The 55,604-nt window shown below is 67.8% G+C and carries 58 protein-coding genes and 1 pseudogene (1 of these 59 running past the window's edge); 18 read left to right on the forward strand and 41 right to left on the reverse strand.

What is annotated here, in order from left to right:
• Positions 1-129: 129 nt before the first annotated feature.
• The 4 genes and pseudogenes from CGZ91_RS13910 to CGZ91_RS00020 form a co-directional block, all read right to left on the reverse strand.
• A pseudogene (locus tag CGZ91_RS13910) lies at positions 130-285 on the reverse strand (IS481 family transposase); the annotation flags it as partial.
• 28 nt (positions 286-313) lie between these two features.
• On the reverse strand, positions 314-1,066 hold the full coding sequence (locus tag CGZ91_RS00010; protein WP_094451984.1) for an ABC transporter permease: 753 nt from the start codon (positions 1,064-1,066) through the stop codon (positions 314-316).
• The gene (locus tag CGZ91_RS00015) at positions 1,063-1,992 is read right to left on the reverse strand and encodes an ABC transporter ATP-binding protein (RefSeq protein ID WP_094451985.1); all 930 of its coding nucleotides are present in this window, start codon (positions 1,990-1,992) and stop codon (positions 1,063-1,065) included. Before CGZ91_RS00015 ends, CGZ91_RS00010 begins: the two co-directional genes overlap by 4 nt.
• Positions 1,989-2,237, reverse strand: coding sequence for an AbrB/MazE/SpoVT family DNA-binding domain-containing protein (locus CGZ91_RS00020; protein WP_094451986.1), 249 nt, complete (start codon positions 2,235-2,237; stop codon positions 1,989-1,991). The genes CGZ91_RS00015 and CGZ91_RS00020 overlap by 4 nt, the downstream gene beginning before the upstream one ends.
• Before the next feature lie 192 nt (positions 2,238-2,429).
• On the opposite strand from CGZ91_RS00020, the gene CGZ91_RS00025 reads away from it, so the two are divergent.
• Together CGZ91_RS00025 and CGZ91_RS00030 are read left to right on the forward strand one after the other, a co-directional pair.
• Positions 2,430-3,122, forward strand: a complete 693-nt coding sequence (locus CGZ91_RS00025) for a hypothetical protein (RefSeq protein WP_094451987.1) — start codon at positions 2,430-2,432, stop codon at positions 3,120-3,122.
• Positions 3,119-4,045 (forward strand): hypothetical protein, encoded by a 927-nt coding sequence (locus tag CGZ91_RS00030; protein WP_094451988.1) that lies wholly within the window; start codon positions 3,119-3,121, stop codon positions 4,043-4,045. The genes CGZ91_RS00025 and CGZ91_RS00030 overlap by 4 nt, the downstream gene beginning before the upstream one ends.
• On the opposite strand, the gene CGZ91_RS00035 is transcribed toward CGZ91_RS00030, so the two are convergent.
• The 3 genes from CGZ91_RS00035 to CGZ91_RS00045 form a co-directional block, all read right to left on the reverse strand.
• Positions 4,014-4,304 (reverse strand): hypothetical protein, encoded by a 291-nt coding sequence (locus tag CGZ91_RS00035; RefSeq protein ID WP_094451989.1) that lies wholly within the window; start codon positions 4,302-4,304, stop codon positions 4,014-4,016. The genes CGZ91_RS00030 and CGZ91_RS00035 overlap by 32 nt on opposite strands.
• A gap of 225 nt (positions 4,305-4,529) precedes the next feature.
• A complete protein-coding gene (gene recO, locus CGZ91_RS00040; protein ID WP_094451990.1) occupies positions 4,530-5,270 on the reverse strand; it encodes a DNA repair protein RecO in 741 nt (246 codons plus the stop codon).
• A gap of 50 nt (positions 5,271-5,320) precedes the next feature.
• Complete coding sequence (locus CGZ91_RS00045) at positions 5,321-6,010, reverse strand: class I SAM-dependent methyltransferase (protein WP_179229144.1); 690 nt, start codon at positions 6,008-6,010, stop codon at positions 5,321-5,323.
• Between the two features lie 58 nt (positions 6,011-6,068).
• Between CGZ91_RS00045 and CGZ91_RS00050 the strand changes: the two genes are divergently transcribed.
• From CGZ91_RS00050 to CGZ91_RS00065, 4 genes are read left to right on the forward strand one after another with little or no spacing between them, the layout of a single operon-like run.
• Positions 6,069-6,398: a nucleoside triphosphate pyrophosphohydrolase family protein gene (locus CGZ91_RS00050; RefSeq protein ID WP_094451991.1), complete on the forward strand. Its 330-nt coding sequence runs from the start codon at positions 6,069-6,071 to the stop codon at positions 6,396-6,398.
• Positions 6,395-7,192 carry an isoprenyl transferase gene (locus CGZ91_RS00055; protein ID WP_094451992.1) on the forward strand — a complete coding sequence of 266 codons (798 nt, stop codon included), beginning with the start codon at positions 6,395-6,397 and terminating at the stop codon, positions 7,190-7,192. Before CGZ91_RS00050 ends, CGZ91_RS00055 begins: the two co-directional genes overlap by 4 nt.
• 45 nt (positions 7,193-7,237) lie before the next feature.
• Positions 7,238-8,008 carry a ThuA domain-containing protein gene (locus CGZ91_RS00060; RefSeq protein WP_094451993.1) on the forward strand — a complete coding sequence of 257 codons (771 nt, stop codon included), beginning with the start codon at positions 7,238-7,240 and terminating at the stop codon, positions 8,006-8,008.
• Positions 8,005-9,096 carry a Gfo/Idh/MocA family protein gene (locus CGZ91_RS00065; protein WP_094451994.1) on the forward strand — a complete coding sequence of 364 codons (1,092 nt, stop codon included), beginning with the start codon at positions 8,005-8,007 and terminating at the stop codon, positions 9,094-9,096. The genes CGZ91_RS00060 and CGZ91_RS00065 overlap by 4 nt, the downstream gene beginning before the upstream one ends.
• Positions 9,097-9,110: 14 nt before the next feature.
• On the opposite strand, the gene CGZ91_RS00070 is transcribed toward CGZ91_RS00065, so the two are convergent.
• The 3 genes from CGZ91_RS00070 to CGZ91_RS00080 are packed head-to-tail and all read right to left on the reverse strand — an operon-like array spanning position 9,111 to position 12,966.
• Positions 9,111-10,301 (reverse strand): Gfo/Idh/MocA family protein, encoded by a 1,191-nt coding sequence (locus CGZ91_RS00070; protein ID WP_094451995.1) that lies wholly within the window; start codon positions 10,299-10,301, stop codon positions 9,111-9,113.
• 53 nt (positions 10,302-10,354) lie between these two features.
• Positions 10,355-11,905: a UxaA family hydrolase gene (locus CGZ91_RS00075; protein ID WP_094451996.1), complete on the reverse strand. Its 1,551-nt coding sequence runs from the start codon at positions 11,903-11,905 to the stop codon at positions 10,355-10,357.
• On the reverse strand, positions 11,902-12,966 hold the full coding sequence (locus tag CGZ91_RS00080; protein ID WP_094451997.1) for a LacI family DNA-binding transcriptional regulator: 1,065 nt from the start codon (positions 12,964-12,966) through the stop codon (positions 11,902-11,904). The genes CGZ91_RS00075 and CGZ91_RS00080 overlap by 4 nt, the downstream gene beginning before the upstream one ends.
• 240 nt (positions 12,967-13,206) lie before the next feature.
• Here CGZ91_RS00080 and uxaC point away from each other — a divergent pair, with 240 nt between their 5' ends.
• Positions 13,207-14,628, forward strand: coding sequence for a glucuronate isomerase (uxaC, locus tag CGZ91_RS00085; protein WP_094451998.1), 1,422 nt, complete (start codon positions 13,207-13,209; stop codon positions 14,626-14,628).
• Positions 14,629-14,649: 21 nt separating this feature from the next.
• Here uxaC and CGZ91_RS00090 read toward each other — a convergent pair whose 3' ends face one another.
• Positions 14,650-15,675, reverse strand: a complete 1,026-nt coding sequence (locus tag CGZ91_RS00090; protein WP_094451999.1) for an NAD(P)-dependent alcohol dehydrogenase — start codon at positions 15,673-15,675, stop codon at positions 14,650-14,652.
• A 132-nt stretch (positions 15,676-15,807) separates the two neighbouring features.
• Here CGZ91_RS00090 and CGZ91_RS00095 point away from each other — a divergent pair, with 132 nt between their 5' ends.
• Positions 15,808-16,314, forward strand: a complete 507-nt coding sequence (locus tag CGZ91_RS00095) for an aminoacyl-tRNA deacylase (RefSeq protein ID WP_094451397.1) — start codon at positions 15,808-15,810, stop codon at positions 16,312-16,314.
• Positions 16,315-16,336: 22 nt separating this feature from the next.
• Here CGZ91_RS00095 and leuA read toward each other — a convergent pair whose 3' ends face one another.
• The 8 genes from leuA to CGZ91_RS00135 form a co-directional block, all read right to left on the reverse strand.
• A complete protein-coding gene (gene leuA, locus CGZ91_RS00100; protein ID WP_094452000.1) occupies positions 16,337-18,082 on the reverse strand; it encodes a 2-isopropylmalate synthase in 1,746 nt (581 codons plus the stop codon).
• Positions 18,083-18,244: 162 nt separating this feature from the next.
• Positions 18,245-18,802 carry a hypothetical protein gene (locus CGZ91_RS00105; protein WP_094452001.1) on the reverse strand — a complete coding sequence of 186 codons (558 nt, stop codon included), beginning with the start codon at positions 18,800-18,802 and terminating at the stop codon, positions 18,245-18,247.
• Between the two features lie 42 nt (positions 18,803-18,844).
• Positions 18,845-19,855 carry a GTPase Era gene (gene era, locus CGZ91_RS00110; RefSeq protein ID WP_094452002.1) on the reverse strand — a complete coding sequence of 337 codons (1,011 nt, stop codon included), beginning with the start codon at positions 19,853-19,855 and terminating at the stop codon, positions 18,845-18,847.
• Positions 19,852-21,213: a hemolysin family protein gene (locus tag CGZ91_RS00115; protein WP_094452003.1), complete on the reverse strand. Its 1,362-nt coding sequence runs from the start codon at positions 21,211-21,213 to the stop codon at positions 19,852-19,854. The genes era and CGZ91_RS00115 overlap by 4 nt, the downstream gene beginning before the upstream one ends.
• A gap of 64 nt (positions 21,214-21,277) precedes the next feature.
• A complete protein-coding gene (gene ybeY, locus CGZ91_RS00120) occupies positions 21,278-21,745 on the reverse strand; it encodes an rRNA maturation RNase YbeY (RefSeq protein WP_094451392.1) in 468 nt (155 codons plus the stop codon).
• Positions 21,742-22,812 carry a PhoH family protein gene (locus CGZ91_RS00125; protein WP_094452004.1) on the reverse strand — a complete coding sequence of 357 codons (1,071 nt, stop codon included), beginning with the start codon at positions 22,810-22,812 and terminating at the stop codon, positions 21,742-21,744. Before CGZ91_RS00125 ends, ybeY begins: the two co-directional genes overlap by 4 nt.
• Before the next feature lie 48 nt (positions 22,813-22,860).
• Positions 22,861-23,787, reverse strand: a complete 927-nt coding sequence (locus CGZ91_RS00130; protein WP_094452005.1) for a carbohydrate kinase family protein — start codon at positions 23,785-23,787, stop codon at positions 22,861-22,863.
• 2 nt (positions 23,788-23,789) lie between these two features.
• Positions 23,790-24,011, reverse strand: coding sequence for a hypothetical protein (locus tag CGZ91_RS00135; protein ID WP_094452006.1), 222 nt, complete (start codon positions 24,009-24,011; stop codon positions 23,790-23,792).
• 9 nt (positions 24,012-24,020) lie between these two features.
• Between CGZ91_RS00135 and CGZ91_RS00140 the strand changes: the two genes are divergently transcribed.
• Positions 24,021-24,776 carry a queuosine precursor transporter gene (locus CGZ91_RS00140; protein WP_407670824.1) on the forward strand — a complete coding sequence of 252 codons (756 nt, stop codon included), beginning with the start codon at positions 24,021-24,023 and terminating at the stop codon, positions 24,774-24,776.
• Positions 24,777-24,797: 21 nt separating this feature from the next.
• Here CGZ91_RS00140 and CGZ91_RS00145 read toward each other — a convergent pair whose 3' ends face one another.
• From CGZ91_RS00145 to hrcA, 6 genes are all read right to left on the reverse strand, one after another.
• Positions 24,798-25,634: a Gfo/Idh/MocA family oxidoreductase gene (locus CGZ91_RS00145; protein WP_094452008.1), complete on the reverse strand. Its 837-nt coding sequence runs from the start codon at positions 25,632-25,634 to the stop codon at positions 24,798-24,800.
• A gap of 69 nt (positions 25,635-25,703) precedes the next feature.
• Positions 25,704-26,957: a tRNA guanosine(34) transglycosylase Tgt gene (gene tgt, locus CGZ91_RS00150; RefSeq protein WP_094452009.1), complete on the reverse strand. Its 1,254-nt coding sequence runs from the start codon at positions 26,955-26,957 to the stop codon at positions 25,704-25,706.
• A gap of 104 nt (positions 26,958-27,061) precedes the next feature.
• Positions 27,062-27,394: a hypothetical protein gene (locus CGZ91_RS00155; RefSeq protein ID WP_094452010.1), complete on the reverse strand. Its 333-nt coding sequence runs from the start codon at positions 27,392-27,394 to the stop codon at positions 27,062-27,064.
• Positions 27,395-27,441: 47 nt separating this feature from the next.
• Positions 27,442-28,182 carry a 16S rRNA (uracil(1498)-N(3))-methyltransferase gene (locus CGZ91_RS00160; protein WP_094452011.1) on the reverse strand — a complete coding sequence of 247 codons (741 nt, stop codon included), beginning with the start codon at positions 28,180-28,182 and terminating at the stop codon, positions 27,442-27,444.
• A 3-nt stretch (positions 28,183-28,185) separates the two neighbouring features.
• Entirely contained in the window at positions 28,186-29,388 is a 1,203-nt protein-coding gene (gene dnaJ, locus CGZ91_RS00165) for a molecular chaperone DnaJ (protein WP_094452012.1), read from the reverse strand.
• A gap of 3 nt (positions 29,389-29,391) precedes the next feature.
• A complete protein-coding gene (gene hrcA / locus CGZ91_RS00170) occupies positions 29,392-30,426 on the reverse strand; it encodes a heat-inducible transcriptional repressor HrcA (RefSeq protein WP_094452013.1) in 1,035 nt (344 codons plus the stop codon).
• Positions 30,427-30,521: 95 nt separating this feature from the next.
• Between hrcA and CGZ91_RS00175 the strand changes: the two genes are divergently transcribed.
• Positions 30,522-31,409, forward strand: coding sequence for an MBL fold metallo-hydrolase (locus CGZ91_RS00175; RefSeq protein WP_094452014.1), 888 nt, complete (start codon positions 30,522-30,524; stop codon positions 31,407-31,409).
• Between the two features lie 18 nt (positions 31,410-31,427).
• On the opposite strand, the gene CGZ91_RS00180 is transcribed toward CGZ91_RS00175, so the two are convergent.
• The 6 genes from CGZ91_RS00180 to CGZ91_RS00205 form a co-directional block, all read right to left on the reverse strand.
• Positions 31,428-32,219 (reverse strand): inositol monophosphatase family protein, encoded by a 792-nt coding sequence (locus tag CGZ91_RS00180; RefSeq protein WP_094452015.1) that lies wholly within the window; start codon positions 32,217-32,219, stop codon positions 31,428-31,430.
• A 61-nt stretch (positions 32,220-32,280) separates the two neighbouring features.
• Complete coding sequence (locus CGZ91_RS00185; protein WP_094452016.1) at positions 32,281-33,165, reverse strand: DUF3097 family protein; 885 nt, start codon at positions 33,163-33,165, stop codon at positions 32,281-32,283.
• Between the two features lie 71 nt (positions 33,166-33,236).
• Positions 33,237-35,258: a glycoside hydrolase 5 family protein gene (locus CGZ91_RS00190; RefSeq protein WP_094452017.1), complete on the reverse strand. Its 2,022-nt coding sequence runs from the start codon at positions 35,256-35,258 to the stop codon at positions 33,237-33,239.
• 81 nt (positions 35,259-35,339) lie between these two features.
• Positions 35,340-36,995 (reverse strand): type 2 periplasmic-binding domain-containing protein, encoded by a 1,656-nt coding sequence (locus tag CGZ91_RS00195; protein ID WP_094452018.1) that lies wholly within the window; start codon positions 36,993-36,995, stop codon positions 35,340-35,342.
• A 109-nt stretch (positions 36,996-37,104) separates the two neighbouring features.
• Positions 37,105-37,803, reverse strand: a complete 699-nt coding sequence (locus CGZ91_RS00200; RefSeq protein ID WP_094452019.1) for a YqeB family protein — start codon at positions 37,801-37,803, stop codon at positions 37,105-37,107.
• Positions 37,796-38,389 (reverse strand): TetR/AcrR family transcriptional regulator, encoded by a 594-nt coding sequence (locus tag CGZ91_RS00205; protein WP_094452020.1) that lies wholly within the window; start codon positions 38,387-38,389, stop codon positions 37,796-37,798. Before CGZ91_RS00205 ends, CGZ91_RS00200 begins: the two co-directional genes overlap by 8 nt.
• 200 nt (positions 38,390-38,589) lie before the next feature.
• On the opposite strand from CGZ91_RS00205, the gene CGZ91_RS00210 reads away from it, so the two are divergent.
• Entirely contained in the window at positions 38,590-39,102 is a 513-nt protein-coding gene (locus CGZ91_RS00210) for a GNAT family N-acetyltransferase (RefSeq protein ID WP_179229145.1), read from the forward strand.
• A gap of 60 nt (positions 39,103-39,162) precedes the next feature.
• Here the strand turns inward: CGZ91_RS00210 and hemW are convergent, their stop codons facing one another.
• A complete protein-coding gene (gene hemW, locus CGZ91_RS00215) occupies positions 39,163-40,377 on the reverse strand; it encodes a radical SAM family heme chaperone HemW (protein ID WP_407670825.1) in 1,215 nt (404 codons plus the stop codon).
• 86 nt (positions 40,378-40,463) lie between these two features.
• Here hemW and CGZ91_RS00220 point away from each other — a divergent pair, with 86 nt between their 5' ends.
• Genes CGZ91_RS00220 through CGZ91_RS00230 form a run of 3 tightly spaced genes read left to right on the forward strand, consistent with a single transcriptional unit; the run spans position 40,464 to position 43,514 of the window.
• On the forward strand, positions 40,464-41,735 hold the full coding sequence (locus tag CGZ91_RS00220) for an ABC transporter substrate-binding protein (RefSeq protein ID WP_229116319.1): 1,272 nt from the start codon (positions 40,464-40,466) through the stop codon (positions 41,733-41,735).
• A gap of 1 nt (position 41,736) precedes the next feature.
• A complete protein-coding gene (locus CGZ91_RS00225) occupies positions 41,737-42,687 on the forward strand; it encodes a carbohydrate ABC transporter permease (protein WP_094452024.1) in 951 nt (316 codons plus the stop codon).
• Positions 42,687-43,514, forward strand: a complete 828-nt coding sequence (locus CGZ91_RS00230) for a carbohydrate ABC transporter permease (RefSeq protein ID WP_094452025.1) — start codon at positions 42,687-42,689, stop codon at positions 43,512-43,514. Before CGZ91_RS00225 ends, CGZ91_RS00230 begins: the two co-directional genes overlap by 1 nt.
• Positions 43,515-43,734: 220 nt before the next feature.
• Here CGZ91_RS00230 and CGZ91_RS00235 read toward each other — a convergent pair whose 3' ends face one another.
• From CGZ91_RS00235 to CGZ91_RS00245, 3 genes are all read right to left on the reverse strand, one after another.
• A complete protein-coding gene (locus CGZ91_RS00235; RefSeq protein WP_094452026.1) occupies positions 43,735-44,526 on the reverse strand; it encodes a DUF2071 domain-containing protein in 792 nt (263 codons plus the stop codon).
• Between the two features lie 48 nt (positions 44,527-44,574).
• Positions 44,575-46,428, reverse strand: coding sequence for a translation elongation factor 4 (gene lepA, locus CGZ91_RS00240; RefSeq protein ID WP_324252643.1), 1,854 nt, complete (start codon positions 46,426-46,428; stop codon positions 44,575-44,577).
• A 112-nt stretch (positions 46,429-46,540) separates the two neighbouring features.
• The gene (locus tag CGZ91_RS00245; RefSeq protein ID WP_094452028.1) at positions 46,541-47,173 is read right to left on the reverse strand and encodes a hypothetical protein; all 633 of its coding nucleotides are present in this window, start codon (positions 47,171-47,173) and stop codon (positions 46,541-46,543) included.
• A 195-nt stretch (positions 47,174-47,368) separates the two neighbouring features.
• On the opposite strand from CGZ91_RS00245, the gene CGZ91_RS00250 reads away from it, so the two are divergent.
• A complete protein-coding gene (locus CGZ91_RS00250; RefSeq protein ID WP_094452029.1) occupies positions 47,369-48,091 on the forward strand; it encodes a family 43 glycosylhydrolase in 723 nt (240 codons plus the stop codon).
• 57 nt (positions 48,092-48,148) lie between these two features.
• Positions 48,149-48,388, forward strand: coding sequence for a hypothetical protein (locus CGZ91_RS00255; protein WP_144008433.1), 240 nt, complete (start codon positions 48,149-48,151; stop codon positions 48,386-48,388).
• Positions 48,389-48,478: 90 nt separating this feature from the next.
• Here CGZ91_RS00255 and CGZ91_RS00260 read toward each other — a convergent pair whose 3' ends face one another.
• Together CGZ91_RS00260 and CGZ91_RS00265 are read right to left on the reverse strand one after the other, a co-directional pair.
• Entirely contained in the window at positions 48,479-48,817 is a 339-nt protein-coding gene (locus CGZ91_RS00260) for a P-II family nitrogen regulator (protein ID WP_094452031.1), read from the reverse strand.
• Positions 48,814-50,187, reverse strand: a complete 1,374-nt coding sequence (locus tag CGZ91_RS00265; protein ID WP_094452032.1) for an ammonium transporter — start codon at positions 50,185-50,187, stop codon at positions 48,814-48,816. The genes CGZ91_RS00260 and CGZ91_RS00265 overlap by 4 nt, the downstream gene beginning before the upstream one ends.
• Positions 50,188-50,388: 201 nt before the next feature.
• On the opposite strand from CGZ91_RS00265, the gene CGZ91_RS00270 reads away from it, so the two are divergent.
• A complete protein-coding gene (locus CGZ91_RS00270) occupies positions 50,389-51,018 on the forward strand; it encodes a rhomboid family intramembrane serine protease (RefSeq protein WP_179229100.1) in 630 nt (209 codons plus the stop codon).
• Between the two features lie 3 nt (positions 51,019-51,021).
• Here the strand turns inward: CGZ91_RS00270 and CGZ91_RS00275 are convergent, their stop codons facing one another.
• Positions 51,022-51,666, reverse strand: a complete 645-nt coding sequence (locus CGZ91_RS00275; protein WP_094452033.1) for a response regulator — start codon at positions 51,664-51,666, stop codon at positions 51,022-51,024.
• Complete coding sequence (locus tag CGZ91_RS00280; RefSeq protein ID WP_179229146.1) at positions 51,663-52,868, reverse strand: sensor histidine kinase; 1,206 nt, start codon at positions 52,866-52,868, stop codon at positions 51,663-51,665. The genes CGZ91_RS00275 and CGZ91_RS00280 overlap by 4 nt, the downstream gene beginning before the upstream one ends.
• A 186-nt stretch (positions 52,869-53,054) precedes the next feature.
• Between CGZ91_RS00280 and rpsT the strand changes: the two genes are divergently transcribed.
• Positions 53,055-53,315 carry a 30S ribosomal protein S20 gene (gene rpsT / locus CGZ91_RS00285; RefSeq protein WP_094451365.1) on the forward strand — a complete coding sequence of 87 codons (261 nt, stop codon included), beginning with the start codon at positions 53,055-53,057 and terminating at the stop codon, positions 53,313-53,315.
• Between the two features lie 91 nt (positions 53,316-53,406).
• Here the strand turns inward: rpsT and holA are convergent, their stop codons facing one another.
• Both holA and CGZ91_RS00295 read right to left on the reverse strand, forming a co-directional pair.
• Positions 53,407-54,372, reverse strand: a complete 966-nt coding sequence (gene holA, locus CGZ91_RS00290; RefSeq protein ID WP_229116128.1) for a DNA polymerase III subunit delta — start codon at positions 54,370-54,372, stop codon at positions 53,407-53,409.
• 49 nt (positions 54,373-54,421) lie between these two features.
• Positions 54,422-55,604: the 3' portion of an LPXTG cell wall anchor domain-containing protein gene (locus CGZ91_RS00295; RefSeq protein ID WP_094452035.1), read on the reverse strand. The gene runs 80 nt beyond the window's last position; the window shows 1,183 of its 1,263 coding nt (coding positions 81-1,263); its start codon lies beyond the right edge, outside the window; the stop codon is at positions 54,422-54,424.

The raw sequence follows: 55,604 nt of genomic DNA on the forward strand, positions 1-55,604 counted from the left end.
TACAACCACGACCGCAGGCACTCATCGCTGGGCTATCTCGCACCGGCCGACTACGCTCGGCAGTGCACCCATCAAATGGAAACCGACGACTCGCACAACGTCCGGACCTAACCGTGGGGGCAGGTCACACTCGACCGCACGGTGCATCACAGCGACCGCAGTGGTGGCGGTCTCGTCGTCGTGGGCCTCGGAGTACGCCACTCGTGAGTGATCGTCGATCACGGTGTGGATGAAGGCGTACCCGAGCTTGGGATCGCGCCACTTGTTCTTCGGCTTGTCGGGGGTGGTGTGAGAGCGGCGTTCGCGTGCGTCGTCATCGGACCGGATCCCACTGGAAGCGCCACCGGCCGACGAGAGCAGCGACAGCGAGTACAACGCACAGAAGAAACACCGGCATGATCATGGCGGCTAGTGGGTCGCCGTCCCACGCGTGTTGAGCGGCTTCGACGAACCAACGGACGGGTGAGTACTGAACGATCTGCTGAATCGCCGACGGCATCGCCGTCAATGGGGTAAAGGCTCCGGATGTGAGCATGAGCAGGATCATGAGCACGTTCCCTATGCCCGTAGCGGCTGTGGCGGAGGGATAGAGCGCCGCAAGCGCGCAACCCACTGCGAGGAAGGTGCTGAGCCCGATGAGGCACACAGCCAGGACACCTGGGACGTGGCTAGGCATGGGCACCCCGAAAACCCCGATCCCAATCGCCAAAGCGGTGAGCATGCCCGCAATACCTACGACGAAGTGCACGGTGAGGCTCGCTGCGATGAAGGTGGAACGACGCAGCGGCGTAAGACTCAGGCGTCGGAGTGCGCCCGTGTCACGAAGGGTCAGCATCGCCACGGGCACCTGGAGGACCCCGGTCATGGCGAGAACAAGAGAGGCGAAGGCGGGCAGGGTCGCATCGAGGAATCCCCGTCCACCGAACTCCGGTCGCGGATCGTTACCGAAGATCACACCCAAGGCCAGCACCAAAACCGGCGCGAAGGCGAAAGAGAAGAACAGGCCTACAGGGTCGCGGCGCTGGGAGCGCCATAGGGCTTTGAGAAGGGCTCGATATGCGTTCATGCCGCCTGCTCCTCTGTGGTGATGTGTCGACCGGTGAGGGCCAGAAAGACGTCTTCAAGGCCGGGAGTCGTCGTGCTCATGCTCGTTACGGTGATGCGGTGTGCCGTCAGTGCAGCAAGGACGCTCTGCAGCCCGTCCGCAGCGCCGCGGATGGTCAGTTCCCGTCCCTCTGTTCGAGCGCTGGTCACGCCAGGAACTCCGGTGAGGTCGAACTCTGCGCTAGGCGACGCCGACAGGATGAGCTTCGCCGTGGTGTCACCGGCATGTTGCTGGATGAGGGAAGTCACTGTGTCCAAAGCAATCAACCGGCCGTGGTCGATGATTGCTACGCGGTCGCATAGCCGTTCGGCCTCCTCCATGTAGTGGGTTGTGAGAACGACCGTTGCACCGCCATCGCGGACGTGCTCGACGGTGTCCCACATGTTTCGACGTGACTGAGGATCGAGAGCGGTGGTGAGCTCGTCCAAGAAAGCGAGCCGGGGGCGGTTGATCAACGCGAGGGCGACGAACACTCGTTGACGCTCCCCACCCGAGAGCCTGTCAACGCGGGCGTTGGCCTTGTCCTTGATCCCCAGATCCGTCAACAGTTCGCGCCAAGGCCGCGGGCGCTCGTAGAAGGCGGAGTAGAGCTCGAGGGCGTCCTGCACAGTGAGGCGAGGTGGCAGGGCCGCGCTTTGCAGCTGGACCCCAATTTGCTGAGCCAACGAGAGCTGGTCCCGCACGGGGTCGAAGCCGAGCACCTCGACGCGCCCAGACGAAGGGCGGTCCAGTCCTTCCATGCAGTTCAACAGGGTCGTCTTACCAGCACCATTCGGGCCCACCACCCCGAAGACCTCTCCTTCACGGACCTCGAAGGAGACGTCTTCGAGGGCAGTGAAGCTGCCGAAGTTGCGGCTGACAGCCACGCAGCTCACGACGTTCTTCATCCCTCATCACCCTCTGAGTCCACGGGGGTCTGATGGCCAGGCATCGCCTGCATGACGATCTGATCGAGCGTCTCCTGGCGCATCAAAGCGATCCCTTGGTTCGCGTCAGCGAGGAGGAGCAGGGTGTCGCCCGGGTGGATGTCGAAGAGCTCCCGCGCGCCCTTGGGGATGACGATCTGTCCCTTGGGGCCGACCTTGACTGTCGCGGCGTACTTGCCCGGTGGGGGCGTTTGATCCATGTCCATGCTGACCTCCTGGTGGTGCCACAAGTATAACAAGTGGCACCACCCAGGAGGTGACCTCACGGCATGTAGTCGATCAACGTGTCCGGTCAGTACACCTAGGCCGACATGACACCAGTTTGGCAGACCGCCGTGGCAGCCCCCTCGTTTAGGCTGGTGCCGTCCGAGCAGGGCCCCGCTCAGCGAGGAGGGACCATGGAACCGCTGCTGCAATGGCTGGCCGCTGTGTTCTCCGTCCTCGCCGAAGCACTCAGTTTCGATGAGACCCTGGCGCAGGGATGGCCCCAGACCCCGCCCACGACTGCGGCGATCGGCATCGCGGTGCTCGTGACGCTGTCCATGGCGGCTGGTCAGTGCGGCATCCTCTTCCTCAACCAGGTCCCGGCCGGTCGGCTGTGGAGCGCAGTCGGGGTCGGCTTCGCCGTGATCATCGCGCTGCGCGCAGTGTCGGCTCTGGTGATGTGGGGTTTCGCCACCCTCGCGACCGGCACTATCATGCGCCCCTCGGTCATCCTCGTCACGATGGTGGTGGCGCTGGCCCCACAGGTCTTCGCCGTCATCACCATGACCCCTTATCTGGGGCTGCTGTTTGGTCGGATCTTGGAGGGCTGGGAGTTCGTGGTGACCTTCGCTCTCATCACCGCGCTGTACGCCATGCCGGGCTGGCAGGGGTTCTTGGTCGTTGGAGCGGCGTGGCTCGTGCTGCAGCTCGGCTCCCGGCTGTTGGCCGAACCGAGCCGCGCGATCGGCACCCGGTTGTGGACCCTGGCCACCGGCCAGCCCACCCTCATCACCGCCGCTGACCTGCTCGCCGGCACCCCGTTGGTGCCGATCAACCAACCCACGGCGGGCCGTTCCGCTCTCGACGGGCACGGGAACAGGTCATGATCGGCTGGCTGATCGGCACCGCACTGGCAGCGCTCGGACTGATTGCGCTGCTCTCGCCGCTGGAGTCGCTGAGGTGGTGGTCCACGGTGGGCGCTCGGCGTACGCGTCGGCTCACCGCCGCCGTGGCGGCGCCGGTGGCCAGGCAGGCGAGCCACCCCCACTACGTCGTCTATCTGTCCGGCGTGGGACTGCTCGACAATCACGAGATTCCGCAGGAGGAGGCCTACTTCTGCGCCCGACTCGAGGAGAGCTCGGGCGTGCCGGTGGTCTCTGACGTCTTCCCGTACGCCGTCGACAACCGCGGTCTGCTGCACCGCGCCAGCGCCTGGTTCTGGCGCATCATGGGCACCCTGCAGAGCAACCCGCGTACCGCTGCGCTGAGCATTTGGATCCAGTTCCGCAACTGCCTGCAGGTGCTGATCTCGGCCGACCCACGCTATGGACCGACCTATCACGCGGGGCTGGCACAACAGGTCTGGGCGGCTCTGGAACGCCGTGGTTACCGCGCCGGCATCCCCGTCACCATCGTCGGCTACAGCGGCGGCGCCCAGATGGCGCTCGGGGTGGCCTCCTTCCTGTCGCTGATGGAGGTGCCGTGCCGGATCGTGTCGGTCGGCGGGGTCTATTCGGGCGACCCGGGGTTCAGCACCATCTCGGACTTCTGGGACATCCGCGGCGGCCGGGACCGGCTGCGACTGATGGGGCAAGTCGCGTTTCCGTCGCGGTGGGGACTGCTGCGCAGTTCACCGTGGAATCAGGCGCGCGCCGATGATCGGGTCCACCTCATCGATGCCGGCAGCCAGGTCAGCCACTTCGATGCCGGCTCCTATTTCGACGCCTCCGCGACGCTGCCGGATGGCCGCAGTCACGCCGAGGCGTTGGTCGAGCGGGTCACTGCGCTGGTGGCCGCGCCTCGCCGCTGAGCACCCACGGACGACGCAGCGATTCCAGCCGGGCCTGCCACGCGGCGGCCCGGGTCGGCACGGCCACCTCTGGCCCGTCGAGCCAGGCCCGGCTGCTGCCCAGGGTCTCACGGCGCGCCCCGACCAGGTCACTGAGATCGAGCTCGGGCTCGACACGGCGGATCCCGGCGCCATCGCCCCGATGTCGGCGGCCCTGATGACTGGAAACCCCGAGGACCAGGGCCGCGGCACCCCCGGTGACGAGATCCGCGATGCCCACGCTCGGGTGCCGAACCTGTGGTTCGCGGACCCCGACGCGGGCAGCCCCTCGCCCCAGCGTTCCACGTCGAGGTCTACGTGGCACACGAGGTGGTCGAGGAACGCATCGCGGCGCCCGTGGCCGCCGGTGGCGTCATCGTCGACGACAGCCTCTCGCCCCGCCTCACGGTGATCACTGACCCGCAGGGCAACAAGGGCGTCATCTGCTCCATCACCCCTCCTGAGCTCAGGCCTCGACGTGATCCATTGACCGGAGGCCGCGTTCCAGCTGCCAGCCGACGAAGGCGGCGGTGAGACCTGAGGCCTGCCGGAGTTCTCGTTCCCCTGCCGTACGCGTGGCGGGCCAGTCCCCGGTCAGCAGCGCCTGCAGCAGGGCGAAGGTCTCCGGAGCCGGCCGGGCCGCACCAGGCGGCCGACACGACCGGCACACCCCACCACCGAGCTGGGGCGCGAAGGCTTCAGGAGGCTCGGGTCGGTCGCAGCGCGCGCAGCGGGTGAAGCTCGGCGCATACCCGGCGGTCGCCATCGCCCGCAGCAGGTAGGAATTCATGATCATCGCCGGCGGCCGGGGCCCGTCGGTGGTGCCCTCCCCCAGCACCCGCAACGCGCCGGCCAACAGCAGGTACTGCCGCTGCGAGGGTTCGCCCTCCTCGGCCACCAACCGGTCGGCGGCCTCCACCATCACATGGGCGCAGGTGTAACGGGCGTAGTCGTGGACGATGTCGACCCCGTAGGACTGCAGCGACTCGACCTGGATCACCACGTCGAGACTCCGGCCGGTGTGGAGCTGGACATCCACATGCCCGAACGGCTCCAGCCGCGCCCCGAACTTCGAAGAGGTCCGGCGTACGCCCTTGGCGACGCCGCGGATCTTGCCGTGTCGTCGCGACAGCATCGTGATGATGCGATCCGCCTCGCCCAGCTTGTGGGTGCGGAGCACCACAGCTTGGTCACGGTAGGTCGGCACCGCACCATTGTGCCGCGCCCCACCAGAAACCCCCGCTGGAATCGCCGGTCTCAGCCGGCCTTGCGGACGCGCAACGTGAAGGTGTGCGGCAGCCGCTCCGGCCGGTCGGCGAGCTGGTGCTCATGATCCCCCAGCTCGACCATGTGGTCCGGATCGAAGGCCCAGTTCGAGGTCCGGTCCTCCCGCAGCAACTCCAGCTGCAGGCCGGCCGCCAGCACGGCAGTCACGGTTTCGGCGATGCCGTGATTCCACTCGTGGCTGCGGGTGGCGGTGATCGGGGGCGCGTCGGCGCCACCGGCGTACGTCTGCCCGTCGGCCCAGGTGGTCGGTTCGGCACGTTCGAAGTAGGGATGTTCCAGCACCAGCAGACCGTCCTGGCGGGGGTCGGACAGGGCCAACATGACCGGATGGAAGTCGCGTACGAACAGCATCCCGCCCGGCGCCAGCAGCTCGGCCACGACCTGCGCCCAGGCCGCGATGTCAGGCAGCCAACACAGCGCGCCACCACCGGTGTAGACCAGGTCGAAGCTGCCCGGCTGGTGGCCTGCCGCTGCCAGAGCCGCCGGCGCGTCATAGACAACGGCCGCGACGAAGTCGGCCTCGGCACCGGTCCGTTTGACCAGCTCGGCAGCGATCTGGACCGACGCCGGGCTCAGGTCCTCGCCAACCGGTAGGCACCCGAGGAGGTGATGTGCACCGCGGCCCGCTGGTCCCAGTTGCGGCGGTTGTCCTCGAACCACGAGGCAGCTGTCAGGTGTCACTCCTTCGTCACGTTGTCGTCGCGTCTAACCTAACGGCATGGATCTGGAGGAATACCAGCGCTTGGCGCTGCGCACGGCCGCCGACCCGGACAAGCCCGACGAACTCTTCCATCTCGTCCTGGGCCTGCTCGGCGAGACCGGCGAGGTCGCCGAGAAATTCAAGAAGTGGGTACGCGACCAGGGAAGCGACCGTGCCGCGCTCGACACCGAGGCAATCGGCAAGGAGCTCGGCGACGTGCTCTGGTATCTCGCCGTGCTGGCCGACCATCTGGGGCTGTCGCTGGCCGACGTCGGCGCGGCGAACATCGCCAAGCTCGCCAGCCGGCAGCAGCGCGGCACCCTGGCCGGCAGCGGGGACGAGCGATGACCCACCGATCCGGGCCGCCCCGACCGCCGCAGCCGCACCCGGGCGGCGCGGTCGCCCCGAGCTTCACGCGCGATGAGGTGCCGGCCCACGTCGCCATCGTCATGGACGGCAACGGCCGCTGGGCCAAGGCCCGCGGCAAGGCCCGCACCGTGGGTCACGCCGCCGGCGAGGATGCCCTCTTCGACGTCATCGAAGGAGCCATCGAGGTCGGCGTGAAGTATCTGTCGGCTTACGCCTTCTCGACCGAGAACTGGCGCCGTTCCCCCGATGAGGTGCGATGGCTGATGGGCTTCAACCGTGACGTCATCCACCGCCGTCGGGACCAACTCGACGACCTCGGCGTCCGCATCCGGTGGGCCGGTCGACGCCCCCGATTGTGGCGCAGTGTCATCAAGGAACTGGAGTCTGCCGAGGAACAGAGCGCCGACAACGACGTGCTGACGCTGCAGTTCTGCGTGAACTACGGCGGCCGTGCCGAGATCGTCGATGCGGTACGCCGGATCGCCGCCGACGCCAAGAAGGGCCGGATCAACCCGGACCGGATCTCGGAGAAGAGTTTCCGCCGCTATCTCGACGAGCCCGACATCCCCGACGTCGACCTCTTCGTCCGGTCCTCGGGAGAACAGCGGACCTCCAACTTCCTGCTGTGGCAGTCCGCGTACGCCGAGATGGTCTTCCTCAACACACTGTGGCCCGACTTCGACCGACGACACCTGTGGCAGGCGATTGACCTCTACCGGACCCGGGACCGTCGATACGGCGGGGCGGTGCCCAACCAGGTTTCGGACAGCTAACCTTTTCTACGACCATCATCACTGAACACAAACGAGGAAGTCTGCATGAGTCAGCTGCGCGTCACCGTCTGGGGAGAGAACGTCCACGAGCACCGCGACCCGAGCGTGCGTGAGATCTATCCCGACGGTATGCATGAGACCATCGCCGCGGCCCTGCGGGATCGCGTCGGGGAGGCCGAGGTCCGCACCGCCACCCTGGATCAGCCCGATCAGGGCCTGCCCGCTGAGGTGTTGGACAACACCGACGTCCTGCTGTGGTGGGGCCACGCCGCCCACGGCCAGGTCGACGACGAGCTGGTCGACCGGATCCAACAGCGAGTGCTGTCCGGGATGGGCTTGATCGTGCTCCACTCGGGCCACAAGTCCAAGATCTTCATCCGGCTGATGGGCACCACCTGCCTGCTGGAGTGGCGTTCCAACAACGACACCGAGTTGGTCTGGACGGTCGATCCGACCCACCCGATCACTGCTGGCATCCCGCACCCGATCCGGATCGAGGGTCAGGAGATGTACGGCGAGCAGTTCGACATCCCCACTCCCGATGAGCTGATCTTCATCTCCAGCTTCACCGGCGGAGAGGTGTTCCGGTCCGGTTGCACCTGGCGACGTGGCCACGGCCGGGTGTTCTTCTTCTCCCCCGGCGACCAGGAATATCCCGTCTATCACCACCCCGACATCCAGCAGGTGCTCGCCAACGGGGTCCGCTGGGCTGCCGGTGAGCCGCACCACCCGCGTACGTTGCCAGCAGTGGTGTCCCAACCGGCACCGCGACTGACCGCAGCCGATCACGAGCGCGTCACGGGAGCCCACGAATGAGCGAGCACAAGAAGCTGCGGGCTGCCGTCGTCGGCCTGGGGTACGCCGGCACCGAGCACATGCGCGGTTATGTCGCCGACCCCGACGTCGAGCTGGTCGCGATCGCCGGCCACGAACCGGACCGGCTGCAGGAGCTGAGCGAGGAGTTCGGCGGGGCCGAGACCTACACCAGCCAGGACGAACTCATCGAGAACGCTGCCATCGACGTGCTCAGCCTGGCGACTCCGACTGCGCTGCACGCACCGGCCGCGATCGCCGCGCTCAACCGGGGCATCCACGTCCTCACCGAGAAGCCGATGGCCGAGACTCTGGAGGCGGCGACCCGGATGAGCGAGGCGGCCCGGGCGAACGACCGGGTGCTGCAGGTGACCTTCAACCAGCGCCACCAGCCCGCCACCCAGGCCGCGCTCAAGGCGGTCGCCGATGGCGAACTCGGCTCGATCTATCTGGCGAAGGCACGCTGGTCCCGGTCCTGGGGCATCCCGGGTCTGGACTCGTGGTTTGCCCGCAAGTCGATGGCCGGCGGCGGCCCGCTGATGGATCTGGGCATCCACATGCTTGACCTGGGGTTGTTGCTGATGGGCGAACCGGCCCCGGTGCGGGTGACGGCAGCCACGTACGCCGCCTTCGGTCCGCGTGGCCTGGGTGGTCCGGTCAACTCCCGCAAGACCGCCGGCCCCCAGGGCACCTACGACGTGGAGGACCTGGGCACCGCCTTCGTCCGAATGGGCAATGGCGCCACGCTGCTGCTCGAGTCGAGCTGGGCCCAGCACATCCCCCACGACGAGGGCAGGGTCGAGCTCTACGGCGACGAAGGGTCATTGGTGTTGGAACTGGCCAGCGGCACGGGTCGACCCCCGCACGCTGCGCTGACCCGGGTCTGCGCCGCCGATGACATCACCCAGACCGAGCTGCCGCTGGGATCAGGCGGCGGCCACAAAGTGGCGGTCGCCGAGTTCCTGGCCGCGGTCCGAGCCGGCGCCCCGGACTACGGCACCGTCGGCCTGCGGCGTACCGCCGTGATCCAGGCCCTGTTCGACTCCGCCGAAGCGGGTCACGAAGTCGAGGTCGCCTCCCCCGAGTTGTGATACTCGGGTGGGGATCAGCCCTGTGGGCGAAAGATCCCGGCTGCAGCCGGGGTCGCCCACGGGGCACCGACCTCGGCGAAGCCGCGGTGCTCCAGCGCCGCCCGCAGCAACCAGTCGTCGACGTCGGCGACCACCGGATGGGCCTGGTCGTCGCTGTCACGCCACTCCATGTACGCCTCCGGGACCGCCTCGATCGGGCCGGTCTGGGTGGCCTCCAGCACCGCCATGAATGGCAGTGACGCCGTCAATGGGCTGATCAGATCGGCCTCGCCAACACGATGGGCCAGCAGGTTGTCCAGCAGCGAGGTCCGCTCGAATCGGGTCTCTGTCAGCACCTGGTCGCCGGCCAGGAGCACCAGTCGGTCCTCGTTGTAGAAGAACCGCGCCACCTTGTCGCTGCCGGTGATCTGGACCCAGGCCGGACCGTGGTCGGGACTGACCAGGGACAACGCCAGTGACAGTGGCGGCGTGGCCGCGCCGGCGGCGTCCTCGGCCGCCACATTGATCCACGCCAGGTCATCGGCCTCGATCGGGTTGGCGTGATAGAGCTCGGTGCGTACCTCGCTGATCTGTTCGATCCGGTCGATCCCGGCCATCCCCAGCGCACAGCGCACCGCATGGGCCAACGGGTTGGTGGACACTCCGTCGCCGACCCGGAGTTGGTTCAAGGTACGCCGGCCCGCCCACGGTGCCCGCTGCCAGTACTGGCGGCGGCGCAACCACGGCCCCACCCCACTGATGCCCTGCAGCTCGCCGAGCTCGCCACTGAGAATCAGGTCAGCAATCGCGGGCAGACCGAGCGACCCTTGGGTCTGGAAGCCGACCTGCAACGCGCGGCCGGTCTCCTCGATGGTCTGCTGCAACTGGTACGCCTCGGCCAGGCTGGAGACCGGTGGCTTCTCGACGTACACGTCGACGCCGCTGCGCAGCGCCAGCTCGGCCATCGGCAGGTGGGTGTTGATCGGCGTCGCCAGGATCACGACCTCGGGCGCGGCCTCGGCGAGCATGGTCTCCAGGTCGACGTACCAAGGCGCTTCGAGGTCCTGACCATCGGCGTACGGGTCGGCGATGCCGACCAGATCCACCGCGCCGGCCGCCACCCGTGGCGCCAACTGGCCGCGGTGGCGCCGGCCATAGCCGTTCGCTCCGACCAATCCGACTCGCGTGGGCTCTCCCTGCTGAGTCGGCTCTGCTGCGTCGGTCACGTCGTTGCTCCGATCGAAACGTTTGTTTCCGGGAGCCTAGCGCGTACGCCCGGTCAGAGGACGGCGCCGATCTGCCACGGCACCATCTCCTCCGAGCCGGCCCCCAACTCCTCACTGAAGGTCTTCTCTCCCGACGCCACCGCACAGATCAGGTCGAGCAACTTCTCGCCCAGCTCAGGAATGGTGGCGCGCCCGTCGACAACGGCCCCGCAGTCCATGTCCATGTCGCCGGCCATGGCGGTGGCCATCGTGGAGTTGGTGGCGATCTTGATGGTCGGGGCCGGCTTGGACCCGAAGACCGAGCCGCGGCCCGTGGTGAAGCAGATCAGGTTGGCGCCGCCGGCGACCATGCCGGTCGCCGACACCGGGTCGTAGCCGGGGGTGTCCATGTGCACGAGGCCCATCCCGGTCCGCAGCGGCGCGGCGTAGTCCACCACGGCCGACAGCGGCGCATGCCCGGCCTTGGCGACCGCGCCGAGTGACTTCTCCACGATGGTGGTGATGCCGCCGGCCTTGTTGCCGGCCGATGGGTTGCCGTCCATGGTGGTGCCGTGCGAGGCCGTGTACTCCTCCCACCAGTCGATCCGACGCAGCAGCTCGGCTGCCACCTCCGGGTCGGTGGCGCGGGCCGCCAGCAGATGCTCGGCTCCGAACACCTCCGGTGTCTCGCCCAGGATGGACGTGCCGCCGGCGGCAACGATCGCATCGGAGGCATAGCCCAGCACCGGATTGGCCGACATCCCCGACCAGGCATCCGAGCCGCCGCACTGCAGACCCAGCACCAGCTTGTCCAGGCCAACCGGCTGTCGCTGCGTGACACCGACCTGGTCGGCGAGGGCCTTGACCACCTCGGCACCGCGTGCAATCGCCTCCCGGCTGCCGCCGAGCTCCTGGATGGTGAAGTCCACCACCGGCTTGTCGATCTGACCGATCTGCTCCATCAGGCCCTGCACGGTGTTGATCTCGCAGCCCAGCCCCACCACGACCAGGCCGGCAATGTTGACGTGTTGGGCATACCCACTGAGGGTCCGGCGCAGGATGTCCCACCCCATCCCCTCGTCAGCCAGGCCACAGCCCGAGGTATGGGTCAGCGCAACTACACCGTCGATGCCGGGCAGGTCAACGCCGTCGAACTGGCGGGCGATCAGCTTGGCGACCGTGGCCGAGCAGTTCACCGACGTGAGGATGCCGATGTAGTTGCGGGTCGCGACGCTGCCGTCGGCGCGCACGATGCCCTGGAAGGTACGCTCCCGGGTCTGCGCGAAGCCCGGCTTCACGGCGGCCTTCTCGACCCCTTCGCGGCTGGCCCGCTCGGGCATGCCGAGATTGTGGCTGTGGATGTGGCCGCCCAGCTCGACGTCGGCGGTGAGGACGCCAATCACCTGGCCGTACTTGTGGACCAGATCACCGGCGGCCATCCTCCGCAGCGCGACCTTGTGGCCGGCCGGCACCGGGCCGCCGCCGTCAGCGCCGAGCACCGGCACGGTGGCGCCGGCACTGGTGCGGGCCCGGTGGCTCTCAGGGATCTCGTGCAGCGCCACCGCGACATCGTCGTGGGGCGAGACGAGCAGCAGGTCAGTCACGTCAGATGTGGTGGTGGTCATCGGATGCTCCCCAGGGCAGTGGCGGGTGAATCGGTGTCAGAAGGGTGGTCGGACGCGGGTCGGTGCGGGCTGAGGCCCGTGCTGGCGCGCACCACCAGGTCGGCTGACAGCCGCAGCTGTCGCGGCAGCGGGCGCGGGCGGTCCTCGTCGACCCGTTCCAGCAGGCCGCTGAGCAGTTCCATGGCGCTGCGGCCCAGCTCGGCCCGGGGCACCGCGACCGTGGTGAGCGCCGGGTCAACCACGCTGGCCAGCGGGATGTCATCACAGCCAACCACGCTGACCTGACCGGGCACGTCGATGCCGTGCCGACGGAGTCGGTTCACGACGCCCAGTCCGACCAGGTCATCGAAGGCGACCACGGCCGTGGCTCCACTGGCAACCACCAGGTCGGCTGCCTGTCGGCCGCCGTCATGGGTGGGCGGCATCGCGCCGAGGCACAGCACCTCCACGCCTTCGCGGGCAGCGGCCCGCTCCAGCCCCTCGCGGCGTCGAGCGCCAGCCCAGGAGCCGGCGGGCCCATCGGCGTACGCGATCCGGCGGTGGCCCAGCGCGACCAGGTTGGTGACCACCCGTTCCATGGCGCTGGCCATGTCGACGGAGACGCTGGTCCACCCCTCGAGCTCCCGGTTGACCAGCACGATGCCCAGGCCCGGATGGGCGCGCTGCAACGCCTCGAGATCGGCTGGCTCCGAGCGCGGTGCGCACAGGATGAGGCCGTCGACCTGACTCGCCAGCGATTGCAGCGCTTCGAGCTCTCGGCCGACCTGTTCGTCGGTGTCACTGACGACCACCTCATTGCCCAGGGTGCGGGCTTGCGACTGGATCGCCTTGACCACCTCGGCGAAGAAGGGATTGGCGAGGTCAGCCACCAGCACCGCGACCAGACCGGTACGACCACCGATCAGGCGTTGCGCGGCCCGGTTGGGGCGATAGCCCAGATCGGCGGCAGCGCGGCGTACCCGATGGTGGGTCACCGATTCCGAGCTCGGGTTGGCCAACGCCCGCGACACCGTCGCCGGGGAGACGCCGGCTCGCCGCGCCACGTCCTTGATGGTCGCCATCCGACTCCTTTCTCCCACACCCGTCAGCCACGACCGCGTGAAACGCGCGCAATCGTTTTCATGTCAGGCTTCACAGCCTATGTCAGCGGTTTGCCCCGGGCAACCGTCCCCGATCCTGGCTGCTACCGTGTCCCCATCAGCGGCGGGGGTGGAAACCTTTTCACGCTCGCACCGCTCCATCGAACACCCATCCATCGAATACCGCTCCATCGAACACCGAGGCGACACCGGAGGTTGACCATGGCTGAACTCACCCTGCATCCCGACCGCGCCCTGCCCACCGAGCCGGCAGTACGCGACATCGCCCGTGAGCTCTACCAGCAGGTCAAGGACCTGCCGTTGGTGTGCATGCACGGACACGTCGACCCGAAGCTGCTCCTGGAGGACAAGCCCTTCACCGATGCGGCCGACCTGTTCGTCACCAAGGACCACTACGTCATCCGGATGCTGGTCTCCCAGGGCATGACCAACTCCCAGTTCGGCGTCCCGGACCGCACCGGTGCCCCGCACGAGACCGACCCGCGCGAGATGTGGCGGCGGGTCTGCGAGGGGTGGAAGTTCTTCCGCGGCACCCCCTCGCGTTACTGGCTCGAGCACGAGATCAGCGAGGTGCTGGGACTGAAGCTGCGTCCCAGCGCGGAGACCGCCGACGAGCTCTACGACCAGATCGGCGAGAAGCTGGCCCAGCCCGCGTTCAAGCCGCGCGCGCTCTTCGACCGTTTCAAGATCGAGATCCTGGCCACCACCGACCCTGCCACCTCGCCGCTGGCTGAGCACCAGGCCCTCGCGGACCAGGGCTGGGGCGAAAAGGTGGTGCCGACGATGCGCCCCGACAGCCTCTACAACGTCGCGCTGGCGACCTGGAATGCCGAGATCGACGAGCTCAGCGAGATGACCGGGATCGAGGCAGGCGACTACCACGGCTTCCTCGATGCGCTGCGCAAGCGTCGTCAGGATTTCATCGCGATGGGCTCGCGAGCCACCGACCACGCCTGCACCGACGCCAACCTGTGGCCGCTGGAGCAGGCTGAGGCCGAGCGGATGTACGCCGCTGGCCGCGCCGGCACCATCACCGAGGAGGAGGCGGAGCGGTTCTACCGCCACCTGCTCTACATCACTGCCGAACTGAGCTGTGACGACGGCCTGGTGATGCAGTTCCACCCCGGCTCGGTGCGCAACTACGACGCCGAGACCTTCGAGCGCTACGGCGCCGACGCCGGCATCGACATCCCGCAGGCAGTCGAGTTCACCCAGGGCCTGCGGCCGTTGCTGGACCGGTTCGGGCACCATCCGAACTTCCGCTTCATCGCCTTCACGATGGACGAGGACGCCTACAGCCGCGAGCTGGCACCATTGGCCGGCGTGTTCCCGGCCATGAAGCTCGGTGCGCCATGGTGGTTTCTCGACACCGCCGGTGCGATGGAGCGGTTCCGTGAGGCCGTCACCGACACCGCCGGCTTCTACAACACCGCCGGTTTCGTTGACGACACCCGCGCCTTTGCCTCCATTCCGGCCCGCCACGACCTCGCTCGCCGGGTCGACTGCGGCTTCCTGGCCGGCTTGGTGGCCCGCCACTCCCTCGACCTGGACGAGGCCGCGGAAACCGCAGTCGACATGGCGTACAACTGGGTCGAGGAGTGTTACCCGGCACTGCGGGGCTGACCCTGTCGCCCCGGTCCCTGGTCAGGGGATGAGAATGGCTCGTCCCCTGACCTTGCCCGCATCCAGATCGTCGATGGCCTGCTGGAAGTCGGCCAGGGCGTACTGCTGCGTGTGCAGCGTGACCTTGCCTTGGGCGGCCAGCGCCATCAGGTCCTGCAGGTCGGCATAGGTGCCGACCAGGTTGCCGATGAAGTTGATCTCGTTGGAGATGACGTCGATGGTGGCCACGTTGATGTTCTCGCCGTAGCCGATGACGTAGTAGAAGCCGGCTCGGCGCAGCATGCGTACGTTCTCCGAGGTCGCTCCGCCCTCCCCCACGAAGTCGAGGATGGCCTGGGCGCCGTGGCCACCGGTGAGTTCCAACAACTGCTCGACGTGGCTGCCGTCAGCCAGGATGGTGTGGTCCGCGCCGAGGTCGACCGCCAGCGCGAGCGCTTCCGGGTTGCGGTCGATCACCACCAGGGTGGCGCTGGACATGGCCCGCATGCACTGGATGCCGATGTGGCCCAGTCCGCCGGCGCCGACGATCAGGCAGACCTCGCCGGGACGCAGCAGCTTGGCGGCCTTCGCGGCGGCATGCTGGGCGGTCAGCCCGGCATCGGCGAGGGCTGCGACATCGGCAGGCTCCAGCGAATCATCCAGCTTCACGCAGCTGCGCGCCGAGGTGCGCAGATAGTCGGCGTAGCCGCCGTGGGTGTCGATGCCGGGGAACTGGTTGTTCTCGCAGTGCACGTCGTCACCGAGTCGGCACGCCCGACACAAGCCGCAGGTGAGCAGCGGATGCAGGATCACCTTGTCGCCGACGGCAACATTGGTGACGGCCTCGCCGACCTGGTGCACCCAGCCGGCATTCTCGTGGCCGATCGTGTAGGGCAACTCGACATGGGACTTCTCGGCCCACTGGCCCTCGAGGACGTGCAGGTCGGTGCGGCAGACACCGGCCGCACCAATCTTCACGATGACGTCCAATGGCCCCTGCAACTCGGGTTCGGGGACGTCAGTCATCTGTAACTTCTCGTGGTAACCCACCACCTGGACAGCGCGCATGGCTCCTCCTCGGTTGCACCGACGGCCATCGTCGGCCTCGATGGGCTGACCCTACGACCTCCCCCCGACCGACGGTGTCGCGGGTGGCTCCTCCGCGCCTGCCGAACTCCGCCTCCGCGCTACCGTGACAGGGTGAGTGATCCCACCGCTGACCCAGCCATCGACCCCGCCCACAACCCCGCCGTGGCGGCGGCGTACGCGTCTGGCCTGCAGCTGTCCGTACGCCAGCACGGCCGGGCCCGATCCCTGGCCGAGGCCGCCGAGCAGCGCGGCGTCCAACCGCGCCAGATCGTCAAGTCGATGGTCGTGCGGCACGGCGCTGACCACACCATCGTGCTGGTGCCCGGCGACCGGGTGATCGCCTGGCCGAAGCTGCGGGCCGTGCTGGGCGTGACTCGCTCCACCATGCCGCCCGCCGACGAGGCCAAGGAGATCACCGGCTTTGCCCGCGGCACCATCACTCCCTTCGGCACCCGGACGCCGTTGCCGGTGGTGGCTGATGAGTTGGTGCCCCTGGGCGAGGTCTCGGTGGGCGGTGGCGCGCACGGGGTGGCGATCCACCTGGCCGGTGCCGACCTGCTGGAACACTTCGGGGCCCGGGTTGCCGATGTGACCGACCCGGACCCCGAATTGGGCTGACTTTGGTTGCGCTGAGGACGCCTCAGCCGGCGCGGTTGATGGCCGCCAGCACCGCCTTGAGCGAGGCCCGCACGATGTTCTCGTCGATGCCGACACCCCAGACCACGGTGCTCTCGGCCTCCACCTCGACATAAGCCGCCGCCACCGCATCACCGCCCGCGGTGAGCGCGTGTTGGTGGTAGTCGAGCACCTGAACTCGGCGACCGACCATCGCCAGTCCGTCCACGAAAGCCGACACCGGACCGTTGCCTTCGCCGACGATGCTGTGATCGACTCCGTCCTTGCGGACCACGGTTTCGATCCGGTCGGTGCCGTTGCTGGTGCTCGAGGACACGGGCCCGAGCTCCAGCCCGGTGGTGTTGAGGTATTCCTTCTCGAACAGCTGCCACAGGGTGTCGGCGTCGATTTCGCCGCCCTCCCCCTCGGTATGGGCCTGGACGGTGCGCGCAAACTCCATCTGCAGCCGCCGCGGCAGATCCAGGTGATGCTCGGTCTTCATCAGGTATGCCATGCCGCCCTTGCCGGACTGCGAGTTGACCCGGATCACTGCCTCGTAGGAACGACCCACATCGTGGGGGTCGATCGGCAGGTAGGGCGCCTCCCACGGGATGTCGTGGATGCCGACCCCGGTCTCCGCGGCGCGCTTCTCGAGGTCCTCCAGACCCTTCTTGATCGCGTCCTGGTGGGAGCCGGAGAAGGCTGTATAGACCAGATCGCCGGCGTACGGATGCCGTGCCGCCACCGGCATGCCGGTGCAGTACTCGACGGTCCGGCGGATGTTGTCCATGTCGGAGAAGTCGAGCTTGGGGTCATAGCCCTGGCTGAACAGGTTCATGCCCAGCGTGACCAGGTCGACGTTGCCGGTGCGCTCGCCGTGACCGAAGAGACAGCCCTCCACCCGGTCCGCGCCGGCCATCAGGCCCAACTCGGTGGCGGCCACGGCGGTGCCACGGTCGTTGTGGGGGTGCAGCGAGATGCAGACGTTGTCGCGGTTGCCGATGTGGCGGCCGAAGTATTCGATCTGGTCGGCGTACACGTTGGGCGTGGACATCTCCACGGTCGCCGGCAGATTCAGGATGATCTCGCGGCCGGGCTCGGGCTGCCAGCGATCCATCACCGTGCCACAGACCTCCAGGGCAAAGTCGGTCGGCGTCTGGGTGAAGATCTCCGGGGAGTACTGATAACCGAATTCAACCTCGCCCAGATGCTGTTCGGCGTACTTCATGACCAGCTCGGTGCCGCGGGCGGCGAGGTCGATCGTCTGCGCCTCATCCATCCGGAAAACGACTCGGCGGAAGAGCGGCGCGGTGGCGTTGTAGAGGTGGATGGTGGCCCGCTGCGCCCCGACCAGGGACTCGGCGGTGCGCTGGATCAGGTCCTCCCGTGCCTGGGTCAGCACGCTCACGGTGACGTCATCGGGGATGGCGTCCTCGACGATCAGGCTGCGCACGAAGTCGAAGTCGGTCTGCGAGGCCGAGGGGAAACCGATCTCGATCTCCTTGAAGCCCATCTGGACCAACAGGTCGAACATCTTGCGCTTGCGGGCCGGCGTCATCGGGTCGATCAGCGCCTGGTTGCCATCGCGCAGGTCGGTGGAGAGCCAGCGCGGCGCGTGGTCGTGGACCTTGGTCGGCCAGGTCCGGTCCGGCAGCTGGACCGGTTCGAAGGCCCGGTAGCGGCCGAACGGCATCGGGCTGGGTTGCTGGACCGGGCGGGGCTGGCTGGGGTGGCCGTGCACGGATTCAGGCTGGGGAATGTCAGTGGTCATGTCGGTTCCTCACACAAATGATCTGGGGGTGGCCGACGACAGGTCGATGCTCCGCAACAAGGAGGTCGGCCTCAGCGACCCTCATTGCGGCAACCAAGAAGCAGGAGAACCTGTGCCACGTTGGCGACCCTAGCACTTTCGACGACGCTGATTGGTCGGGGCTCAGCTCACGCCGACGCGCGCCTGCCAGTCCGCGACAGCCGCGGCGACCTGGTCGGGCAGCTGCTGCGGGGCCTGGTCGGCCAGGACGGTCCGGTTGCCGCGCCACTCGGTCTCCACCACGATGCCGTCCGCGATCCGGTGGCTGTTGCCCGCCTCGCTGCCGCGCATCTCGGTGATGCGGTCGCCCTGGCGCACCAACTCCACCGGGCGCGGGGTCGGCACCTGCTGGGACTCCGACAGCACCGTCACCGGGAGCCGACTGCCGTGCGGATCGTGGACCAACCACTCCCCGACCAGGTCAAGCATGCCGAAACTCGGGATGGTGTCACGCGGCCAGTGCGGCTGTCGGATCCAGTTGTGCTGGACGCCGTTGCTGACATCGCTGAAAGCTGAGTGCTGCCAGTTGCGGATCTCACCTACCACACTGATCCGGGACTCGACGTGATAGAGACCATCAGGGACCACGAAACAGCTCAGCGTGTTGAGCGCCCGGCTGTCCCGGTGGCGCAGCAGCACACCGTCGACACGGTCCTCTTTCACGAACCAGAAGCGCTCCATGCTCAAACTCTAGAGCACAACTTTGTCGACCTTTGGCCCACCTCAGAAGCCGAGCCGGTTGAGATACTTCGGGTTCCGTTGCCACTCCTTCAGCACCTTGACGTGCAGCGCCAGGTGGACCGGCATCCCGAGCAGGGCGGAGATCTCCTTGCGTGCCGCAGTGCCGACCTCCTTGAGTCGGGCCCCCCGATGGCCGATCACGATCCCCTTCTGGGAATCACGTTCCACCACCAAGGAGGCGTGCACGTCCATCAGCGGCTTGTCCTCGGGACGGTCCTCGCGCAGGCCCATCTCATCGATCTGGACCACCAGCGAGTGCGGCAACTCCTCGCGTACGCCGGCCAGCGCGGCCTCGCGGATCAGCTCGGCGATCCGGGTCTCCACCGGTTCGTCGGTGACCACGTCATCGGGATAGAGCGGCGGCCCCTCCGGCAGCAGCTTGATGACCTCGTCGAGCACCACATCGACCTGGTCGTCGGTGACGGCCGACACCGGGATGATCTGCTCCCAGCGGATCCCCAGCTCGGCCTCCAACTGCTGGATCGCCACCAGGTGTTTCATCATCCGTTCCGGGCTCACCAGGTCCGACTTGGTCGCGACCGCGACCAGGGTCGGGGTGCGGTCCAGTTCGGCGAGTTGCTGCACCAGGTAGGTGTCGCCCGGACCGATTCGCTGACTGGCCGGCAGGCACACCGCCACCACGTCCACCTCGGACCAGGTGTCGCGGACCAGATCGTTGAGCCGTTCGCCGAGCAGGGTCCGGGGCCGGTGCAGACCCGGCGTGTCCACCACCACCAGCTGCGCGCCCGGCCGGTTCACCACCCCGCGTACCGCGTGGCGGGTGGTCTGCGGCTTGTCCGAGGCGATCGCAATCTTCTCCCCGACCAGGGCATTGGTCAGGGTCGACTTGCCGGCATTGGGCCGCCCCACGAAGCACAGGAAACCGGAGCGGAATCCCTCGTAGGCCGCGAGCGGATCGGTCGGGGCCGCATCCGTCTCCGCAACATCCCGGTCGGCTGCCTCATCTGGCTCGAAGCTCTGGTTCTCGGTCATCGGCGTCCTCTCCCGGCCTCGGCGGCCAATTCGGTGGCGGCTTGGGCACCCGGGTCATCCTGACTCGGGTCGTGGGGACCCTCAATGTCGGTGGGAATCTGGGACACCAGGATGGTCGCGATCTGGTGGCGGCGGTTGGCGCCACGCTCGGCGATCAGTTCCAGGCCCTCCCAGTGCAGGATCGAGCCGTGGATCGGGACCTTGTTGAGCTCCTTGGCCATCAGGCCACCGAGCGAGTCCACGTCATCGTCGTCGACCTTGAGGCCGAACAGGTCACCCATCTCGTCCACGGACAGACGGGAGGAGACCCGGAATCGGCCATCGCCCAGGTCGGTGACCGGCGGGATCTCGGCATCGTACTCGTCGACGATCTCGCCCACGATCTCCTCGAGGATGTCCTCAATGGTCGCCAGACCTGCTGTGCCACCGAATTCGTCGATGACCACGACCAGGTGCGAGTGGGTCAGCTGCATCTCGCGCAGCAACTCATCGACCGGCTTGGAGTCCGGACAGAACGCCGCCTCCCGCATCATCTTCGACACCTTGAGGGTGGTCTGCGAGGAGGCATCGTCGTAGACCCGTTTGATCAGGTCCTTGAGGTAGAGCACGCCGATGACGTCGTCCAGGCCGTCGTCGCCGATGACCGGGATCCGGCTGAAGCCCGAGCGCAGCGCCAGCGACACCGCCTGGCGCAGGTTCTTGTGGTGCTCGATGTAGACCATGTCGGTGCGGGGCACCATCACCTCGCGCACCATGGTGTTGCCGAGGTCGAAGACCGAGTGGATCATCTTGCTGGAGCCGGCCTCGATGAGTTCGTTGGCCTCGGCGATGTCGACCAGTTCGCGCAGCTCGGCCTCCGAGGAGAACGGGCCGTCGACGTAACCGCGGCCCGGGGTCAGGGCGTTGCCGACCAGGATCAGCAGCGACACGAAGCCGCCGAAGACCGTCGTCACGGCGGACACCAGCCCGCCGGTGGCCAGCGCCACCGCCTCGGCGTGCTGGCGCCCGAGCGTGCGCGGCGCCACGCCCCAGACCAGGAACGAGATCAGCACCAGACCGATGCCCGCCACCACCAACTGCAGCCACAGCGCAGGCAACACCTGTACGCACAGCACCACCAGCACCACCGAGGCCATCACCTCGACGACGGTGCGCAGGAAACGCACGCTGTTGACGCTGGGGGCCGGATCCTCTGCGATCAGCAGAAGCCGTTCGGCGCCGTTGCGTTCGTCGTCGACCAGGGCCGTGGCCCGGGACTTCGACAGTGACTGCACGGCGGTCTCGATGGCGACCAACAGGCCGGCCAGGATGGTCAGCAGGCCGCCGAGCACCGCCAACCAGATCTGGGCGGAGGTCATCGTCGCACCCCCGCCATCCCGATGTCCCGATGGGACGAACTACTTTGAGGCGGCTCCCCGCGGCTCACTGTTTCCTCCTGATGCGTTCATCGGCCCAGTCGGCGATGATGCGATCGTTGAGACCGAACATCTCGGCCTTCTCCTCGGGCTCGGCGTGGTCATAGCCGAGCAGGTGCAACAGACCATGGATCAGCAGATATTCAGCCTCAGCCTGCGGTGACCGACCGTTGTCGGCCGCCTGAGCCTCGGTGACGGCTGGGCACAGCACGATGTCACCCAGCAGCCCCTCCGGCGGTTCCTCGTCGTCACGCGGCGGCCGCAGCTCATCCATCGGGAAGGAGAGCACGTCGGTGGGGCCGGGCTCGTCCATGAACTTCTCGTGGTACGCCGTCATGGTCGGCTCGTCAACCAGCAGGATCGACAACTCCGCCAGCGGATGGATCCGCAGCTGTTCCATGGCAAATCCAGCCAGTGCGATGAGCTCCTGCTCCGGCGCTTCGCGACCCGATTCGTTCGACAGGTCGATGGTCACTGCTCGCTCCCCCGGTCCGGGCGTGGCTGATTGGCCCGCCGTTGCTGGCGGTTCTCCTGGTGGCCGGTGCTTCCCTGTGTGTGAACTGCCTCGAAGCTGTCGTAGGCCGCCACGATCCGGCCCACCAACTTGTGCCGGACCACGTCATGGCCGGTGAGGTTCGCGAAATGGATGTCCTCCACGCCGGTCAGAATGTTCTGCACCACCCGCAGCCCGCTGCGAACACCGCCGGGCAGGTCAACCTGGGTGACATCACCGGTGACGACCATCTTGGAGCCGAAACCGAGCCGGGTCAGGAACATCTTCATCTGCTCGGCCGAGGTGTTCTGGGCTTCGTCCAGGATGATGAAGGCATCGTTGAGGGTGCGACCACGCATGTACGCCAGCGGCGCGACCTCGATGGTGCCTGCCGTCAGCAGCCGGGGCACCGAATCGGGGTCAACCATGTCGTGCAGGGCGTCGTAGAGGGGCCGCACGTAGGGGTCGATCTTCTCGTTGAGGGTGCCGGGCAGGAAGCCCAGGTGTTCGCCGGCCTCGATCGCGGGTCGGGTCAGGATGATCCGGTTGACCCGCTTCTCCTGCAATGCCTGGACTGCCTTGGCCATCGCCAGGTAGGTCTTGCCGGTGCCGGCTGGACCGATGCCGAACACCACCGTGTGCTTGTCGATGGCATCGACGTAGCGCTTCTGGTTCAGCGTCTTGGGCCGGATCGTCTTGCCCCGGTTCGACAGGATGTCGTGGGTGAGCACCTCGGCTGCCGCGACCGGGCTGTCGGCGCTGATCATCCCCACGATGCGCTCGACGGCATCGTTGGTCAGCCCTTGCCCGGTACGCAGCACCTGCACCATCTCGCGCAGCACTCGTTCCCCTTGTCCCACCGCGACAGCGTCGCCACGCAGGGTGACCTCGTTGCCGCGTACATGGATGTCCGCGGACAGTTCCCGCTCCAAGGTCCGCAGGAAGCTGTCCCGGGGGCCGAGCAGGTGGACCATGTCCAAGGAGTTCGGCACGGTGATCTGGCGCACCTCAACACCGCCGTTCGGGGCCGCATCACCCCATCCGGGCATCTGATGAGTACTCAGGATTCCTCCGCAGGTAGATTCTCGGACCCCATGCTAAGCCTGTTCGGCCCGAAACGGGTAAGGCATTGCTCCAGAACCCATCAGACTGGCCCCGGCCCGTTCGGATCCACTCATCAGGGCGGCTGTGAGGTCGCGGCTGTCCCACTGGTCGAGTGCTTCCCGGCGGCCCGCCGGGTCAGTTCCCGACAGCACGGCTGCCAGCAGGCCGACCATGAAGGCGTCACCGGCACCGATGGTGTCGACCACGTCCACCTGCGGCGCGGCGACCTCAGCCTGGGCGCCGGCGCGGGTGCGGGCGTACGCCCCCTCGGAGCCGCGGGTGAGCACCAGCAGCGCGGGGCCAGCACCGGTGGCCGAGTCGGCCCAGTCGGTCAGCGCCGTCACCGGATCCTGCCCCGGCGCCAGCCAGGCCAGGTCCTGTTCGGAGACCTTCACGATGTCGCTGTGCGCCACCAACCGGGACACTCGGTGCTGCGCGGTGGCCGGGTCCCCCAGCAACGGCGGCCGGACGTTCGGGTCGTAGCTGACGAGGGGTCGGCTGGGTAGTTGTCGGGTCTCATGGAGCAGCTGGCGTACGGCCCGGCTGCCGGGCTCCAGCACTGCCCCGAAGGAGCCGACGTGGACCAGCTCGACCCCCGCTGGCGGCTGGACCGGGTTGAGCCGCCAGTCCACCGCAAAGTCATAGTCCGCATCGCCATCGGCTCCGATCGTCGCCGTGGCACGGGCGGTGGCGTTGACCCGGGTCTCCTGCAGCGTGATCGGCGGCCCGGGTGTCTCACGCAGCGCGGCTCGGATCAGGTCGGCCTGCGGATCCTGCCCCAACGCGGTCGCAAAGGTGACCTGGTGCCCGGACCGCGCCATGCCCAGTGCCACGTTGAAGGGTGACCCACCGGGACGCTGCTGCGGCGCCGCGCCCGGTGTCATGATGACGTCGACGAGGGACTCGCCGACCACGAGCACGGTCAGCGGTCCGCTGCCTCGTCGTCACAGACCGCCTCGTGGGCGGCCCGCGACGAGAATCGGTCGACCACCGGTTCGTTGTCCTCCCGCAACCCTTCATAGGGTCGCGACGAGCGCCGACTGGTGACTCGGTGCCGCCAGCTCTGGGGCTGGTCACTGCTGTGCCCATCACCGACGCGGGAGCCGGGCCGAGCCGGCTGCGCGGTCTGCTGTTCCTCCGTCATGGCCTGATCCTGCCATGCGGACAGGCAAACCGGAAGGGCTACACTGCCGTGCTTGTGAGCACGACTACCTCCGCCGTCACTGCACCGGCGTACGCCAAGCGCGGCACCGGCCACTACGACCTGCTGGTCGTCGGGGTCTGTGTCGTCATCATCCTGTCCAACATCGGTGCCTCCAAGGGCGTCCAGATCGGACCGTTGGTCACCGACGGCGGCTTCTTCCTGTTTCCGCTCGCCTACATCCTGGGCGACGTGATCTCCGAGGTGTACGGGCCGAAGGCGGCCCGGCGCAGCATCATCCTCGGCTTTTCGGCCGCCCTGTTTGCCGTGCTGACCTTCTGGGCGATCATCGCGCTGCCCGGTTTCACCGACGACTACGGCCTCGCCAAGCAGGAAGCCCTCGAGGTCGCGCTGGGGCCGGTCTGGCAGATCGTCGCCGCGAGCCTGGCCGGCTTCGCCGTGGGCCAGGGCCTGAACGCCTGGGTGATGGCCTCGATGAAGCGCCGCACCCAGGAGAAGCATCTGGTCGCCCGGATCATGGGCTCCACCGGTGTCGGCGAATTCGCCGACACCGTGGTCTTCTGCGCCATCGCCGCGACCGCCATCGGCATCAGCGGCTGGGGCCAGTTCGCCAACTATGTGATCGTCGGCTTCCTGTGGAAGACCTTGGTGGAGTTCCTCATGGTGCCGGTCACCGCGAAGGTGATCGGCGTGATGAAGCGGCACGAGCCCAGCTATCAGGAGGCGCTCGCCCGCACGGAGTCCTGACCGAGGCTTGGGCCTGAGCCCTCAGGCCAGGTCGAGGTCGACCCAGGCACCGTCCTGGGCTGCCGACAGCTGGGCGCCCTCGATGATCGCCACCGGCGCCATCAGGTCCGCACGGTCGTGGGCAGGCGCCTCACCGCGCAGGAAGTCCGTGAACCAGCTGACCATGTTGGTGTAGAAACCGCCCGGGTTGACCACGTCGACCTTGGTGTATTCCTCGGCTCCGACAGCCTTGAAACCGCCCGACCACTGCCGCTCGGCGCCGACCCGGCAGTCAAGGCTGCCCCACCGCTCCCCCAGGTCGACCGCTACCAGCGCGGCGCCCTCGCGGCCGATGTTGCGCACTCGGCGCACCTGCGTGCCGACCATGCGCAGCAGCACCGCGACCGAGTGGATGCCGTAATGGTCCCACTTGCCGTAACCGCGCACCCACGCCGCCTCGACGGCGGTCGGGTCGAGATCCACCGCATCGAACTCCTCAGCATGGGACAGGCCGGATGCCGCCACCATCGGGGTGTTGTGCTGTTGGGCCAGATCGAGCAGCCGGTTGCCCTCGGCGATGCTCGGCGCCAACAGCTTGTCGACCACGGTCGGCAGCCCGGCCGGCAGCACCTGCTCCAGCAGCGCGGGATGGGCCTCGATGTTGTCCGGTGCCATCACCACCACGCCGTCGGCAGCCTCCAGCGCCTCGGCGACCGACTCAGCGCGCTGGACACCGAACTCCTGACACCAGTCCTCGCCCTCGGACGGATCCGACTCGTAGGCCACCAACTCCAGGTCAGGGATCAGGTCCCGGAAGGCCTGGGTGAACACTTTGCTGTGGTACTGGCGCAGGTGATGGTCGATGTACGCAATCCGCATGGGGATTCTCCTCGTCGTTGACGCGGCCAGACTACCGTTTTCCTCGGGTCCCGGTTGGACCGGCTCGGCTCAGTTGGATCGGTTCGGTGGCGTCCAGCCCGCCAGGAATTCATCGCGGAAGGCGTCGAAGTCACCGGCCCGCAGCGCTGCCCGGATCCGGTCCACCAGGCGTACGGTCCAGCGCTCGTTGTGGATGGTCGCCAGCGTCGAGGCCAGCATCTCCTTGGCCTTGAAGAGGTGATGCAGGTACGCCCGGGTGTAGTGCTGGCAGGTGTAGCAGTCGCATTCCTCGTCGATGGGCGCGAAGGCGCGTCGGTGGGCGGCGGTGTTGACGTTGAAGCGGCCCCGGTCGGTGTAGACGGCGGCGTTGCGGGCCACCCTGGAGGGCTGCACACAGTCGAAGGTGTCCGCGCCGGCCTCGACCGCCGCGAAGACGTCCTCGGGTTCGGAGATCCCCAGCAGGTGGCGGGGCCGGGGCCGGTCGCCGTCGTGACGGTCCAACTCGTCGCTGCACCAGCCGACGATGGTGCCCAGATTTTCCTTCTCCAAGGCCCCGCCGACGCCGAAGCCGTCGAACCGCTGGCCGCTGTCGGGATCCTCCATCAGGGCCAGGTCGCGGCAGGCCTGGCGGCGCAGATCCTCGTACTGGGCGCCCTGGATGACACCGAACAGCGCCTGATAGGGCCGATGCTGACGCTGGGCGGTGAGGGCGGCGTGCGCGCTCAGGCAGCGCAGCGCCCACCGGGTGGTGCGGTCCAGCGCCTCCTCCTGGTAGCGCCGGGTGTTCATCAGCGTGGTGAGTTCGTCGAAGGCGAAGATGATGTCGGCGCCCAGCTCGTGCTGCACCCGCATCGAAACCTCCGGGGTGAAGCGGTGCTGGGTGCCGTCCAGATGGGACTTGAAGGTGACCCCGTCGTCGTCGACCAGGGCGCGGCGTTCCTTGCCCTCGGCTATCACGTCGTCATTGGCCAGTCCCGCGGTGTTCATCGCCAGCACCTTCTTGAACCCGGCGCCCAGGCTCATCACCTGGAAGCCGCCGGAGTCGGTGAAGGTCGGGCCGCGCCAGTTCATGAAGGCGGCCAGTCCGCCGGCCTCGTCGACGATGTCGGAGCCGGGTTGCAGATAGAGGTGATAGGCGTTGGCGAGCACCGCCTGGCCGCCCAGCCCGGCGACGGTGTCGGGCAGCACTGCCTTGACGGTCGCCTTGGTGCCCACCGGGATGAAGGCGGGCGTGGCGATGGGACCGTGCGGGGTGGTGATGACTCCGGCCCGACCGGGGCTGTCGGGCAGCCGGGTGTCGACCTCAAATCCAAACGGGTTCACGGCGCGCCAGCCTACGCGACAGCCCGCCCCGCAGGCAGCGGGACGGGCTGGGTCGGGTCCGTTGAGGCGAGTGCGATCAGACGCGTGCGATCAGACGCGTGCGATCAGGCGCCGCCGATCCGGATCTTCATCGAGTCGCTGGTGGCCTCCAGCACCGTGACCTCAAAACCGGCACCGGTCTCGGACTGGTTCACGTCGAGGCTGTAGGAATCCGCACCGATGGTGAACTCGGCGTGACCCTCGGCGTACGCCACGGCGGTCACCTCGGTGTCCTGATTGTTGATCTGGATGGTGGTGCTCGCGCCATCCCCGGACAGTGAAATTTCGCAGGCGTTGTCCGAGCACGTGTACGAGGTCGACGTGCACGCGGTCAGCGCCGGCAGCGTGAGCGTGGTCATCGCTGCGGCCAGAGCAATCTTTGCCAGGGACTTCTTCATAAGCACCATCCTCCCATTACGGCGTGTCAGCGCCGGCGGCGCCCCCGTCAGGGACGGCGCAGGTGGGCCACCGCCACACCGCCGGCAGTGGAGGTGCGCAGGACGCCATCGTTGAGCAGCACCGGCTCCGCACCGGCCGCCACCAGAGCCGCGCGCTCCTCCTCCGTGATGCCACCCTCCGGGCCAATGATGACCACCACCTCGGCGTCCCCGCCGAGCTGTTCGCCGGACGCGCCCAGCGACGGCAACCAGGTCGTCGCCTCCTCGTGGAGCAGGAAGCTGCGGTCCGCCTGCCGCACCCGCTTCACCAGTCCGGCCAGCTTCACCACGGGCTCCACCTCGGGCACCCACCAACGGCGCGACTGCTTGGTGGCTTCCCGGGCGGTGGCCTGCCACTTCGCGCGGGCCTTGTCGCCGCGCTCGCCGCTCCAACGAACAATCGATCGCTGCGCCTGCCACGGCAGGATGGCAGCGACGCCCACCTCCGTCATCAGCTCCACGGCCAGGTCGGAGCGGTCGCCTTTGGCCAGCGCCTGCACCGCCACGATCCGCGGCCCCGGGCTGGCCGGCTCCAGCACCTCCTCGATTCGGATGGTGAGGCCCTGCTTGGAGCTCTCGACGACCTGCCCCTGCACGGCGGCGCCGGCGCCGTCGGCGATGACGATCGTCTCGCCGACCTCGATCCGGCGGACCACCGCGGCATGGCGACCCTCCGGCCCGGTCAGCTCACAGCGCATCCCGGGCGCGGCCTGGACCGGAAGTTCGGCGAGGAAGACGGGGAAGCTCACGGCTCAGTTGAAGGCGTCGCGGATCTTGTCGAAGAAGCCTTTGTGCTCCTTGTGCTCCTTGCTCGACACGGTTGCCCCGTCGGCGTCCAACTCGTCGCGTTCCCGGGCGAACTCCTGCAGCAGCTCCCGCTGCCGGTCGTTGAGCTTGGTGGGGGTCTGGATCAGCAGCGTGACGCCGAGCTCACCGCGCCCCGAACCGCGCAACCGCGGGATGCCGCGGCCCCGCACCACCAGCCGGGTCCCGGACTGAGTGCCGGCGGGGACCTCCAGGCGTACGGTGCGGTCCTGTTCGTCGCTGGCGGGCAGGTCGGCCTCGAGGGTGTCGATGGTGATCTCGGTGCCGAGCGCCGCCGCGGTCATCGGAAGCCGGCACACCATCTCCAGGTTGTCGCCCTCCCGCTTGAAGGTCGGGTGCTGGCGCACCAGCAGTTCGACGTACAGGTCACCGTTGGGGCCGCCGCCCGGGCCGGCCTCGCCCTTGCCGTCCAGGTGCACCCGGTTGCCGGTCGCGACACCCGCGGGGATCTTGACGTTGATGGTGCGGCTGGTGCGCACCCGGCCCTCGCCGTCGCACTCGAGGCAGGGGTTGGGGATGACGGTGCCGTAGCCGCGGCAGGTCGGGCAGGGCTGGGAGGTGCGGATGTCGCCGATGAAGGACCGCTGCACCTGCACGATCTCGCCGTGCCCGTGGCAGGTCTCACAGGTCTGCGGTTCGGATCCCTCGGCGGCGCCGCTGCCCTGACAGACGCTGCAGGTGTCCGCGGTGTCGACCCGCAGCGGCTTCGTGACGCCAAACGCCGCCTCCGACAGGTCCAGCTCCAGCCGGACCAGCGCGTCCTGACCACGCCGGGTACGCGACCGGGGCCCGCGGCCGCCGGCGCCCTGCCCGAACATGGCACCGAACAGGTCGTTGACGTCGAAGCCCTCGCCGAAGCCGGCGCTCTGGAAGCCGCCGAAGCCGCCACCGCCGTAGCCGCCACCACCCCGGGCCGCACGCGGGTCGCCGCCGCGGTCATAGATGCTGCGCTTCTCCGAGTCGCTGAGGACCTCGTACGCCTCGTTGACCTGCTTGAACTTCTCGGCAGCATCCGGCCCCGGGGCGACGTCAGGGTGCACCCGCATCGCGGCCTTGCGGTAGGCCTTCTTGATCTGGTCGGCGCTGGCGTCACGCTCGACCCCGAGGAGCTCGTAGTAATCAGTCAACAGTTCTCATCCTTCGGACAGGAAACGGCCCAGGTAACGCGCAACCGCGCGCACCGAGGCCATGGTGGAGGGATAGTCCATGCGGGTCGGGCCGACGATACCGAGATTGGCCCAGCTGTCGTCGTCGGCACCGTAGGCGGCGCTGACGATCGAGGTCGCCTGCAGCTCTTCGTAGGGGATCTCGGTGCCGATCCGCACCGTGACCTGGTCGGGTTGATGCGCCTCGCCCAACAGGTGCAGCAGCACCACCTGTTCCTCGAGGGCCTCCAGCACCGGCCGCACCCGGGTCTCGAACTCGGCTCCGAAACCAGTGAGGTTGGGGACACCCCCGACCACGATCTTGGTCGTGCTGGACGCCTCGATCATGTCGGTCAGCGCGGCCACCGTCAGCGACGTCAGCGCCGTGTCTTCCGGCGCGGCGTCCGCCAGCAGGTGCGCGATCTTGCCGGGCACCTGGTGAGGCGTGAGCCCCACCAGCGCGGCGTTGATGCGGTGCCGCAATCGAGCCAGCTGGTCCTCGACGGAGTCGGCGCCGGCCACCGGAGCGGGCAGTTCGAAGGGGCGTTGGCTGACCGACCCCGAGGACAGCACCAGGATCACCATCGCCCGTTCGGCGGTCAGTTCCACCAGCTCGACGTGGCGTACGGTCGCGGTCGACAGCTGCGGGTACTGCACCATCGCGACCTGCTGGGTGACCTGCGCCAGCAGGCGTACGGTGCGGGTGATGATCTCGTCCATGTCGGCGGCGCCGGACATGAAGCTGGCGATCGCACGCTTCTCGGCGGCGCTGAGTGGCTTGACCTGGGCAAGTTGGTCGACGAAGAGCCGATAACCCTTGTCGGTGGGGATCCGACCGGCGCTGGTGTGGGGCTGGGTGATGTAGCCCTCCTCCTCCAGCGCGACCATGTCATTGCGGACCGTCGCCGGCGACACCTGCAGGTTGTGGCGGTCGACCAGAGCCTTGGAACCGACCGGTTCCCGGCTGGAGACGTAGTCGGTGACGATGGCGTGCAGCACCCGCAGCCTGCGGTTGTCGACCATCTCTCCTCCTCCGTTCCCGTTGGTGCTGACGGCAGCTCCCGGCCCTTGGCACTCGCCGCGAGCGAGTGCCAGTGTACAACTGACACACTGGCACTGTGGACACACCGGATTCCAGTACCGATACCCGTCCGACCGAGCTGCCCGAGGGCTGGTCCTGGCAGGGCGACACGACAACTGACACGCGGGTCGCGACTCGCGACGTACGCCCCGAGGACTCGTTGGTGGTGGCGGCCGTCGTCACCCCGACCGGCGTCACCTTGGTCGACACCGGCGCGGACCAGACCACCGGACGGCACCTGCGCGACCAGTGGGAGGCCGCCGGCACGCCGGTGGTCCAGGTGATCCTCAGCCACGGCCACCCCGAGCAGACCGGCGGCCTGGCGGCTTTCGCGGATCTGCCGATCCTTGCCCACGAGGACGCCGAGCTGCCCGACCTGGAATTGCCAGCCCTGCAGACCTTCGGCCTCATCACCGCTGTTGCCGCAGACGGCAGCACCGGCGCGGAAGGCGTCATCGACCGCCACCGCCTCGAGGCGTGCTTCTTCGGCAAGGCCCACACCGCCGGTGATGTGGTCGTCCACGTCCCGGCCGCCGGGGTGGCGCTCGTCGGTGACCTGGTCGGTGGTGCCCACCCGCGGTTGGACCGCGACTCCACCCTGAGCACCTGGCCGTCGGCAATCGACGGGGTGATGGGTCTGATGAGCGAGGCCGGCGTGGCGGTGCCGGCCCGCGGCAAGCCGCTGGGCAAGCAGGAACTCTTCCTGCGACGGGCCGATCTGGCTGGTCTGTTCGGTGAGGCCGAACACCTGATCTCCTCCGGGGTCAAGCGGGAGGATGCCCGCCGGGCGATCACCGAGGACGCCGACGCCCCCGACATCGATCTGCCCGATGAGGTCTGGGACACCGGTCTGGATCTGGCCTACGCCGAACTCGCCGCCCGGGGTGTGGTGCCGCGTACCCACCTGCCCCTCTTCGGAGTCTGAAGGAGCAGGCCTGAGGCGTCAGCGCCGGTTGTCGAGTCCGGCGACCCGGCCCAACTTGGCGACCGCATGCCAGATGTCCTCGTTGCGGGCCACCACCAAGGAGGTGTCGAGGATGCCGACCTCGTATTCGAGGCCGGAGACGGTCCGGGCGATGCCACCCATCTCGCGCACCATCAGGACGCCGGGCAGGTGGTCCCAGGGCATCAGCCGAGTGCGGTACGCCAGGAAGTCCTCCTCGCCGGCGGCCACCATCGGATAGTCGACGCCGCAGCAGCTCGTTGACCACGGAATCCGGCGTACCTCGGCGGTTTCGGTGTGCATCAGTTCCTTGGCGCTGGTACGCCCGTGCCACGGCGCCACCGGATCGGCAGCAGTCAGCGGCTTGCCGTCGAGCATGACACCGCCGCCCTTCTCGGCGACCCAGGACCGCTCCCACTGCGGCTGCCAGATCCAGGCGCGTACCGTCTCCCCCGAGCGCACCTCAGCGAGCATGACGGCATGGTCGCGGCTGCCGTTGACGAAGTTTCGGGTGCCATCGATCGGGTCGAGGATGAAGGCGTGGTCGGCCAGCCCGAGGTCGACCAACAGTTCGGGGCGTGCCGCGGTGGCCTCCTCCCCCACCACCAACACGTCGGGCAGGGCGTCCCGGATCCGGTCGGTGATCATCTCCTCGGCCTCGCGGTCAGCGACGGTCACGTAGTCGCCGGGCTTCTTCTCGCTCACCTCGCCCTCGACGAGCGCCTGGAAGCGGGGATTGATGACCTGCGCTGCTGTTTCTTGGAGCAGTGTCAGCACTGCCTCGGTGTCCACACCCCCATCGTGGTTGCCGGACGGCCTCGCGGCAAGCCCCCGTCACCCAGTGACAGGCGATTCACTCAGTGACAAAGTCAATGAGCCGCTCCACCTCGGTCAACAGCCGGGTGTCGAGGTCCTTCCACGACCCCACCCGGGACAGCAGCAGTCGCCAGGTCTCAGCGATGTCGCGCTGCTCCCGGACCGGTCGCCCCAGCGCCTCGCTGATGCCGGTCTTCCAGTCCTGGCCACGCGGAATCCGCGGCCATTCCTGCAGCCCGACCCGCTGCGGCCGGATCGCCTCCCAGATGTCGATGAAGGGATGGCCAGTGACCATCACGAGGCCACCCCACGGCCCGCGCGCCACCTCGGCGGCAATCCGGGACTCCTTGCTGCCCTCAACCAGGTGGTCGACCAGCACCCCGAGCCGCCGGCCCGGACTCGGGTCAAACTCGGTGATAATCGTGGGCAGGTCATCGATGCCTTCGAGGTATTCCACGACCACGCCGACATGACGCAGGTCATCACCCCACACCTTCTCGACCAGCTCGGCATCGTGGCGCCCCTCGACGTAGATCCGGCTCGGCAGCGCGGTCTTGGCCTGTTGTGGCCCGGAGCCGAGCCGGGACCCCGACGCGCTGTGGGTCGGCCTGGCGAGCCGCCGTTTCGGCGCCTCCAGCGCGACCGGGACACCTTCCAGCAGGAAACCGGGGCCGAGCGGAAAGCTGCGCTTCTTGCCCCTGCGGTCCTCCAACACCACCAGACCGTTCTCCCACCGCACCACGGCGCCGACGAAGTCATCGGCGGGCACCTCCACGACCATGTCGACCTCCACCACCGTGGGGGTCGACTTGGTCATGTGGGCGGTACGCCAATTGCTGCCGTCGGCACCGCGGGCGAGCACGTCACCTTGATAGCGGTCGCGGGCGGGCTGGTTGCGAAGCCCAGGTCGATTGGGAGACACAGGTCGATTGGGAGACACAGGTCGATTGGGAGACACAGGGGCAGGCTAACGCCGCCGCCGGCGTACGCCGATCAGCCGCGCCGCAGCGGGAACTCCAGCCACTGCACCTGGAGCGGATCCAGGGTGACGGTGAAGGAACTGTCCGCCTCCGGCACCAGCCGGCGCCCCGTGGACGACGACACCACCACCGCACCGGGAGCGGTGAAGGTGATCTCCTGCGGCTCGAACTGGTCCGCGCTCACCACGATCAGGTGACCCCGACCGCCCAGCGTGCGGGTGGTCCAGAACACCTTGCGATTCTCGGTGGCGCTGACCTGGGGCGGCTGCTCCACCGACAGGATCAGATCGCGGCGCTCCACGATCTCGTCTGCGACCGTCTGCGCCCGACCGAAGGCTTCCTCCAGCGTGAGGTCACCCACCATGTCGTCCATGTTGTGCAGGCTGTAGAGCAACAGGCCGGTCGCCCCGGAGCAGATGTACTGCCAGCACATCGAGCGCAGTTCCTCGGTCGTTGGCGGCCGGCCGACACTGGGCGGATAGGCACTCCACCCGAATGACTGGGGCACGTGCCACATCATCCGGTGCGGCAAGTTGGCCCGGGCGTCGGCAGCCAGGGCACCGGCCTGTTCCAGCTTGTTGGTGGGCGTGCCGGTGATCGGATAGTTGTCCACACCGAAGGCATCGGTGGCGCGCATCTGGATGTGGGCCGGGGGCCGGCGGTAGTCGACGGCCAGCACCGGATGGTCCGGGTCGGCCGCCACGACCGCGGCGTAGTGGTCCATCAACCGGTCCCCGTAGATCTTGGGGTCGCGCTCGTCCTGGATGTACCAGGCCAGCAGCGCTGGGTGGTCCTTGTACTGCTCCACCAGCGCGGTGATGTAGGGCACCTCGTCGGCCACCGAGGTGATCTCCGGCGGACAGTAGGGCTCACCGAAGAAGCAGTCCTTGATCGACCCGATCACCTGCAGTCCGTGCTCGGCGTAGAGGTCCAGGGCCGCCTGGGTCGGTTCGCCGTAGGACATCACGTTGGTGAAGGCGGTGCCCTGCAGCAACTCCATGTGCTCGACCGGGTGCCCGGAGGTGAAGAAGCCCAGCGGCAGTTCCAACTCGTCCACACCGTCGGCGGTGTGGTGCAGCCGGCCGTGCCGGTCCACCCAGCGCTGCGGCAGCGGATCGCCGTCGGCCAGCACCGTGATCGGCCAGCTGTCGGTGGCGACCTCGGCGCCGGCGGCATCCAGGAGCGCGATCCGCACCTGGTAGTCGCCTGCGGCCAACCCAGTTGCGGGGTGGGTGAAGACGGTGTCGGCCTCAGCCGGCCCCTCGTCGGCCGTCACCACGGTGCTACCGGAGACCAGTTCGATGCGCAGCCGATACTTCGCCAACGCCTCCTCAGTGAGACCGAGTCTGGCCTGCAGCCGCACCTCGTCGTGGTCGCCGGGGATCACCAGCCCGCGATAGCTGGGGCTGATCAACGCGGTCGCGAACGGGGCGGGGGCCGCCTCGCGCACCACCACCTCATCGAAGTACGCCGCACCGGTCACGCCGGTGGTGAGGAAGAGGGTCAGCCGCAGCCCCGACACCACCGCGGTGGGCGCGAAGACGAGCTCCTGGAATGCCCAGTCCTCAGTCTGGATGCCCTTGCCGTAGCGGCCATAGATCCACTTGCCCGCGGCATCGTAGGCCTCCAGTGCCATCCGGGCACCGTCGGCGCTGTCGGTCCGGGACAGGTTCTCGGCGCGCATCCGGGCCTGCAGGACATACTCAGTGCCGGGCACGAAGGGCAGTTCGGTCTGAGAGGTCAGATAGACCGATGCGTCCTCGCGCGCGATCGTGAGCGCATGGTCGCCGGCGTACGGGTTGTCGGTGGTGCGAGAAGCCTGGTCGGTGAGGTACCAGTCCTCGCTGGCGTCCTCGAAGCCAGTGCTGAAGGTGATCTCACCTTCGGCGAGGTCCTCGGGCGGCAGGTCGGTGACGACCTGGGCCGGCCGCAGCTGGCGTGGTGCCAGGGGGCCGGCCTCGGCCACTCGGGTGAAGCCGGTCGCGGCCAGCCCGGAAACGGCCAACCCTCCCAGCACAGTTCGACGCTTGATCATGAGCAGACTCCTTTGTGTGAGCTCAGGGGGTGATGATCGGATCGTAGGTCAGGTGAGAACAGGTCGGACCACGGGTCAGCCTCAGGCCTGGGCCGCGGCCGCCTCCTGGAACTGTTCCCGGGACGGGTCACCGACGGCCGGCGTCCATTCCTTGCTGACGAAACTGGCCCACGCATCCGGGCTCTCCAGACCTCGGATGATCGAGGTGTGCAGGTCCTTGATACGCGATGTGAACTTGGCTCGCTCCGAGGTCCAGGCCTCCGAGAACAGGCCCAGCGAGGCATCGGGGATGGCGGTCGGCAGGAACTCACTCACGTACTCGTGCATCCTGGTCGCGACGTCGTCGTAGCCCGGGATGTAGATGTCGAACAAGCTGGTACGCCCGGCGTACCCCAGCCCGCCGATCATGTCAGCCGTACGCGGCTCGGACCGGATCACCGGATCAGTGCCGTCGAGGTCGTAATGGACGCCCTCGACGCCGTACTCGCCGGTGAGATACTGCCGGGTGCCGAACGGGGCGGCAATGTAGTTGAAGATCTGCAGCAGTTCCCGCACCCGATCCTCGCTGACCGCCTTGGAGATCGCGGTGAACTCGGGATAGCCACCGCCGGCGCGGTAGTGCGGGGCGGCGCCGCCGCCGTCCCACTTCGGTAGCCGGATGTAACTCTGGCGGCGACCCTTGTGGTTGACGGTGGTGTAGCCCCAGGCCGAGAAGCCTTGGTAGAAGGCGCGGGTGACGCCCTCGCGGTACCAGCCGGACTTCCCGTCCGGGTTGCTGATCGAGTCGGGATGCAGGATGCCGGCAGCGAACATCTCCGCGGAGACCTCCAGGGCCTGGCTGTAGGCCTCGGTCTCGTAGGCGTGGGTGAAGGTGCCGTCATCGGACACGGTCCAGCCGTTCGGCGCCCCGCACATCTGCAGCGCCGGGTTGAGCAGGGTGATCACCGGATCGGCGCCGAGGGCAAACTTCCCGCCCCCGGTCATCTCCTTGAACATGTCGAGCAGTTCCTCACCGTTGGCCGGCTCCGGGTCCGCGGCCAGACCAATGCTCTCCATGTCGTCGCTCCAGACGTTGATCTGGCTGCTGATCGCGACCGTGGGTCGGGTGACGCCCCACAGTCGACCGTTCAACGACGACACCTTCCAGACTGCGCTGGGCAGCGCAGCCAGCGACGGATACTCCTGCACGTTGTCGCCGCTCAGATACGGAGTGAGGTCGTGGAACTTCGACTCCATCATCGATTCCATCTGCGGCACCGGCATGATCATCATCAGGTCGGGCAGGTCATTACCGGCCAGGGTGACGGCAAACTTGTCGCGATACTCGGCGTACCCGCCGATGATGATCTCGAACTGGTTGCCCATGTCGGTGGCGAACTGCTCGTACCAGCGGTTGCCCGGCCGCGGCGTCTGCGCGACCGATCCCTCGGCGAGGTAGCTGAACGGCTCGGTCTGCGGCAGCGGGATGCCGGGCATGTCGGTGATCTCGGGAAAGTGGTAGTACGCCGCTGGGACCCCCTGCTCGGGATCGCCCGGCAGGTCCGGTTCGACGTTTCCGTACGGGGTGTAGGTCGGCAGGCTGTCGTCGGTGGACTGCGCGCCACCGCCGCCGGCGTTGCCACCCCCTGCGCCCGGATCGGCGTCGGTGGAACAGGCAGCCACCCCGGTGGCAGCCAGGCCGAGCCCGGCGGCACCGCCCAAAATCTGGCGACGACTGATGGAGGATGTGATGCCCATGAAAGCAGCTCCTTTGACTGAAACTCTCTGGATCAGTTCGACGCTATTGCGGGCAAGCGTCACCGGGAAGTGCTTTCCATGGCTCGTTACCAAGTTGAGACCCGACGTGTCAGTCCAGCCGACGGACCTGTTGGGTACCGCGCCGGTCACGCACCACCACGCCGACCCCGACCAACTGCCCAGCCAACTCCTCGGCCTCGCCGCGTCGCTTGTCCTCACGGGCCCGTCGCCGTGCCGCCAGCAGGGCCTGAACCGCTTCCGGAAGCTCGGGATCACCTTCGACCCAGGTGGTGTACTGACCTTCGCGTGGGTCGCCGGTGCCCAGCCAGGGATAGTCGGCCCGTCGCAGTGCCCGCCCCAGCGCTGACACCAGCACGTCATCGAGCTCGGCTCGGGCCAATTCGACTCCCCCGTCACCCACGATGACCAGTTCGCCGCCGTCGTGGAAGATCTCCGCGATCTCCTCGCGGGCAAACCGGCGGGATCGCTTGGCAGCGTGCCAGGTCAGGTCCTCGGCCGTGACGTCGACGCTGCCGACCTCCGCACGCCAGCCCTGCCCCAGCAGAGCACCAGCAACCAGGCCAACCACCGCCAGCACCGGAGCCGCGATGACCGGCGGGAAGGCAGCCGGGATCCGCAACACGATCGGCGCCTCTCCGAACAGGCCGATCAGCCAGCTGGCGGCCGGCGCCGCCAGCAGCCCCAGCAGCACGCCGGCGATCGCACCGACAGCCGCGAAGGCCACCACCCAGCCACCGCCGGCCGCGACATGGTCGACCTCGACGTGATCGGTTCTCGCCTCAGCCATGGGAGACCCCGACAGCCAGGTAGGCCGCGACAGTCCGGCGCAGCTTCGCGGCCGGCGGCCCTCCCTCGGCGCCACTGAGGAAGCAGCCGTCACACAGCGACTGCAGCCAGGCCGCAGTCTCAGCCGGGTCGAGCGCCGGATCGATCTCCCCGGCAGCGATGCCGCGGGCGACATGACGGGTGAGCTCGTCGCGCGTGGTGGCATCGGTCGCCTCGACAACGGCGAGCAGCTCGGAGTCGTGCCGAACCCGTCGCATCAGTTCGATCACCAAGCCAAGAGCCAACGGCGAGTCCGCATCGGCGACAAGCTCATCAAGGATGGACAGGATCGCCTCGGTCGGCGGCCGGTCGGCGTACCGATCCAGCACCGCGCGGACCTTGGGGCCGTCCTCGACGAAGATGGCACGGAACAGTGCGGGCTTGTCCCCGAAGTAATAGAAGACGCTGGCCGGGCTCACTCCCGCGCCGCGGGCAACGTCGGCGACGCTGGTCTCCTCGAAACCGCGTTCGGCGAACATCACCGCCGCCATGTCCACCAGCGCCTGCCGTCGCTGGGCCGAGCGTTGCGGGTCTGCCGTGCGCGCCATCGGGATCAACTCCTGCGGATCGGGATGGCAATAGTTTGACTGACCAGTCAGACAATTGTCAATGGTGTCGTCCGCCGAACCCTGCCGGGGCACATCCAGCTAGTCGGCCGGGGATGAGCTCGCCGGCCGCTGCCTGTAATGTTCGACTCATCCCGAGCGGCCCGGCCGGCCGCCTGACAGAGCGATGGAAAGAGAATCTTGTGTCCGAACTCCGCGACGCTCGTGCCGAGGACGCCCTCGGCATTGCCCAGGTGCTCACGCGCGGCTGGCAGGACGCCTACACCGGATTGATGCCGCAGGCCTACCTCGACAACCTCGACCCGAGGGAACGGCTCCCGCACTGGGAGGGCGTCCTCAGCACGCTCGATGAGCGAGAGTTCGTGCTGGTCACCGAGCTCGGTGGCGACGTCGTGGGTGTCTGTCACGTGCGTCCGAGCCGGGACGAGGATGCCACCGCCGACACCGCCGAGATCGTGGCGATCTACGTCAATTCGGGCCTGTGGGGCACCGGAGTGGGCCACGCATTGCACACCGAGGCAATCGCGCGGATGAGGAAGATGGGCTACACCGAGGTCACCCTGTGGGTGCTTGACGGCAACCGACTGGCCAGCAAGTTCTATGACCGACACCAGTGGGCCGAGGATGAGGACACTCGCGCCTTCGAGCGGGAAGGCTTCCAACTCGTGGAGAAGCGTCGCCGTTTGGCGCTCTGAATGTCTCGCCGTTTGGCGCTCTGAATGTCTCGCCGTTTGGCGCTCTGACAGCGGTGCTGGTCAGGGCAGCAGCGAGCGGATGACCGCGTCTGCCAACAGCCTGCCTCGCTGGGTCAGCACGATCCGGTCCTCGACCATCTGCAGCAGTCCCCGATCGATCTGGTCGGGCACCTGCCGCTGCCCCTCCTCGCGTAGGTCGGCGATCCGCAGCCCGGCCGCGAGCCGCAACTCCAGCATCACCTTCTCCACATAGGTGTCCTCATCGCTGAGCACCTCGTGGTCCTCGATCGGCAGGCCGACGGCGACCCGGTCGGCGTACGCGCGCGGATGCTTGACGTTCCACCAGCGCACCCCGGCGACGTGGCTGTGCGCGCCCGGTCCGATCCCCCACCAGTGGTCACCGCGCCAATAGGCGAGGTTGTGCCGGCAGGCGTGGCCCTCCTTGGCCCAGTTCGACAGTTCGTACGCCTGATAGCCCGCCTGCGCGAACAGCTCCTCGGCCAGCAGGTACTTGTCGGCCTGGTCGTCATCATCGGGTGGCGGCATCTGGCCGCGGCGGATCTGGGCCGCCAGCCGGGTGCCCGGCTCAACGATCAGCGCGTACGCCGATGCGTGGTCGGTGTCGGCCTCGATGACGGCCTCCACCGACGTACGCCAGTCCTGCGCAGACTCACCCGGGGTGCCATGGATCAGGTCCAGGCTGATGGATTCGAAGCCGGCTGCCCGCGCCCACCGCACCGCCTCCAGTGCGCGGCCCGGGGTGTGGCGCCGTTCCAGGGTCGCCAGCACGTGCGGCACCGCCGACTGCATCCCCATCGACAGGCGGGTGTAACCGGCCTCGCGCAGTTCGGTCAGATAACGCGGGCTGAGCGTCTCCGGGTTGGCCTCGGTGGTGACCTCGGCGCCCGGCGCGAGGCCGAACTCGGCCTGGATCGTGGCCAGCAGCTGGGCATGCTGGGCCGAGCTGAGCAGGGTCGGGGTGCCGCCGCCGACAAAGACGGTCCGCACCGGCCCGACCTCGCCCAGCAGTTCTCGGGCCCGCCGCAACTCGACCAGCGCTGCGGCCAGATAGCTGGCCGGCCCGGTCCCGGGCACCTCATCGAGTTCACGCGGGGTGTAGGTGTTGAAGTCGCAGTAGCCGCAGCGGGTCGCGCAGAACGGCACGTGCCAATAGATCGACAGGCCCCGGTCACCGGCGCCGGCAGCGATCCGGTCGGTGACGGCAGCGGGCCAGGTCGTGGCGGCGTCGTCCGCAAGCGGCAGCAGTCCTGGAATCACACGCTTCACCCTACTGAGCGACCCCATTCGGACGCGGTGTGCAGGCCGAACCGGTCGCTGAAATTTCAACTATGCTGTCGCCCATGTCCTTCACTCGACGTCATGTCCTCGGCCTGTCGGCCGGTATCGCAGCCGCCGCCACGCTGGCTGCCTGCGGCTCTAACACCGGTCGCCCGAACGAGGGCGGCGGTGGCGGCGACGGCGAGACCCCGAGCCTGACGCAGTGGTACCACGAGTACGGCGAGGACGGCGTCCAGGATGCGGTCACCCGGTACGCCGAGGAATACCCGGACGCCACCGTCGAGGCGGTCTGGCAAGTCGGCGACTACGACAAGTTGGTGCCCGCCGCGCTGCTCGGTCAAGACGCCCCCGACGTCTTCGAATTCGCCAACGGGCCCTCGCTGGACATGATCAAGGCCGGTCAGGTCGTCGATCTCACCGACGTGGTGGGCGATGCCCGCAGCGACTTCCCCGAGTCGATCCTCGCGCCGATGGTCTACGAGGACAAGGTCTGGGGCATCCCGCAGACCGTCGACATGCAGATGCTCTACTACCGCAAGTCCGCCGTCGAGGCGGCCGGCCTGGCGGCACCCACGACGCTGGCCGAACTGGTCGAGGTCTCCCAGGCCGTCGCCGGCAACGGCGGCGGTTTCTTCGCGGGCAACGACGGCGGACTTGGCGTCCTGGGTCAGGTCATCATCTGGGCTGCCGGCTATCCGCTCCTCAACGACGACCTCACCGATGCCGGCTGGAATGACCCGGCCTTCGCCGAGGCCGTGTCTGCCTTCCGTGACTTCTACAACTCCTCTGGCTACGTCAAGGCCGCCTCGGCCGACTGGTCCAGCCCCGCCCCCTTCATCAACGGCGAGTGCAACCTGCAGTGGACCGGCCTGTGGAACCTCCCGCAGATCATGGAGGCCCACGGCGACGACGTCGGCGTCATCCCCTTCCCCGCCATCGGCGGCCAGGGCGAGACCGCAGTGGCCATCGGCGCCTACTCCGCCTGCGTCACCGCCAATCGACCCAATGTCGAAGCCGCCAAGGACTTCGTCCGCTGGCTGTGGATCGATCAGGCCGACAAGCAGGTCGAGTTCTCCACCGCCTTCGGCGCCCACATCCCGGCCCGCACCAGCTTGGCCGGCGAGGCCGAGATGCTGGCCTCGGGCCCCGGCGCTGACGCAGTCGAGATGGTCAACCAGTGGGGCCACGGCCCGGACCTGTTCTGGTCCTCCCCCTCCTCGGATGCCTACTCCAGCGCCCTGAACAACATCGTGGTCCGCGGCGCCGACGCGGCAGCGGAGATCCAGACCGCGGCCAGCGCCGTCAGCGCAGAGCTCAAGCGCCTCAACGGCTGAGGTGTCCACCACCAGCAGCCAGCGGCGTACGCCCGCGACTCGGTCCTGGCGGGACCGGGTCGCGGGGCCGCAGCACCGCAACCTGTGGTTCTGGGCTTTCGTGGGGCCCTTCGTGGTCGGGCTGCTGGTGTTCACCTACGTTCCGGTGCTGTGGAGCGCCTACCTGTCCTTCTTCAACGCCCGCAACACCGTCACCCCGACCGATTTCGTCGGGCTGGACAACTACCTCTATCTGCTGCAGGACGAGGCCTTCCTTCGCTCCTTGGTGACCTTCACGATCTTCGCCGCCGCGATCGTCCCGCTCACCTTCGCCGGGTCGCTGGGGCTGGCGCTGCTGGTGCACCGGCTGCCCTATGCGCAGGCCTTCTTCCGGTCCGCCTTCTTCCTGCCGACGGCCTGTTCCTACGTCATCGCCGCGATGGTGTGGCGGTTGGTGTTCTTCAACGGCGCCCCATTCGGCTTCGCCAACACCGCGCTGACCAGCCTGGGGCTGGACACGGTGCAGTGGCTGACCGGCGCCACGCCGGTGCACTGGATGGTGGTGGTGAGCCTGCGGCTGTGGCTGCAGGTGGGCTTCTACATGATCCTGTTCATTGCCGGCCTGAACCGGATCCCGACCAGCACCTATGAGGCGGCGGCGCTGGACGGGGCGTACGGCTGGCGGATGCTGCGCTGGATCACGCTGCCGCAGCTGCGCGGGGTGTCGGTGGCGGTGCTGATGCTGCTGCTCATCAACGCCTTCCAGGCCTTCGACGAGTTCATGAACCTGTTCAACAGCACCGGTGGCTATCCCCCGTTCGCCCGGCCACCGCTGGTGCACCTGTATCTGCTGACGCTCGGGTCGGGTAGCCAGAACCTGGGCGTCGGCAGCGCCGGCACCATCATCGTGACCGCACTGATCGCGTTGTTCGGGTTGCTGCAGACGCTGGTGCTGAATCGGAGCCAGGACTGATGAAACCGAGCACACCAATGCTGATCGTGCGCTACATCGCCCTGGTGATCGTGGCGGCAATCTTCCTGCTGCCGTTCTGGGTGATCGTGCGCAACGCGTTCTCCGATGCTGCCTGGATCGCCTCCCCGCAGTGGCACTGGCTGCCCAACCAGCTCAACCTCGACACCGTGACCCGGGTGCTGACCAACGACAACGTCCCGATCCTGGGCAGTCTGGTGAATTCAGCCATCGTCTCGGTGCTGCAGACCGCGGGCACCATCATCATCGCCCTGATGGCGGGCTACGGGATGGCCCGGTTTCCGATCCGCCCGGCACGCTGGGTGACGGTGCTGACCCTGTTGACCTTGATGGTGCCGGCAACGGTGACCTTCGTCCCCAGCTTCGTGATGGTCTCCTCGCTCGGCTGGATCTCCACCTTCCGAGGCCTGATCATCCCCACCATGTTCTCGGCGCTCGCGGCGTACATGTTCCGCACCTGGTTCACTGGCTTCCCCCGCGAGCTCGAGGAGGCCGCGATGATCGACGGCGCAAATCGCTGGACCACGTTCTGGCGGGTGGTGGTCCCCAACGCGACCGGCATCATCGGCGCGGTCGGCACCATCACCTTCATCGGCGCCTGGAATGCCTATCTGTGGCCGTTGCTGATCGCGCAGGACCACGACACCCGCACCATCCAGCTGACACTGAGCCAGTACATGACCTCCCAGGGCGTACGCATCCCCGAACTCTTCACCGGTGCGTTGATCTCGATCATCCCGGTCGTGATCGTCTTCCTCGTGCTGCAGCGCTACCTGGTGCAGGGCGTGGAACAGTCGGGCATCGACTGATCCGGCGGGGGCGTACGCCACATCCGGGCTTGGGTGCCGGTGGGGCCATGTGGCGGCTTCCCGCCCACCTCCGGCGGGCCCCGGCTGACGCCGGGTACCGCTTCGGTACGCCCGACCACACCCCGACACCGCCCCATGTCCCCACCTTCAAGGCGGGCTCCGAAGCTCAACATGTTGAGGAAACGTACGCCCGGGACGCAGCCCGCCCGCGGTACGCAGCTCAGCGGTTGAACAGCCGGTTGGGGTTCCAGACGATCTTGGTGTTGGCCAGGTGGACGGCTGCGGAGAGCTTGCCGTCATGGGCGGCAGGCAGGGTCGCGGTGCTGAGGTCGACCTCCACCGGCGACGGCGTCCAGCTGGCCGACTCGGCTTCCAGGTCGACCAGTTCGCCGGCGTCCACCGAGAACAGTCGCCGGCTCGGGGCGCCGCGACGACGGGCGTCGCTGACATTGGTGAAGACGGTGTCGTCAGGCAGCTGATGACGATCCAGGTGCGCGACCAGGTCCAGATCGGCATCGCCGGACTCGCTGACGGCTCGCACGCGCAGCTGGTCGCCGTTCGCGGTGACCGACACCTCGGCGTGTTCCTGCTGCTGCCCCAGCGCGAGCCGGGCACCCATCACTGCCGCCCGGTTGGAGGACAACGTACGCCAGACGAAATGGCCCGGTTCGTCGCCGTGCCGGACGGCGATCCGATAGGACAGTTCGACCTGCTGGAGCGTCTTCAGCTGCGGGATCCCCGGCACGCTGAGCGCGGACACGTCGGCGATGTTGGCAACCATCAGCCCGTACTTGCTGCCATCGGCGGCGAGGTAGGGATCCAGCTCAAGCCCCTTTGGCAACTGCGCCGCGAGCGGCTCGGGATCACAAGCCCAGGTCAGCACCAGAGTGTGACGCATGGTGGAGTTGATCGGCCAGCGCTGTTGCTGCACCTTGCGGATCACCGACCGGGCCGTTTTGATGAACGGCTGGTTGATGGGGAACGGCACCGGGCCAACGATCGGAATGCGCATGGCTCCCAGTGTGGCGTACGCCGACGGCGTACCCCCTCAGGGATTGCCCTACTTCTTGTCCTTGGGGGCCTCAGTGGTCGACAGCGCGGCGACAAAGGCTTCCTGGGGGACCTCGACGCGGCCGACCATCTTCATCCGCTTCTTGCCCTCCTTCTGCTTCTCCAGCAGCTTGCGCTTGCGGCTGATGTCGCCGCCGTAACACTTCGCCAACACGTCCTTGCGCATCGCCCGGATCGTCTCGCGGGCGATCACCCGGGCGCCGATGGCGGCCTGGATGGGAACCTCGAACTGCTGCCGGGGGATCAGGTCCTTGAGCTTGCCGGCCATCATCAGGCCATAGCTGTACGCCTTGTCGCGGTGCACGATCGCGGAGAACGCATCGACGGGTTCGCCCTGCAGCAAGATGTCGACCTTGACCAGATCTGCGGCCTCCTGACCGTCCTCGTCGTAGTCGAGGCTGGCGTACCCCTTGGTGCGGGACTTCAGCTGGTCGAAGAAGTCGAAAACGATCTCGGCCAGCGGCAGCCGGTAGCGGATCTCCACCCGGTCCTCGGACAGATAGTCCATGCCCAGCTGGATGCCACGCCGGTTCTGGCACAACTCCAGAATGGTGCCGATGTAGTCGCTCGGCGTCAGAATGGTGGCACGCACCATGGGCTCGTAGACCTCGGCAATCTTGCCGTCGCCGGGATACTCCGAGGGGTTGGTGACGGTGACCTCACGGCCGTCCTCCATCAGCACCTCATAGACCACGTTGGGGGCGGTCGAGATGAGGTCGAGGTTGAACTCGGCCTCCAACCGTTCCCGGGTGATCTCCATGTGCAGCAACCCCAGGAAGCCACACCGGAAGCCGAAGCCGAGCGCACCGGAGGTTTCGGGCTCGTAGGTCAGCGAGGCGTCGTTGAGCTGCAACTTCTCCAGCGCTTCACGCAGTTCGGGGAAGTCGTTGCCGTCGATCGGGTAGATGCCCGAATAAACCATCGGGTTGGGGTCCTTGTAGCCGCCCAGCGGGGTGTCGGCACCGTGGACGGCGAGCGTGACGGTGTCTCCCACACGGGACTGGCGTACGTCCTTCACACCAGTGATGAGATAGCCGGTCTCCCCCACGCCCAGCGCCGCGCTCTTCATCGGCTCGGGTGAGATGACTCCCACCTCAAGGGTCTCGTGGCTGGCCTTGGTGGACATCATCAGCACCCGTTCGCGGTGCGAGAGGTGACCATCGACAACCCTGACATAGGTCACGACGCCGCGGTAGGTGTCATAGACCGAGTCGAAGATCAGCGCCCGCGCCGGCGCATCGGGATCGCCGACCGGCGGCTCGATCTGCTGGACAACCTCGTCGAGCAGCTCCGCCACGCCGACACCGGTCTTGGCGCTGACCCGCAGCACGTCGCTGGGGTCGCAGCCGATGATGCCGGCCAGCTCGGCGGCGTACTTCTCCGGCTGGGCGCTGGGCAGGTCGATCTTGTTGAGCACCGGGATGATGTGGAGGTCAGCCTCCAGGGCCAGATAGAGGTTGGCCAGCGTCTGGGCCTCGATGCCCTGGGCCGCGTCAACCAGCAGGATCGCGCCCTCGCAGGCGGCCAACGACCGGGACACCTCATAGGTGAAGTCGACGTGGCCGGGGGTGTCGATCATGTTGAGGATGTACGCGGTGTCGTCGACCTGCCAGGGCATCCGGACGGCCTGGGACTTGATGGTGATGCCGCGCTCACGCTCGATGTCCATCCGGTCCAGGTACTGCGCGCGGGCGGCACGTTCGTCAACGACTCCGGTCAGCTGCAACATCCGGTCGGCCAGCGTCGACTTGCCGTGGTCGATGTGGGCGATGATGCAGAAGTTCCGGATGATCGACGGTGGTGTGGCACCGGGCGCGGGTGCGGGCACGGAAATGGCGGGCACGGGTGCTGGGACTCCCTGGGTCGGCTGAGAACTGGATCGGCTGGGAAAGACTGCCCCATCCTCCCACATTCGCCCCCATTCACCAGTGCGGACGCGTCCCGACGGCGCAGCATCAGACACCGACGTGGCTCCGGTGTGCCTCCTCGGTGGCGTCCACGTCGTCGCCGTGGTCCCGGTGCTCGATGGAGTGCCGTTGCGCGAAGTCGATCAACTCAGCCTCCAGCTGCTCCTTGTGCGCAATCAGCGTGGCCCGGATGTAGGCCACTGCCCGGTCCTGGGTGCCGACCCGGATGTCGTAGCTCGCCGCCTGCTGGCGGTGGGCCTCGACGCCAGTGGCGGCGCCGTCGAAGAAGAGGTAGAAGACATGCCCACGGCGGGCCTTGCTGTGCTCACTGACGTAGCCAAGATCGGCCTGGTGCAGTGCGGTGATCGCGTTGGCCCCGATGGTCAGGCCCTGGTAAGTGATGCTGTCCGGGCCGATGTCGATGATGATGCCCGTCGTCCGCGCTTCGGCCATTTTCTTGAACCGCGGCGCCATGAAGAAGATCATCCCCAGCCCACTGAACAGCGCAAAGACGCCCATGGCGACCTGCATGCCCCAGTCGTCCAGCTCGGTGTATGCGTAGTAGGCCCAACCGAACATTGCCGCCGAGATCACCAGACCCACGATGCCGGTGGTGCGAAACATGGATGCCTGGCGCGAGCCCATGGCCTTGCCCAGGGCACTGGCCTCGTACTGACCCATCGGAGTCTCCTTCGGTAGTGTGGCGTCTCGTGAAAGATTCTGGCAGGTGGTGAAGCGGTGGGCGAGCCCCGACCCAGTACCGGTTGTTCACCACCAGCGTGAACTCGATCCGGATGTGACCCTCCCCCAGCCTCTCCACCTTGCTGGTGTCGCCCGCGGTCACCGTCTTCACCGATGATGACCTGAGTCCAGAATGTGTGGGCACCGGCGCTCTATGAGGCCAACGGGAAGTGGTACATCTACTACACCGCCGATGACGGCACCGATGCCAACCATCGCAACTACGTCATCGAGTCCGAAGGCAGCGACCCGGCCGGCCCCTATCACTTCAAGGCCAAGATCGCCGATCACGGTGAGTTCGCCATCGATGGCGAGCCCGTCATGATCGACGGGCAACGCTACTTCTCCTGGTCCGGCCCCGGCGCCGATGGCGCGCCCCGACCCAACCAGATCTATCTGCAGAAGATGGATACGCCCTGGTCGGTCACCGGCGAGCGAATCGCCGTGCCGGTGCCCAACGGGTCCTGCGACGACATCCGCGAGGGTCCGACCGGCCTGGAGCACCACGGCCGGGTCTACCTGACCTACTCGAGCTGCCCGACCGCGTTGCCGGACTATTCGGTGTGGACGGTGTCGATCGCCAACGGCGCCGAGACGTGGATCGCGTACCACGCCAAGAACACCTCCGACACGACCTACAGCTTCCGGACCACCCGAGCGCAGCGGGTCACCTTCCCCGAGGACGACTACCCCTACGTGAAGCCGGTCCAGGCCGGCACCTCGCTGGACGTCCCCTCGGGGGATCCCGGCACCGGTGCGCCGACCGTCATCAATGACACCGAGATGACGTACAGCGGCACGGGCTGGCATTCGGGTGATGGCTGTGGCGTCGAGTGTTTCCGCGGCGATGACCACTAGAGTTGGACCGAAGGCGACACCGCGACCTTCGAATTCACCGGCACCCAGGTGGTGCTGTTGTCGGTGAAGGATCCCTTCAACGGCAAGGCCGAGATCACCATCGACGGCGAGCACGCCAGGACGGTGAACTTCTACGGCAACCCCCGGGTCGGAGAGGGCGTGCAGTACATCAGCCCGAAGTTGCCTCGCGGCAAGCACACCGTCACGGTCCGCGTGCTCGGTGAGCGCGGGGCTCCCTCGACCGTCCCCGAAGGCGGCGCCACGGTCAGCTTCGACCGGGCCGAGATCTACCCCTGATCTAACCAACCCCAACCAGAACGCAGCATGCCCCCGCCACGGCGCGGGGGCATGCTGCGTTCCGATGTGACACATCGGACGATCCGGGACTCAGATGGCGGCCTCACCTTCCGCACGGTCCGAGACCCGGATGACCTGATCCACCGTGGTGACCCAGACCTTGCCGTCACCGGGTTCACCGGTGTGGGCGCAGTCGAGGATCACCTCGATGATGCGGATGGCCTCGAGGTCCTCGGCGAGGATCTCGACGCGCACCTTGGGGATGCGGTTGACGGTGTGGCTGGCGCCTCGGTAGGTCTGGCGCCGGCCCCGCTGGCGGCCGTAGCCGCTGGCTTCCGACACCGTCAGTCCCTTGACGCCGAACCCTTCCAGGCCGGTCTCGACCGCGGCGAGTTGCTCGGTGCGGATGATCGCGGTGATGAGCTTCACTGGCCGACCTCCTCGGTGGCGCGAGCCGGCACCGGCTCAGACTCGTCGTGATCCTTGTCCTCGGCCACGACCTCGGCGGCGATCGACTCGTTGGACATCGGAGCGAGGGTGAATCCGCTGCCGCTGGTGCCCAGACCACCGAACTCCCAGGCGGTCTCGGCGTGCTCGGTCAGGTCGACACCGGCGATCTCGGCTTCCCGGTCGACCCGCAGTCCGATGGTCTTGTGGACCAGCAGCCCGATCAGCAAGGTCATCACGCCGCTGAACACGATCGCCACCACCGTGGCCGCGAGCTGCGCGACCAGTTGGCCGGCGCCGCCGCCGTAGAAAAGTCCGCCGCCCTCACCGTCCACCGGCAATGCCAGGAAGCCCAGCGCGATGGTGCCCCACAGTCCCGACACCAGGTGTACGCCGACGACGTCGAGGGAGTCGTCGTAGCCGAACCGATACTTCAGCGCGACCGCGAAGGCGGACAGGACGCCGGCGATCAGGCCGATCAGCACGGCACCCAGCGGGGAGACATTGGCGCAGGCTGGGGTGATCGCGACCAACCCCGCGACGACACCGGAGGCCGCCCCGAGGCTGGTCGGTACGCCGTCGCGTACCTTCTCCACCAGCAGCCAGCCCAGCATGGCCGCGGCTGGGGCCGCGATGGTGTTCACCATGATCAAGCCAGCCTCGGCCACCGACCCGGCTGCACCGGCATTGAAGCCGAACCAGCCGAACCACAGGATTGCGGCACCAAGCATCACCAGCGGCACTGAATGCGGGCGATGGGCCGGGTCGGTGCCGAAACCGAGCCGCTTGCCGACCAACAACGCCAGCACCAGGGCCGCGACGCCGGCGTTGATGTGGACGACAGTGCCGCCCGCGAAGTCGATGGCCTCACCAAACGCCCCACCGATCACCCCGTCGGCACTGAGCAGGCCACCGCCCCAGACCATGAAGGCCAGCGGGCAGTAGACCAGCGTCACCCACAGCGCGGAGAAGAACAGCCAGCCCGAGAACTTCGCGCGGTCGGCGATGGCACCAGAAATCAGTGCCACGGTGATGATGGCGAAGGTGGCGCCGAAGGCGACCGAGACCAGATCGTCACTGGCCACCAGGCCACTCAGCCCGAACATCTCGAGCGGGTTGCCGAGCAGACCGCCGACCGAACTGCCGGCGGTCATCGAATAGCCCCACAGCACCCAGACGACGCCCACCACCGCGATCGCGGCGAAGCTCATCATGATCATGTTGAGGGTGGCCTTGGCGCGCGTCATGCCGCCGTAGAAGAACGCCACCCCCGGCGTCATGAACAGGACCAGCGCGGTCGCGACCACCACCCAGATCGCCGACACCAGCCCCCACACTTCCTCTGTACCCATGGTTTCCTCCAAGCCGGGGTGCATCCCGGCGCTGCCGTGGCCCGGACCGTGTCCCGAGCTCGAGGCCGAGTCTGGTCAGCCGATGTTTCGGATCACCGCCGCTGATGTTTCAGCCATGTTGCGATCCGGCGGCCTGTGTGACCGGGATGTGACGGCGTACCGGGTGGAGGTGGGTTGCGGCGCCGCGGCAGACTTGGTGCCATGTCAGGTCAGCTGCTGCGTACCTCTCCGAATCCCCCGGCCCGGCGCGTCGAGACGGCCTCCGGGGCGGCGATCGCGATGGGAGGGTTGACCGCGCTGCTGTGGCTCACCGAGATTCTCGACGTGGTGTTCATGGGCTGGTTCGACAGTTTCGGGATCCGTGCCTGGGACCTCACCAGCCTGCCGGCGATCCTGTGGGCGCCGCTGCTCCACTTCGGCTTCAGCCACCTGATCAGCAACACACTTCCGTTCTTCGTGCTCGGCTGGCTGGTGCTGGTGGGGCGGAACGGAATGCGGCGGTGGCTGGGGGCCAGCGCCATCATCACGGTGGTGTCGGGGCTGGCGGCCTGGTTCCTCAGCGCTCCCGGCACCATCACCGCCGGCGCCTCGGGCCTGATCTTCGGCTGGGTGACCTATCTGGTCCTGCGCGGGGTGCTCGCGCGCGACATCCGTGCGCTGGTCATCAGCGTGGTGGTGCTGATCGGCTACGGCGGGGTGCTGTGGGGCGTGCTGCCGACCCAGACCGGCATCTCCTGGCAGGCACATCTGGGCGGTGCGGTCGGCGGCCTGCTGGCCGCCTGGATCATGCGGCCAGAACGTCCCGCACGGGACCGCCCTCTGGTGCGCTGAGCCTCACAGCAGACCCCGTTCGTACGCCGCCCGCACCGCCGCAGCCCGGTCACTGACGCCGAGCTTGCCGTAGATCCGCACCAGGTGGGTCTTGATGGTGGTTTCGCTGACCAACAGCCGTTTGGCCACCTGCCGGTTGGTGCCGCCGGCCGCGACCGCGGCGAGCACCTCGCGTTCCCGGTTGGTCAGTTCAGACTGGTCACTCTGGGGCGTGGTCAGTGACCGCAATGCCGCCGCCGTCAGCACTGACCGGCCGGCCGCGACGTCCAGCACGGCCCGCACCAGGTCGGCGCGCGGCGTGTCCTTGAGGAGATAGCCGTCAGCGCCGGCAGCCAGCGCCTCACGTACATCCCGGTCGGTGTCATAGGTGGTCAGCACCAGCACCTTGACCGCGCTGCCGCCGGCGCGCAGGTGGCGGATCGCCTCGATCCCGTCTCCGCCGGGCATCCGCAGGTCCATCAGCACCACGTCCGGGTGGCGACTGCGGATCACTGCCAGCGCCTCGACGCCGTCGGCGGCTTCACCGACGATCACCAACCGGTCCTCCCGACCCAGCATCCCGGCCAGGCCGTCACGGACCACGGGATGGTCATCGACCAGCACCACCCGCACCTGGTCCGGGGTTCTGGTCGTTGCGGCGCCGGTCATCCCTGCACCTCCACTCGCACCACGCATCCTTCGCCGGGGCTGCTGTCCACCATCAGGGTGCCACCGATGGCGTCGAGTCGTTGTCGCATGCCCGGCAGACCGTGTCCATCACTGTCAGCTTCGTGGTGAAAACCGCGACCGTCGTCACCGACCTCCAGGGTGACGCGGTCGTGCTCATAGGTGAGGCCGACCCGCACCCGGCTGGCGTACGCATGGCGCGCCACGTTGCTGAGCGCCTCCTGGCAGACCCGCAACAAGGTGGCCTCGTGGGGTGTCCGGCGTGGGTGTCCCTCCACGTCAAACTCTGCGGCGGCTGCGTGGTCGCGATTCCAGGCCCGGACCAGCTGGTCCAGCGCCACGGTGAGGTCGTCGTGGTCGAGCCGGGGCGAGGCCAGCGCCGCCACGGCCCGCCGGGCCTCGGCCAGCCCCTCGCGGGCGCTGCGCTGAGCACGTTCCAGCCGAGTCAGATCCGCGGCCGACAGCTGGCCGGCGTCGATTCCCTCCAGTTGGGTGATGACCCCGAGCAGGCTTTGCGCGACGGTGTCGTGGATCTCGCGGGAGAGCCGCTGGCGCTCGTCCAGGGTGCCGGTACGCCTGGCGTGGGCGACCAGTTCGTCACGCAGCTGAGCGCTGCGTTCCTGCTCGGTGCCCAGCCGCTGCAGCGCTTCCTCGCGGTCCGCCAGCGTGCGCTCCCGGCGCCGCTCGGCGATGATGGCCCCGGTGCCGATGAGCATGTTGACGCCGATCAGGATCATGATCAGCGGCGGCCAGTCCTGCACCCCGGCCAGCCCGCCGCCCTGCCCCAGACCACAGCCGGCGGCCGTCAGCAGTAGGGCCGGATAGATGATGCGGCCGCTGAAGATGCGCATCACGTCCATGTATCCGAACCAGGCATAGATGGCGATGAACGGAGTCACGAAGGCAGTGGCGAGGACCACCACCCCGTGCAGGACGAAGAGCAGTTGGGCAACTCTGAGACGTCTCGGCCGGCACCATTCCATCCCGGCCCGCAACATCAGCAGCACCGTTACGGCCGTCCACAACAGCGGCCAACTGCCCACCGGAAGCGGCAACCCGATGGCGAGAGTGGCGCCCATGGTGAGCACCAGCAGCACCGGCGGGACGATGATCGTCCAGGGCGGTGTGCCGCGAAAGTCGCCCTCTGGTTCGAAGACCAGCGACTCACTGCTGCTGGGGATCATGGCACCATTCTTGGGGCGCATCGCGATCGCTGCGATCCTTCGTTGGGTGGACCGGTGTCCTCCGATCGGAGGACGCTGCAATCCTCACCGTACGCGATTTGAGCCCTGGCGGGCTCGATTGCTACAGTGGGCCGTCGCGTCCTCCGTGGACGCCCCTCCAACCAGAGATCTTGTAAAGGCTGAGCCGTGGCAAACATCAAGTCGCAGATGAAGCGCAACCTGACGAACGAGAAGGCTCGTCAGCGCAACAAGGCTGTCAAGGCTGCGCTGCGCACTCATGCCCGTCGCTTCAACGAGGCCGTCGAGGCCGGCGAGACCGAGAAGGCGCAGGAGTACGCCCGGGTCGCCACTCGCGCCCTCGACAAGGCCGCCGGCAAGGGCGTCATCCACGCCAACCAGGCTGCGAACCGCAAGTCGACCATCGCCGCCAAGGCTGCGGCGCTCTGATCGACGGGCCGCACGGTCCTTCAGCATCTGACGGCGGCCCCCGAGTGGGGCCGCCGTCTTTGCGCGCTCTGACCCGTACGCCCGGCCCGGTTCAGGAGCCGCGCGCCACCGACAACACGAGTCGTTCCAGGGCGAAGCCGGCATCGTCGGCGGCGCCCTTGACCTCGCCGTCGGCCCGGGCCGTCGCCTGGATCGCGGCAGCGAGCCGGGCCTGATCCCAGCGGCGGGCCTGGCCACGCAGCTTGCTGATCCGGCTCGGCGGCATCCCCAACTCGCGGGCCAGGTCCCGGTCGTTCATGCCGGAGCTACGCAGGTCCAGAAACTTCACCAGTCGGCGCAGGCCCATCGCCATCGCCGAGGTGACCAGCACCGGTGCGACGCCGCTGCTGAGCGCCCAGCGCAGTTGCTCCATCGCCTGGGTGGTGCGGCCCTCGAGGGCGTGGTCGCAGACGACAAAGCTGGTGATCTCGGCCCGGCCGCCGAAGTAGCGGCGTACCAGCGCCTCATCGATCCGACCGTCCTCACTGTCGGAACTGAGCTGCCCCAGCGCACCGACCAGGGTGCGCAGATCCGTACCGACCGTGTCGACCAACAGTTGGGCGGCCTCGGGTTGGATGGCGATCTTGGCACGCTTGGCCTCGCTCTGGACGAAGCTGACGATCTCCCAGGGCTTGGGGCTGGCAGCCTCGACGACGTCGACGGCCTTGTCCTTGCGCAACTTGTCCAGCAGCGCTTTGCCCTTCTGGCCGCCGCCGTGCACCAGCACCAGCGCGGTGGTGTCGGGCAATTCGGCCACCAGTGACAGCACGGCATCGGTGAGGTCGGTGGGCAGGTTGGCCAGGTCCCGGACCACGGCCACCGACTCTGCGCTGAACAGCGAGGAACCGGTGATCTCGGCGAGCCGGTCGCCGTCGAGTTCGGTGGCGGTGACCTGATTGATCTCGACCTCGGGCGCGGTCTGCCGGGCGGACCGCAGGATCGTCTCGACCGCACGGTCGGCCAACATCTGCTCGGGTCCGGTGACCAGGGTGGTCTGGCCGAAGGGTGACGTGCTCACGGCCCCAGCATGCCAGCCCGACACCCGTGGCACCTAGGTGCGAGCGCCCCTATCGGCGTCGGACCCACCACAGCAACGCGCCAGCCACCATCGTCAGGCCGAGCACCAGTCCTGTCGCTCCCCCGCCGGTGCTGGGCAGCGGCGTCGCCGGACGGTTGGCCGTCATCGTCGGCGTACTCGCTTGGCTGGTTGGGCGAGGTGCCGTTGGGCTGGTCGAGGTGGGAACGGACGGGCTGGTCGGAGTGGGAGACGGGCGGGGCGTGGTGGACACAGCCGTCGACGGTCCGGTAGTGGTCGGTGTGAATGGCTTGGTCGGTGTGGACGGGACCGGGGTGCTGGCCACTGGTGTCGTCGGCGTCGACGGGGCCGGACGCGAAGGAGTGGCTGGCGCCGGCGTGCTGGGCACTGGTTCGTCGGGTGCGACTGTCAGTTCCAATCCTTCCCGCGGCGACTCGACCAACATCCGCTGAATCGTGCTGTCGCGGTGGGACAGGTCGCCGTGATGTCGGGCGATCCACAACTGGGGTTCGGTGGCGGGCACTTCGGCGCGTACCCGAATGTCGGCGTCCCGAGGCACCCGAACGGTGTGAGTCCCGCCGGTGGCCCTTGTCTTCACCTGTTGCCCGTCCACCAGCACGGTGAGGTCGACCCCGGTGACCGCAGCTCCAGTCGCCGATCGGATCACCACGGTGAGCCGGCCACCAGTGTCCCGACCGGCCTCAATCCGGTAGGGGCCGTGCAGGTTGCTCACCCGTCGCTGCAGCTCCTCGACCAGCTCCGCCAAGCCGGGGAACTGCCGGGTTGCGGCGGCGTAGCGGTCCCGGAGCCGCTGCAACTGCTCGTCGTCGCCGACGCCCCGCAGCCGGATCAGGTGGTCCACCGCGATCGCCTCGATCAGGGTGAGCTCACGCTGACCGGCCCAGTCCAGCAGGTATGCCAGTTCAGCCCGTTCCCGTTCGGTGAACGCCTCGCCGGTGAGCGTGGCGGCACCGGCACGGTCGCCGAAACCGACCTGTTTGCGGGCCCCGCGCAGCGACGCTACCCGCCAGCCGGATGCCTCACGTGGCCCCCACGCGTCGAGGTCGATGCAGTACGCGACCCGGTTGCCGAGGTGGTACTGACCCACCTCCGCCGGCCCCGACCGGGTGTCGACGACCCTGCCGAGTGGCCCGAAGCCGTCCTCGGGACGGGCCGCGGCGGGAGCCGAGGCCAGGCTGAGCGACGTCACGCCG

It is taken from the genome of Parenemella sanctibonifatiensis (assembly GCF_002250565.1).
Taxonomy (GTDB): Bacteria; Actinomycetota; Actinomycetes; order Propionibacteriales; family Propionibacteriaceae; genus Parenemella; species Parenemella sanctibonifatiensis.

Bases quoted from the DNA above. Each gene is read 5' to 3' on its own strand.
- CGZ91_RS00025 (WP_094451987.1), top strand. From the start codon at position 2,430: ATGGAACCGCTGCTGCAATGGCTGGCCGCTGTGTTCTCCGTCCTCGCC.
- CGZ91_RS00115 (WP_094452003.1), bottom strand. From the start codon at position 21,213: ATGACCTCCGCCCAGATCTGGTTGGCGGTGCTCGGCGGCCTGCTGACC.
- CGZ91_RS00195 (WP_094452018.1), bottom strand. From the start codon at position 36,995: ATGGGCATCACATCCTCCATCAGTCGTCGCCAGATTTTGGGCGGTGCC.
- CGZ91_RS00275 (WP_094452033.1), bottom strand. From the start codon at position 51,666: ATGACCGGCGCCGCAACGACCAGAACCCCGGACCAGGTGCGGGTGGTG.
- CGZ91_RS00200 (WP_094452019.1), bottom strand. From the start codon at position 37,803: ATGGCTGAGGCGAGAACCGATCACGTCGAGGTCGACCATGTCGCGGCC.
- CGZ91_RS00055 (WP_094451992.1), top strand. From the start codon at position 6,395: ATGACCCACCGATCCGGGCCGCCCCGACCGCCGCAGCCGCACCCGGGC.
- CGZ91_RS00205 (WP_094452020.1), bottom strand. From the start codon at position 38,389: ATGGCGCGCACGGCAGACCCGCAACGCTCGGCCCAGCGACGGCAGGCG.
- CGZ91_RS00270 (WP_179229100.1), top strand. From the start codon at position 50,389: ATGTCAGGTCAGCTGCTGCGTACCTCTCCGAATCCCCCGGCCCGGCGC.
- CGZ91_RS00220 (WP_229116319.1), top strand. From the start codon at position 40,464: ATGTCCTTCACTCGACGTCATGTCCTCGGCCTGTCGGCCGGTATCGCA.
- CGZ91_RS00190 (WP_094452017.1), bottom strand. From the start codon at position 35,258: ATGATCAAGCGTCGAACTGTGCTGGGAGGGTTGGCCGTTTCCGGGCTG.
- CGZ91_RS00010 (WP_094451984.1), bottom strand. From the start codon at position 1,066: ATGAACGCATATCGAGCCCTTCTCAAAGCCCTATGGCGCTCCCAGCGC.
- hrcA (WP_094452013.1), bottom strand. From the start codon at position 30,426: ATGGTCGACAACCGCAGGCTGCGGGTGCTGCACGCCATCGTCACCGAC.
- CGZ91_RS00065 (WP_094451994.1), top strand. From the start codon at position 8,005: ATGAGCGAGCACAAGAAGCTGCGGGCTGCCGTCGTCGGCCTGGGGTAC.
- CGZ91_RS00135 (WP_094452006.1), bottom strand. From the start codon at position 24,011: ATGACGGAGGAACAGCAGACCGCGCAGCCGGCTCGGCCCGGCTCCCGC.
- CGZ91_RS00090 (WP_094451999.1), bottom strand. From the start codon at position 15,675: ATGCGCGCTGTCCAGGTGGTGGGTTACCACGAGAAGTTACAGATGACT.
- CGZ91_RS00050 (WP_094451991.1), top strand. From the start codon at position 6,069: ATGGATCTGGAGGAATACCAGCGCTTGGCGCTGCGCACGGCCGCCGAC.
- CGZ91_RS00080 (WP_094451997.1), bottom strand. From the start codon at position 12,966: ATGGCGACCATCAAGGACGTGGCGCGGCGAGCCGGCGTCTCCCCGGCG.
- CGZ91_RS00145 (WP_094452008.1), bottom strand. From the start codon at position 25,634: ATGCGGATTGCGTACATCGACCATCACCTGCGCCAGTACCACAGCAAA.
- CGZ91_RS00125 (WP_094452004.1), bottom strand. From the start codon at position 22,812: ATGCCCGGATGGGGTGATGCGGCCCCGAACGGCGGTGTTGAGGTGCGC.
- CGZ91_RS00020 (WP_094451986.1), bottom strand. From the start codon at position 2,237: ATGGACATGGATCAAACGCCCCCACCGGGCAAGTACGCCGCGACAGTC.
- CGZ91_RS00030 (WP_094451988.1), top strand. From the start codon at position 3,119: ATGATCGGCTGGCTGATCGGCACCGCACTGGCAGCGCTCGGACTGATT.
- CGZ91_RS00235 (WP_094452026.1), bottom strand. From the start codon at position 44,526: ATGCGCATTCCGATCGTTGGCCCGGTGCCGTTCCCCATCAACCAGCCG.
- CGZ91_RS00265 (WP_094452032.1), bottom strand. From the start codon at position 50,187: ATGGGTACAGAGGAAGTGTGGGGGCTGGTGTCGGCGATCTGGGTGGTG.
- CGZ91_RS00060 (WP_094451993.1), top strand. From the start codon at position 7,238: ATGAGTCAGCTGCGCGTCACCGTCTGGGGAGAGAACGTCCACGAGCAC.
- CGZ91_RS00015 (WP_094451985.1), bottom strand. From the start codon at position 1,992: ATGAAGAACGTCGTGAGCTGCGTGGCTGTCAGCCGCAACTTCGGCAGC.
- CGZ91_RS00280 (WP_179229146.1), bottom strand. From the start codon at position 52,868: ATGATCCCCAGCAGCAGTGAGTCGCTGGTCTTCGAACCAGAGGGCGAC.
- uxaC (WP_094451998.1), top strand. From the start codon at position 13,207: ATGGCTGAACTCACCCTGCATCCCGACCGCGCCCTGCCCACCGAGCCG.
- era (WP_094452002.1), bottom strand. From the start codon at position 19,855: ATGACCGAGAACCAGAGCTTCGAGCCAGATGAGGCAGCCGACCGGGAT.
- CGZ91_RS00155 (WP_094452010.1), bottom strand. From the start codon at position 27,394: ATGAAGAAGTCCCTGGCAAAGATTGCTCTGGCCGCAGCGATGACCACG.
- CGZ91_RS00230 (WP_094452025.1), top strand. From the start codon at position 42,687: ATGAAACCGAGCACACCAATGCTGATCGTGCGCTACATCGCCCTGGTG.
- CGZ91_RS00105 (WP_094452001.1), bottom strand. From the start codon at position 18,802: ATGGAGCGCTTCTGGTTCGTGAAAGAGGACCGTGTCGACGGTGTGCTG.
- leuA (WP_094452000.1), bottom strand. From the start codon at position 18,082: ATGACCACTGACATTCCCCAGCCTGAATCCGTGCACGGCCACCCCAGC.
- CGZ91_RS00245 (WP_094452028.1), bottom strand. From the start codon at position 47,173: ATGGGTCAGTACGAGGCCAGTGCCCTGGGCAAGGCCATGGGCTCGCGC.
- CGZ91_RS00075 (WP_094451996.1), bottom strand. From the start codon at position 11,905: ATGACCACCACCACATCTGACGTGACTGACCTGCTGCTCGTCTCGCCC.